Here is a 57,671-nt window from a genome sequence, read left to right on the forward strand (position 1 = left end):
AGGCTGTATCCCACCGTCGTCAGGACCTTGTACCGGTAGCTGTTGCCGTTGAGCCCGTTCGAATTCGGTCCCTGGCTGCCGGCGTAATCCAGCATCGCATCGGTCGGCAGTTCCGCCGCCTTCATCTCGATAAGGTAGTTGAAAACCGAGTTCAACGACATGCGTCCCGGGCCGATGTCGGCGGACCAGTCAAGCTGGACGTCCACGCCAGACGTCCGGAACCGCCCATTATTGTAAAAGGTCTGCAGGATATTGCCGAGCGCCCCCGCCTGATTGCGGTCGACCCCCGAGCAAAGCGCGGCGGAAGGGTCATAATCCGGATTGAACGCGGGGTCGAAGCACTGGCGCTGCACGATATCCACGGTCTGGGCGCCGATCGCATCGGTGACCTTGATGTTATAGTAATCGACCGCCAATCGAAGCCCGGACAGTGCCGAACTGTTGAAAGGCGAGGACAGCACGAAGCCGGCCGTCCATGTGTCGGCCTTTTCCGGCTTCAGATTGGGATTGCCGACCAGCCGTGGGAAGACAAACGCGGCTCCGGCAGCCTGGGCTGTGGTGACGAGCGAGCGTACCTCGGCTGCGCTACCGGCACTGACGAGCGTGCGATAATCAACCCCGTAGAACTGGTCGTCAGCCGTGCCGTCGCCGGATGCCTCCATAAGCGCCCCGCACAGACCGATAGCTTGAGCATAGTTGCTGTTCCGATTGGGATTTGCCGAATAGGCGAGGTCGTTGTTGATCGAGCAGAGGTCTCCGCCGGCGGCGGAGGTGAAGCCCTGCTCCGGTGCCAGATAAAGTTCGGCAATGTTTGGTGCACGTTCGGCGCGGTTGAAACCGCCCCGGAAACGCAGCCAGTCATTCACTTCCCAGTTTGCGAGGGCCTTGTAGGTCCAGCTTCCGCCGGTGGTATTGTAATCCGAATAGCGAAGGCCGAGTTCAAGATCGAACAGCTGAATAGCTGGGATGTCCGCAAGAAGCGGAACAAGCATCTCGCCATAGATTTCACGCGCCTCGATACGGCCGTCGGAATTGCCCGACGGCTGCAGGCCGATGACTTGGTCGAGAAACGACCGGCCCTGTGTGCTGATCGTATCGTTCTGGAAGTCGTAATCGTTGCTGCGATAGCTCATGCCGATAGCTGCCCGGAGCTGCCCTGCAGGAAGCTCGAACAGACCACCTTGGAAGTCGCCCTCCCAGATCGTCTGCTGCATCGTCGATGTGGTCTTGATGTCTGCGGCGATCGCTTCGAGGCAATCCCCCGAAATGGAGGCGGGATTAAATAGGTTGAGCCCAGATGTGCAGGTTCCGGTCGAAGCGCCGAATCCACCATTGGACGCATTGCCGGTCTGGTCGAAGCCGCGCCCCAGATTAGGCTGCGTGATGATCGTTCGGAAGCGTTCGAGCGAGGCAAAACCAGTCTGCAACACGCTCGTGTGCGTCTCGCCTTGCGATCCGAATAGCTCGAATGTCCAGTCCGTCCCCGGTATCTTGCCCTGCAGGCCGGCAGTCATGTTGTAAGTGAAGACGTCGGTATGGGACGTGCGACTGAAAGGCAAATAGCCGCGAAAGGTGAAAGGCGCATCGGGTCTCGGCCGGCTGTCGAGGATCGCCAGCAGCTCGGCGGGAAGGACATCGCGATTGATCGTTGGATCGATCGATGCCGAGAAGCCGCCCTGAATTACGCCCGGCTGTTGCTGCGTAGTAGTCTCGACGCTGCTGAAATAAGACTGTGCAAAGACGCTTAGCCAGTCGTTGATCTCGTAATTGCCGAGTGCATACATGTTGTAACGAGTGAGTGGAAAAATCAAATAGGCATCAATATCGTTTACACCGATTTGACCATTATCCAGCAGCTTGTATTCGTAATTATCGATATTCCGCTCGAAGCCCGCCACCCCCGGCACGCCGCCAGTGTCAAAGCCAGTGAAGGCATTGCCCTGGAAATCGGCGAAGACGGAGGTGTTGACGGGGGCAGCGGTGAAGGTCGCGCCATCAATCACCGAGTTCAGCACGTTGGGATTGGGCAAGTTGGAAAACCCGGTGTTAAATCCACCATAGGGTGGAAACAATTGCGAGCCGCCTATGGAGGGATCTGCCCCTATATCGCGATACCACCTGCGATCGGTCTGCAACGCAGCTTCGCGCTTGTTCATGGACATGGCGATCGAGATATTGCCGCGACCATCGTCGAAATCGGCGCCCATGATGCCGCCGAACCGATATTCGAAGTTATCGCCTTCCTGCGTGATGCCGGCCTGGCCATCGAGTTCAAGGCCGACAAAATCCTTCTTGAGGATGAAGTTGACCACACCGCTAACGGCATCCGCGCCATAGGTCGAGGAAGCACCGCCGGAGACGATCTCGACGCGTTCAATCGCTGCCGAGGGGATCGTGTTGATGTCGACCACCATCGAAGCGTTGGACGGCGTCGCACGGCGGCCGTCGAGCAGCACCAAGCTGCGATTGGCTCCGATGCCGCGCAGGGAGATCGTGGCCGAACCCGGCGTATTGCGCGCGGTCGGCTGAATGTCTCCACCCTGCGTAGGCGTCTTGTCCGGCGTGAACTGCGGCAGTTTGTTGAGATTAGCTTCGAGCGATGCGGTAGACGATTGCTGCAGCAACGCATCGTCGACGCTCAATATCGGACTGTTTGCCTCGAAATCGGGCCGCGAGATGCGCGACCCAGTTACGACGATCGGTTCCCCTGCGGGCTCGCTGGCATCGAAAACATCCGAGCTTTCTTGAGCCACCGCGGGAAATGTGACCACAATAGTGCCCGCACCAGCACATAATAGAAAGCCCTTGAAATTTTGATACGACCTTCCATGTACTTTCGACATACACTTACCCCCTCCCAGATGATTATCTTTTGTTGAGGCAATTGACGCAGTTTTTTCGTTCACGGCAAGGGTGTATTGTCCTATAAAGATATAGGAGTTTGCCGATATGCAGGACTGCCTTGCCGAGGGACATCAGGGCCACAGGCCCTCACTTCGCGGCAGCGATGCGCATCTGCGCAAAGGCCAATGCCTGGGCAATCGTCAGAACAGGTAGTTGAGCCGGACACTGCCGGCCAAGTCCGTCTCGCCGGACGTTGCTAACAGCCTTACCTGGCCGGACAGAGACCAGTAGCCGCTCAGGCGATAATGCCCGCTCCCTTCCACCAATGCACCGGTTCCGGACGTGTGTGGGGCGCGGATGTTGAACGTGTGGGGAGAGCCCGCCAGCGCCAAATCGACATCGGCATCGTTGCGGGGGCCGGTCACCAGCCGCGCCGACATCTCCAGATTGCCCCTCTCGTCATCCAGCCGTGCGAACGCGCCGATACCATAGCGAACCCATTGGTCACGGGCCTTGCCGGCCGCCAGGTTCAGGGCCTGCGCGCCGCTCTCGGTGAAGGCGTCCAGCTGGCTCGTCGAGGCCTCGACGTCGGCGGTGGGGCCGAGTGACCAGCGACCGCGGGAGACACCATATCGCAGGTCGATCCGCCCGGCCGTGGTGCCGATATCGGGCCGCGCGCTTGCTCTGCGCGAAACATCGCCGAAGTTCATGGCGCGGGTGACGCGTGCTTCGGTCCATTGCTTCACGATGTTCGCCATCGCGGTAAAGCCCGCACCTGCGCTGCCGTATCGGACATAGCCACCCAGATACCAGCTGTTGGTATCGGCCTCAGATGCGCGGGCGGCCGCATCAAGATTGCCGGACTGCCAGCCTCCGCCGACACCTGCGGCCCAGCCGTTGGCATCGCCGCAATAATCCACGCCCATCTCGAAGCCTACACCGTCCTGTGTGAAGCGCGCGCCATTGCCATCCGAGGAGACATGCGCGGCCTGTCCGGTCACGCCGCCCCAGATGCCGGCTCCTTCCTCGATCACCGCGACGCTGCGCAGCGCATACTGGCCGGCGAGGTTCAGCGTGCGGCGCTGCTCGCCCGCGAGCAGGCTTGCATAGATCTCCCCCGAACTGAGTTCGAATGACGCGCGCGCCGCCGTGGCATCCAGAATCAGGATGCTGTTATAGACAGCCAGCGCATCCGATCCGCCGGTCCGGTCAAGTTCGCGAAGGACGCCTGCCGCCTGACGCTGATTATAGGTGAGCGCAACGTCCGGAAAGGTCAGGACCTGACTGACGCGGATGGATGCGCCGTTCGGATCATATTCGAGCGAGAAGTCGAGGAAAGCGGATTGTCCGCTGAGACCCGAAAAGCTTCCCGTCATTCCTTGCCCCGCATCGACGATCCGATAAAGCGCGCTCGACGCATAGTCGCTCGCCCGATCCAGCACCGTCACTGCGACGGTACCGCCTTCGATCGTCACACTTCCCGCCACATCGATCAGGTCGGTGCCACCCGAGGCGGCCAGATCGACCGAATAGGTGGATCCCGGCCGAAAGACGACGTTTCCCTCTACTGTCAGCGTTGCCGTTCCACTGCCCGGCGACAGCGCCCCGGCAAGGTCGAGCGAGCCGAGCCGGCCGTCACCCGTCAGCACTGCCCCGGCATCGATCCGCGTCGCACCGCCAAGGGCACCGTCGATCGCCAGCACGCCGGCCTCGACCACCGTGGCGCCCGCGAAGTCGATGGAACTGCCCGTGAGCGAGAGCGTACCACCGCCGGTCTTGCGTATCCGGCCAGCGCCACTCAGACCGGCGCCGTAGGCCCCATCGGTCGCCTGATCGAAATGCAACGTACCCTCCGCGGCGATAGAGACGTCGCCCGGAATGCTCGAAGCAGGGGCGCGGATCGTGCCCTGCAGGATCGTGGTGCCGCCGCCATAGCTGTTGGCGCCGCTCAGGATGAGCGTGCCAAGGTCCGTCTTGATGATCGCTGCGGTTCCGATGAGGGGGGCATCGATGGTGGCGGTGATGCCGGCCGAGCTGCCATCGCCGACGCGCAGTTGCGCGACCTCCCCGGTCAGGCCGATCGCATCGCCCGTCAGGCGATAGCCGTCGGTCGCGAATTGCATGCCCGCCCCGACAGCTATCTCGCCCTCCCCTTCGTCCACGTTCACCGTCGCGCCGGTCCCAGCGAAGACGAGCAGCTGCGTCGGGTCATAGGCGCCGTTGTGAGTGCCGTCGGCGATGGACCAGTTGGCGGTGCTTCTTGTCCACGATCCCGCGCCGCCTGCCACCACCGCATCGCCAGCAAGGCCCGGCCCGTCCCAGAATGTGAAGCCGCTGACCGGGGCACTGACAACCAAGTTAATCCGGTTGGCGATCGACGTCTGCACGGTCAGGTCACCCGGGGCGTAGCCCGCCGGGGCCAGACCGATGGCAAGGCCATTGTCAGTGAGCGCGCCGCGATAGTCGATCAATCGGTACAGTCCGGCACCGAAGCCACCCGCATCGGCTATGTTCAGCGTGCCATCCAGCACCAGTATTCCGGTGCCGTTGGACGTCCCCACTTGGATGAAATCATTGCCCACACCCGGCGCCTGATCGGACTGGCCGAGCTGGAAATCTAGGATCGATTCCGGCGCCAGCCTGAGCGCAGCCAGGGTGAGTGTGCCGGTAGCCGAACCGGCTGGTGACAGCGTGCCGTCAAGCATTGCGAGACGGCCACTGCCCAGAGTGCCGGTGCCACCAAAAGTCGCGCCATTGCTGACCCGCACCTCGCCTGCCGCCAACATGCCCTCCAGCGACACCGTGCCCCCCGTCACATCGAACAAGCCGGAGAAGCCGGTCTGTTCGGCAGCGGTGAGACGCGTCTGACCGGCGCGATGGAGCACCATGCCAAATCCATAAATCGGGGTCGCAAGTGCCAATTGGCCGTCATGGTTCAGGACAAGGCGCGTTCCCGCCTGTTCTAGCGTTATCGTGCCAGCTTCGAAGACACCCGCCGCACCCGGTGCCTCGCCGTCGGCAGCGCCGACATTCAGCGTTGCACTGCCGAGCATGCGAATGCTGTTCGCTTGCAGATCCGTGCCGTTGAGCGTGAGCATTGCATTTTCAAACATGCCCAGGCGGGAACCCACTCGGATCTCTCCGCCGGAGCCGATGACCCGACTGTGTTCACGAAGGGTCAAGCCGCCGGAACTTGCCACTGCGGCGGCGTTCAGCAGCCCACCTTTCAGTTCGATCAGCGCGCTGCCGCCGGTGGTAATCGTTTCATATTGCAGCGTGCCGCCATCTTCGATGCGCATCTGACCGGTGATATCCAGCGCCGTCGCCCCGCGCAGTTCCGACCCCGCGCCGCTGATCGTCACACGCGAACCGTTGCCAAGAATATGCGATACGCTGGCCCCGCCTATCATCTTGCCACCATCCAGCAGGTTGAGTTCGGCGTCATAGGTGTCCGGCGTGGTGGCGTTTCCGCCCATGTAGAGCGCGCCGGGCATTTCGATCCGTGATCCCGCGCCAGAGACATTTATCCGTGCGAGCGATCCCTCGGCGGTGCCGAACACGGCTGAATCGCTTCCGCGCAGGACAGCGCCATTGAGGACCGAGAGCGATCCGGCGGAATTTGCGCGCGGCGCCACATAGATCTGCGCGCCGAAGCTGACCTCGGTGCCGGTATCCCTTATCAACAACGTGCCATTGCCGGCGGTGCCGGTGATCTGCCCCCCGCCGATGCCCGATTGGCTATCGACGATCAGCTGGGCGCCGCCCTGCACGGTCAACGCCGCGCGATTGTTCGGCCCGATGAACAGCCGAGCAAGATTGACGATGTTGCCCTGCCCGTCGATGACCACCGGGTTGTTTGCGTCGGTATCGACATAGACTTCGAAATCACCGCGCGTGGGCACGCGATCGAGGTCCCAGTTCCCGGGATTGAACCAGTCACTGTCGACCCCACCCTCCCAGCTTTGCGCATGGGCTGGGCCGACGAGCGCGCTGGAGGCGAGCAGGGCGAAGGCCAGAAGGCGGCAGGCGGACCCGGGCGTGGACAGCATGGCTTGGATGTTCCGTTCAGTCTGCGGGTTCCGGCGTGAAACCCGATCGCGTCTCATGCATGGGTCTCCCCCGGCCTCCGGGGGAACCGGGCAAGCTGTGGCGCAGAGTGGCAACTTGTTGCATCGTCCCGGTTGCAACTGGACAGTGGCCACGAAACGGGCTTGCTGCGTCAGATGTGGGGGGAGGAGAGGCAGATGTTCAAGATCGAGGAGATTTACGATGCCGCCTTCGACAGGACGCGCTTTGCAACGCTGATCGAGCGGCTTTGCAGCAGCTTTTCCGCCCAGTCGGGCTTCATCGGCTGGAGCGACGATCGGGATGCCGGTTTTCAGGCCCAGTTCGGCGGAGACCCGGTTTGGCTGCAACGCTACGTCGAGACTTATGGCGCCCACGACATCCTCCGCCCCCATCTGATGGCGCTGCCAGAGGGCGAGTGCGCACCCGCCTGGTCGCTACTCCAGTCTCCTGAGATCAGGGCGAGCGTGTTCTATCGCGAGTATCTCGCGCCGCAGGGCATCGTCGACAATCTGGCGGTCAATCTCATCAAGCGGCCGGGCATCACCGCGCATCTGGCTTTGCTGCGTACAGGCGATGCACCGCCGTTTTCGAACGATGATGTGGCGGCGCTCAAACAACTGATCGTTCACCTGCGCCGCGCGATCTTCATCCAGAGCCACATCGTGCGTGCTGCCGACCGCGCCGCCCAAGAGGTATCGGCTGGGGCCGGGGCCGCGCAAATGCTCCTGCTGCTTGGCACCGGCCGGCAGGTGATGGAGATCGATCCCGTGTTGGGCACTCTGCTCCACCAGAGCCCGGGGTCGGTCCTGCGCGAGGGGCGCTTCGCCGCCGCCGTCGTCCAGGCCATTGCCTCGTGTGAGCCCGTGGCGATCCTGCTTGAGGAGGATGGGGAAGCGGTTCCGCTGCTGCTCGAGGCCAGGCCCATCATCGCCGACCGATTCGGCGATCTCGAGGCCGGGCCGGCGCCGACCCATGCCGTCCATGTCACCAAGCTCAATCAGACCCGGATCCTCGCCTTCGAAGCGATAGGACATCTCTATCGCCTCACGGCCACCGAGTTGCGCGTGCTGCGCGATGCCATGGCGGAAGGCAATCTCACCGGAATCGGCGAGCGGCTGGGCATGGCGCCGGCCACCACCCGTACGCATCTCCACCGCATCTATGAAAAGACCGGCACGCAGGGTTTCACCGGTCTGTCCAATCTCGTGCACCGCTTCGGCAGGATCGGCCCAGCGTAAACAGACGTGGAGGTAAACAGATAGTGGACGCCTGACCGCGCGCGACCGGATAAACATCTGTGCAGGGCGCGGAGCGATGTCCGCTGCATGGGGGCCTGCCGATGACCATCTCGACCGGATCGATGACAGGCATGCCGATCGATCCGTTACCAATCATAGCGCGGGCAAGTGTGGACCGGCTGGATGGGTGGAAACTCATCGCCGCCCATTTCGGTCGGGATCGTACCACCGTCATCCGCTGGGCGCGAGAGCGGGGCATGCCGGTGCACCGCATGCCGGGCGGGCGGACGGGTACCGTCTATGCCCTGCGGCACGAGTTGGATCGCTGGGCAGGTCTTGGACAGGGCCTTGATAAGACGATTTCGTCGCCGCCCATGCAGAAAGGTACACCTGCGCGATCCGTCAGATGGCGAGCGAGATGGGCTTTGCTTGCGCTGCTTCCCGGTCTGATCCTTGCTCTGGCAGGCGGTATGGTCGCCGATCGCCTAGCGTCGGATATCGAGCCGATCGACGTGGCCCTACCGGCCGATCCCCGGCTATCTTCGCAGTTTCTCGCCGCCCGCGATCTGACCGCCGAGCGACGCGCGACCGGGTTGGAGCGGGCAATCCTGTTGCTGGAAGACGTCACGCGATCGGCGCCATCCTTCGCGCAAGGGCACGCCGCTCTCGCGGAAGCCCTGCTGCTCTCGCGCGAATTCGGCCCAAGGCCCGACGAAGAGGCATATCAGCGCGCGCGTCAGGCGGCACGAATTGCGGTTCGGCTCGATCCTGCGGGCACCGACGGACACCGTCTGCTCGGTTTCATCGCCTACTGGGCGGATGGCGATTTCTCCGAGGCATCCGCCCAGTTCCGGCGGGCCCTGGATCTCTCTCCCGATGATGCGATGGTGCATTTCTGGTACGGCAATGTTCTCTCCGACCATGGCGATCATGACGAAGCGCTCAGGCTGCTACGTCGCGCACAATTGCTGCAACCGGGCTCCGTCGCGATCCAGACCGATCTGGCCTGGGCGCGCTGGGCAGCCGGTCAGGATACCGCGGCCGTGGCGGCCCTGCGAGACATCGTACGCCGACACCCGGATTTCCCCGTGGCGCATGACTGCCTCTCGATCATCGCGCTCTTCAGGGGAGATGACGAGAGCTACCTGCGCCACTTCACGAAGTTCGCGGATGCGCGCCGCGATGCGCGCCTCATGACGCGAGCCGGCGAGCTCCAGGCGGCGCTCGCTACACAAGGCTCCCCCGCAATGCACCGCCTCTTGTGGCGCTATGCCAATGAAGACCTGAGCAGAAATGACGGTTCCAGCGAATGGGTCGCGGCAATTGCGTCGATCAACCGCCAGCGCTCGGATATGCTGCGCTTTCTCGAACAGTCTGCCCAACGCAGCGAGCACTGGGGCCAGTCCGGCCTCATACGCCGCGCGGAACAGATCTGGAAGAATGATCCGGAGATCATTCGCCACCTCCAGCCGATGCGGCTACCGCGTGATGCTGAAGCCAGCCGATGAACGCAAGGTAGCTTTCGGAACGTGACGCCAAACAGCCTAACAGCGAAGATTGGTCGTGAGCCGCCGGCTCCGGTGGACACGGACGCCGTGTCCACCGCCGCCTGAAGAGCCGACGCTCGGGGGCGCCTCGCTTGGCCGTCGAAACTGGTTATTCATTCACGGCGAGTTCCAGCGCCTTCTGGGCCGACGGCCAACTGTCCGCTCTGCGACGACGAAGAGAGGAAAGCTGTCGGTCCTCTGGAACTTAAATACCCCATCCTTCTGCCAGTAATCGCGCGACCCGCGATTGGACCCCTAAGTCTCACGATAAGCGCTTAATGCGTGCGCGTCGCTCCGGACGCGGCGGAACGATAGAGCGGGTTGAACAGCATCTTGTAGGTGCCGTGGCTTTGACCCCGCCATTGCGGGCGGAACCCGTACAGCACGATGCGGCCCGCGCCATATTCCACCTCGACCGCGGCTGCCTTGCCCTGGATCGCCTGCGGGCCGATCAGCACGCCTGACAGCAACGGGTTCTCCGTCTCGGAATAGGAAGCCAGCACCTGCCCCTTGAAGCCATCCTTCATGGCGAAGGCGGGGCCATGCTCGAACATCACGGCGGTGGCATCCGGCATGCCGGCAGCCGCCGCCGCGTCCTTGTTCAACTTCACCGAAAGCAGCGCGCCGGAGCAGAAGAACGTCTCGCTATCCATGTCCTTGAGCACGTTCTCCACCGGCAGGTCGAACAGTTCGATGATCGCGTCGGCTGATCGATTGAGCACGACCAGCGTGCCGCCATTCCGAACGAATCCGCGCAGCGCTTCCGCCCCGCCGATGCCGATCCCGCCGGAATATTGGTCGGGCACGGTGCCCGGGCGCAAACCGTCCATCAGCGAGGCGAGCGAGCCCTTATATTTCGAGGCCGGCCCAGTGGGTTCCGGGTCGAGCGTGGCGGGGCCGCGCCGGCCCCCACCCGTGATTTCCGGTAGTACGATAACATCGTAGCCGGCGAGTTCCTCGGCGGTGAAATCCTGATTGTACAGGCTCTGCGCCGGGAATGCATATTGCTCGAACAGCCAGCGGGTCCACCCCTCATCAATGTTCGAGCCCCAGGGGCGATACAGGCCGACCTTCCCTGCCGCGAGCGGCGTACCGGCCGGCGTCTCCGCCACGGCGGTTACCGGCACGGCGTTCTCCGCCGCGATGCGCTCCATCGCCTCGCGCGCTAGGCCAGTGATGGCAATCGCATCTCGCCGCGCGCCCTCGCCCGCCAGCCTGGCCTCCACTGCCCGCGCCTGCGCGCCCGCTGCGAGCGCCGCGTTCAACGCCCGGTAGCTCCCGTTCATCGTCCGCGGCAGCAGGAAGACCGCGCCCTCGCCCGTCACCGTTCCCGCCGGCGGCGTCGCTTGCTTCACCGGCACCATCGCTGCCAGTGCCTCCTCGCCCAGCGCCTCCCCGATGCGATCGACCTTGACCCCCATCTGCAAGGGCAAGGTCCAGCCGGTCACATCATAGGGCAGCATCGCGGGCGAGCCCTCGCCGTTGAGGATGGCGTCGGGATAGGATTGCGGCTCCAGCAACTCGGTGGCCAGGCCGGCAAAGGGCTGGTCCGTCCGGATAACCCACGATCCGGCCGCATAATCCGCCCCGCCCAGCCGTGTCTTCTGGGTCAGCTGATACACGTCGAGCCCATGGTCGATCATCAACTGGGCCAGCGAGGCCGCCTCCGGCACGTCGGCCTGCACGGCGGGGATGATATAGGCCGATGGACCCTTCGCAGCGTAGCGTGCCATCATGTCGCGCCCGGCCTGATACCGATTGAACAGCAGCGTCTCGCGGTATTTCTGCGCCGTCTCCAGCGTCGACATGGAGGCGGTCAGCATATAGTCGACCGAGTCTGCCAGCTTCCACTCGCCGCCCTTCCACGGATCGGGATACATGATCGTAGGGCGCAGATCCTGCATCTGCTCGGGAAAGTCGCTCACCGAATAGGTGCGCGGCGTTGCGGAGCGATGCGCCACCTCTGTGAAATAGGAGATCGTGTTGCGGAACACGTGGATGTAGTCGAGGAACCCCGGATACCAATTGTCAAACCGCTGCTGCGCGATCGCGCCGGGCTTCTGTTCCGCCTGGAAGCGCGCCATCATGTTGGTGCCAATGGCATTGGTCCAAATGCGCATGTACGGGCTAATGTTGGAGGAGACGGGATCGGCGAACGGCGGCATCCAGATTCGCGCGGGGAATGGCGCCTCCTGGTGTTGCGAATACCAGATCACCGGTGAATAGGTCTGCGCGATCGCGTTGACGGAACGACTCTCGATCATGTTGAGCATGTAACCGTCACGGTTATTGTCGTGCCCGACATACTCCTGGTACAGCCATGGCATTGTGCTCGTCTCGTACGGCGTGCCGACCTGCTTGCGGTACCAGTCGACCACCATGTCCTGCCCGTCCGGGTTCAGCGAGGGCCACAGGACGAGGATCACGTCCTGCAGGATTGCATCGACCTCCGCATCGTCCTGCGCCGCCAGCATCTTGTGCGCCAGCACCAGCGGCAGCTGGTGGTCGGCCACCTCCCCCGCGTGCATCCCGCCGTCAATATGCACGATGATCTTGGACGTGCGCGCCAGCTCGCGCGCCTCCGCCTCGCTCAACCCGCGCGGATCGGCGAGGCGGCGAGAGGCTTCCGCATAACGCTCGAAGTTGCGCACGTTCTCGGGCGAGGAGATCACCGCATAGGTGAAGCTGCGCCCCTGCGTCGTGCGTCCCGCCTCGAACAGCTTGATCCGATCGCTCGCCTTTGCGAGCGCCTGGAAATAGCGAACCGACTCCTCGTAATTGGCGAGCTTGCGGTCGCTCCCCACCTGGAACCCGATGACCTCTTGGGTCTCGGGCACGTCTTGCGCCGCCAAGGGCAGCGGAAGGGTCACGGCTGCGCCCAGCAGGAGAAGCGAACGGAAGATGGATGTCATGGCAAAGGGCTCCAGCGAAGGGCTCAGAAGTTGCGACGAACGTTGACGCCGATGGTCCGGGGCGTCGTCACATTGGCTCGGAAGCCGTTGGCGTAGGCAGCATTCGTGCCGCGGGTCAGGGCGAAGGCGTCAAACAGGTTCTGCACGAACAGATAGGCGCCCGTGTCCCCCCCTCCCCACTCGACGCCCACGCGCAGATTGGTCAGGGAATAATCGCCGGAGACGACGTTCAGGGGGCTGTCCGCCACCAATTCGGAATTGGACGGGCCGACATAGTTCACGTCCGCGCGGGCGAAGAAATCGGCGTCGGACGACACCGGCGTCGTATATTCCGCAGACAGGGTGCCGTTCCACCTCGGGATATCGGCCAGCCGGTCGCCGGACTGACCGGGTGCGGTGATCACATCGCTCACCTGATCCTCAGTCAACTTCGCGTCGAGGTAATTGCCCGCAAGGGTCAGGGTCAGGCCCATGACCGGCCGCGTCGCCGCCTCCAGCTCCAGCCCCCGGATGCGCGCCGCACCCGCATTGGACAGGAAGCTGAACGCGCCGTCTGGCGTCCGGCCACGCACCTGGATGTTGTCCCAGTCAATCTGGAACGCCGCCATGTTCAGTGTCGTACGGCCGCCGAGCGTGAACTTGGCGCCCACCTCGTAATTCCACAGCGTATCGGCCTCATACGGCGTCAGGTCGTCCGGCAGCCCGATCACCTGGTTGGCGCCGCCCGGGCGATAGCCCTGGGCCGCGGTGGCGTAGAACAGGGTATCGGGATTGGGCTCCCAGGAGGCGTTGAACTTCAGCAGCGTGCCGTTCTCAGAGGCATCCACGGTCGTCGGCGGGCGCTCAATCGCGCTGATCAGCGACCACGGAATGTCGGTCCAGCCGACCACCCGCTTGTCGTAGTCGTAATAGCGCAAGCCGGCGGTCAGGCCGATCTCGGGCACCGGATGAAAGGTCACTTCGCCAAACGCCGCCGTCTGCTTCAGCGTGTCGTCCAGCTGGCGGCGATAGAACAGCTGCACCGGCCGGATGATCGCACCCGTCTCCGCGTCCGCCCTGGCGTCGGAGGGCTCTACGTGGCTGCTGCGATCCTGGTAGAACACGCCGACCGTCCAATCGAGCATGTTCAGACCGTTGGAGCTCAACCTCAGCTCGCCGGTCAGATCCTCGTTGGTGCCGGGATAATAGATCGCGGCGGGGATCAGGCCGTCGATATAGGAATAGAACCCGGCCAGCTGGTCGGCCGAGCAGGGTGCCGAGGCGCTGCCATTGGTGTAGGTGGCGCAGCGTTGCGGGGTGCGCTGCCGGCCGATGTAATAGCTGTCATCCGCGGCATATTCCGACACGCGCTTCTGATACCCGCCCACGGCCGCTAGGGTGGCGAAGCCCAGATCATATTCCAGCGTCGCGCTGTGGAATTGCGCCTTGTCATCATAGGGCAGCAGCACCTGGTCGGCGGTGACATACTCGCCCAGATCGGGGTTGACGGTGGTGCCGAAGCTCTGTGTCTCCTCGTACATTGACATGGTATCGAGCGTCAGGCCGGGCGCGATGTCCCAATGCACCGACAGCCGACCGCCAGTAACGTTCAGGTCATTGATGTTCTTGATGCCGAGGAACTGGTTGTCTATCCATCCGGCGGATTCGTGCTGATAAGCGACGAAGCGAACAGCGAGCTTGTCCTCAACCAGCGGCACGTTGACCATGCCGTTCACGAAATAGGCGGGGTCGCCACCCTCGACAAAGCCGAGCTGCGCCTCGACCGCGCCTTCATACTCGTAAGACGCGCGGTTGAATATGACGCGGATCGCGCCGCCCATCGAGCTCGCGCCATAGAGCGTCCCCTGCGGGCCACGCAGCACCTCGACCCGCTCGATATCGAACAGGGTGAAGTCGCCGGTGCGCCCGGCGGCATCGTTGGACGGGCCGACAGAGCCGGTGGCCGGCACGTCGTTATAATAGGTGCCCACTGTCGGTTCGCCCGGCGCGATCACGCCGCGTAGCGATACCCGGCGCGATCCAGGGCCGTTATCCTGGATGCGCAGAGAGGGCACGAACTTGGCGTATTCGGTGATGTTGGTCACGCCCGCATTGGTCAGCGTCTCGCCAGTAATCGCGGTGATGGCGATCGGCGTCTCCTGCACGGTGGACGCCCGCCGCATCGCAGTGACGACGATGGAATTGCCCTGCGCAGCATCGCCCGCGGGCGCTTCGCCTCCCTCGGCGTCGGCGATGCCCTGCGCCAGCGCAGGGGCCGAGACTCCGCAGGTCAGCGCCAAAGCGATCGTCAGGGAGAGCGCACGGCGGGGCGCCCCGTCGGAAGGTATGCCGAAGATCCTCATAAGTACCCCTGTGTCAGACTGACCTCCCCGCGCCCTCCTCAAGGCTTTCGAGCGATCGATTACATCTGACCTCCCCCAGTGATTCGGAGCATGAGGCAGCTAATATGTATATACAAGTGAAAAATGACGCAGCGGCTACAATCCTTGCTCTCGCAACTGCCTCTGCGCTCCGGCAGAAAGGATCAACATTTCACCCACGTAATATTATTGCGTGGTGTTGAAATATGCAGCAGCCCGCGTCGGTCTCAAAACTGGCGAATTGCAACAGCGATGCTGGTGCGACGCAGACCGCTTGGAACACAGCAGCACCCCGTTTTCTCTCGGCTTCCAAGCCGGTGCAAATGCCTGCTTCGCGTCAAAACCGCCTCCCGCTCCGGTCGAGCGCGGCCCAGCTACTCCGGCTGCGGGGTCATCCCGATGAAGCGGGCGACAAGGCTGAGATTGGCCGCCGGGAAGATCTGGCGGACGAAGGTGATCGGCGCACCGCCGCGCCAGGTTCGGCGCTCCAGCATCAGGCAGGCCGCATCGGGCTCAAGGTCAAGCTTGCGGCAATCGCTTCCGGCGGAGCGCGCCGAAATCCGGTTCTCCGCATCCGTCCATGGAACATTCTCAAGCAGCCAGCTGCCCGGCGCGGTCGTGGTGAAGTCGACCTCCTCAGCCTCCGGCACCTGGATGAGATTGATCTCGCGATACTCCACCGCAAACGGCATCCGGTCCGACAGATGGCGGCAGCTCAGTACCAGAATGGCGGGGCGCCCGTGCACGGCAGAGACTTGCAAATGCGCGCCGTTCGCCGGCCCCACTTTGCGCGACAGCAGCTCGATCGAGTAGATCCCGCCCCGCGTCTCGATTTCCTCGCGGATGTCGGGTATCGCCAGCGCCGCCATGTCGACATGCTGCTGCGCCACGAATGAGCCTGTTCGGCGGCGGCGGTTGATCAGCCCCGCCACGGCCAGGGCAGAAAGCGCCTTGTTTACCGTCATGCGGGAGCAATCATATTCCACCATCAGCTCGTGCTCGAAGGGGATGCGGTCGCCCGGCTTCCATTCTCCTGACAGGATGCGGCGTTCGATATCGGCGCGAATCCGGTTGTGCAGCGACATGCCGGCACTTTAGGCATCTTGCAGCAGGCGGGTCACCACCTGCTTGTACTTATGCTCAATCGCGTCGCGCTCGCAGTGCCGCCCGCCGGATACATACATCCGCCCTCGGCGCCAGACGCTCTCCACCTGCGCCCGCGCGAAGATCCAGCTGTCGAGAATGGCATCGTCCTCTCGCCCAACAAGATCGATGCTGCTCGCCTCGAGAGAGACGATATCCGCCGGCGCGCCCACTACAATCCCATGATAATTCTGGCCAAGAGCCCTAGCCCCTCCCGCGACGGCATGATCGAACAGCGACCTGCCCGTCGAAGGGCCTGGAATTGCGGCCACATTGCGCGCCTGCCGCGTCAGCCGTTGGCCATATTCCAGCCATTGCAGTTCCGCCGCCGCATCGATCCGGACATTGGAGTCCGAGCCGATACCGATCACGCCCTGCTCCTCCAGAAATTCCGCCACCGGGAAGAGGCCGTCCCCCAAATTCGCCTCGGTGATCGGGCACAGGCCCACCACCGCTCCGCTCGCCGCCACCCGCTTGCGCTCGCCGGCATCGAGATGCGTCGCATGGACAAGGCACCAGCGCGCATCCACCTCGGCATTGTCGAGCAACAGCTCGATCGGCCGCTTTCCGCTCCAAGCCAGGCACGCCTCAACCTCCTGCTGCTGTTCGGCGATGTGGATGTGGACCGGCGCGTCACTGCGCAGATGAGCGAGGTGGTTCAGATCCGGCAGCGGGGTGGCGCGCAGGCTGTGCGGGGCGATTCCGACAATGGCATCCTCCAGGCCCGCGATCGCTGCCTCGCTGCCATCGAAAAGGCGGTCATAGGAATCGCGTGTCGAGACAAACCGGCGCTGCTCTGCGGCAGGGGGCGTGCCCCCGAAGTCGGCGGAGGCGTAAAAGACCGGCAGCAGCGTCAGGGCGATCCCGCACTCGGCAGCGGCCGAGGCAAGCGCCTGCGCCATCAGTGCCGGCGTGTCATATTCCCAACCATCGGGCTGATGATGCAGGTAGTGGAATTCGCCGACGCGGGTGAAACCGGATTCCAGCATCTCCATATAGGCAAGCGCCGCGATCGCCTGCAGCGCCTCTGGCCCCACTCGCCCGGCAAAGCGATACATCAGGCTGCGCCAGCTCCAGAACGTATCTCGCGCTTCTTCCCGCCGTTCGGTCAGCCCGGCCATCGCCCGCTGGAAGGCATGGCTGTGAAGATTGGGAACGCCAGGCAGGGCGACCCCGTAACGCATTCTCTCACCCGCATCGGCGCAATCGGTCGCGATCGCAGCAATGGTCCCGCGGTGCGTGAGATCGACGGCCACATTGCTCGCCCAGCCTGTCGGCAGCAGCGCACGTTCGAACCACAATCCCGTCATCGCTCTTAGCCCTCGCGCACCAACAATCCGCTTGACCTTAGCTGATATGTATAGACATATAAAGGTGATTCAGGAGGTGTGTCATGCGGTGCGAACGGATTTGGCGAGATGCCCGGCTTGCCACAATGGCGCCGGCCAGCACGCCCGACGATCCGCTCGGCATCGTCGAGGATGGGATCGTCGCCATGGCGGACGGGCGGATCCTCTATGCCGGCAGCGCGGCTGATGCGCCCAGGCTCGATGCCGGCGAGACCATCCCCTGCCACGGCCGCTGGATTACTCCCGGTCTCATCGATTGCCACACACACCTCGTCTATGCCGGTTCACGGGCGAGCGAGTTTGAACAACGGCTCGCAGGCGCCTCTTACGAAGAGATTGCGCGAGCGGGCGGTGGCATTGCGTCGACCGTAACAGCCACCCGAGCCGCGTCCGCCGAGGCGCTGCTCAGCGCCAGCCTCGCGCGACTGGACGCGATGCTGGCCGATGGCGTGACGACCGTGGAGGTGAAGTCCGGCTATGGCCTCACGCTCGAAACCGAGGCGCGGATGCTGCGCGTCGCGCGATCGCTTGAGCAGGAGCGGGCGGTGCGTGTCTCGACCACGTTCCTCGGCGCGCACGCCGTTCCTCCCGAGTGGCGCGACGATCCGGATCGCTACGTGGATGAGGTCGTCGAGCGCATGATCCCGGTCGTGGCGGAGGAACGCCTGGCCGATGCTGTGGACGCGTTTTGCGAAGGCATCGGGTTCAGTCCGGCGCAGGTTGAGCGGGTCTTCAAGGCCGCGAGGCAAGCGGGACTATCCGTAAAGCTGCATGCCGAACAACTCTCGAACCTCCAGGGCGCCCAGTTGGCCGCCCGGTATCGCGCGCTTTCGGCCGATCACCTCGAACATGCAGACACCGCCAGCCTGGATGCGATGGCCGAAGCAGGAACTGTCGCGGTGCTGCTGCCGGGCGCCTTCTACTTCACTCGCGAAACCAAACGGCCGCCGATCCAGGCGATACGCGACACCGGGATCGCCATGGCGGTCGCCACCGATTGCAACCCCGGGACGTCGCCGATGGTCTCGCTGCTGCTGGCGATGAACATGGCGGCGACGTTGTTCCAGCTGACGGTGCCCGAGTGCCTGATCGGCGTCACCCGCAACGCCGCTCGCGCACTGGGTCTTCAGGATCAGATCGGAACCCTGGAGCCGGGCAAGGCCTGCGATCTCGCGATCTGGGACGTCGAGCATCCTGCCGAGCTGGTCTACGCGATCGGAGGCCGCCCTCTTCATGCCCGCATCTTCGGAGGATTCCATGCCTGAGAACAAGGCGGTCACGATCAAGCCGGGGGCGATGACGCTTACCGATTGGCGCCGCATCTATTTTGGCGCGCCCATTGTGCTGGACGACGCCTGCTTGGCGCCGGTGCGTCGCTCCGCCGCGGTGATCGCGCGCCTCGCTGGGCAGAGCGAGGCGGTTTACGGCGTAAATACCGGCTTCGGCAAATTGGCCTCCGTTCGCATCGCGCCAGACGACGTGGCGCAGTTGCAGCGCAACATCGTGCTCAGTCATGCCGCTGGCGTCGGCGATGCGACATCACGGCCGATCGTGCGGCTGATGATGGCGATGAAGCTGGCGAGCCTCGGCATCGGCGCCTCGGGCATACGGGAGGAGACGTTTCTGCACCTCAACGCGCTCCTGCAGCGAGACCTGATACCGGTGGTGCCGGAGCAAGGCTCCGTCGGCGCGTCGGGCGATCTCGCGCCGCTCGCTCACCTCGCTGCGGCCATGATGGGGGTCGGCGACATGGTCGACGCGGCGGGGGAGTTCGGTCCTGCTGCGCAAGTGCTGCGGAGTGCCGGCCTGGAGCCGTGCGAGCTTGCCGCGAAGGAGGGGTTGGCGCTGCTGAACGGAACCCAGTTCTCCACCGCCCAGGCGCTGGCGGGACTGTTCGAGGCGGAGCGTGTGTTCCAGGCCGCGCTCATCAGCGGCGCCCTGTCCGTCGAAGCGGCACGTGGTTCCGACACGCCGTTCGATCGCCGCATACACGCACTGCGGGGGCATTGCGGGCAAATTGAGGTCGCCGAGGCGCAGCTCGCCCTATTGAAGGGGTCTGCCATTCGCGAGTCCCATCGGGCAGACGATCCAAGGGTGCAGGACCCCTATTGCCTGCGCTGCCAACCGCAAGTGATGGGCGCGGTGCTCGATCTGTTGCGGCAGGCGGCCGCGACCCTTGCGATCGAGGCCAATGGCGTTTCCGACAATCCGCTGGTGGTTTCGGACAGCGAAGTTATTTCCGGCGGCAATTTCCACGCAGAGCCGGTCGCCTTTGCCGCGGACATGATCGCAATGGCGTTGTGCGAGATCGGGTCGATCTCGGAGCGGCGCTCGGCCATGCTCGTCGACTCTGCGCTGTCCGGTCTGCCAGCGTTTTTGACGCCCAATCCAGGGCTGAACTCTGGGTTCATGATCCCACAAGTCACGGCCGCCGCGCTCGTGAGCGAGAACAAGCAGCGCGCCATGCCGGCCAGTGTGGATTCAATCCCCACCTCCGCCAATCAGGAGGATCATGTATCGATGGCGGCGCATGGTGCCCGGCGATTGTCGCCCATGGCACGCAATGCTGCCAGCGTGATCGCGATCGAATTGCTCGCCGCGGCGCAAGGGTGTGATTTCCTGCGTCCGCTTGCGTCCAGCGATGTGCTCGAGAGCGTGAAGGCCCATCTGCGCGATCGTGTTCCGACGCTCGAAGATGACCGCCATATGCATCCCGACATCGAGGCCGCTGTTGGACTGGTGCGCAGCGGCGCACTGGCAGCGCTGGCGGGCGAGCTCGGATTTCCGCTGCCGGCCGTGAGCGCATGACCGATTGGCTCACTATCCACAGCGGTGACGCTCCGCTGGTGGTCACTATCCCGCATGCCGGAACGGACATTCCGGAAGCGATCGTCGGCCGGTTCGTATCCCCGTGGCACGCCCGCAAGGACGCAGACTGGCATGTCGACGCGCTCTACGCCTTTGCGCGGGAGCTTGGCGCCACCACCATCGCCACCAGCATCTCCCGCTCGGTGATCGACACCAATCGCGACCCGAGCGGTGCCTCGCTCTATCCCGGCCAGGCCACCACCGGCCTGTGCCCCATCACCGATTTCGACGGACATGCCCTTTATCGCCAAGGCTGCGAGCCGGATGACGAGGAGATCGCGCAGCGGCGATCGCACTATTTCGACCCCTACCATGCGGCGATTGAGCGTGAGCTGGCGAGGCTTCGTGCCCAGCATGAGCGAGTGGTGCTGTACGATGCGCACTCGATCCGCAGCCATGTGCCGCGTCTGTTCGAAGGAACGCTGCCGCTGTTCAACATCGGTACCAATTCAGGCCTCTCCTGTGCTCCGTCGCTCGCCGAAGCCGTGACCGCCCCCTGCGCCGCAAGCGGACAGCCGTGGGTGCTGGACGGCCGCTTTCGCGGTGGCTGGACCACGCGCCATTACGGATGCCCGGCGGAAGGTTTGCATGCGGTGCAGATGGAACTCGCGATGCGCGGCTACCTCGATGAGCCGGACGTGTTCGAGATCGACCGCTGGCCCGCCCTTTACGATCCAATCAAGGTCGAGGCCCTGCAGCCCGTCCTGCACGCCATCCTTCAATCCTGCTTAGACTGGACCACCACATGACGACCCGCCTGGACAACAGCCGACACCTTCAGGCCGCGCGCGGAACCGAGCGGACCGCCAAGAGCTGGCTGACCGAAGCGCCCCTGCGGATGCTGATGAACAATCTCGATCCCGAGGTGGCCGAGCGACCGGAGGAGCTGGTTGTCTACGGGGGGATCGGCCGCGCCGCCCGCAATTGGGATGCGTTCGACCGGATCGTGGAGACACTGCGCCGGCTGGAGGACGACCACACCCTGCTGGTGCAATCGGGCAAGCCGGTTGGCGTCTTCCGTACGCATGCCGATGCGCCGCGCGTGCTGATCGCCAATTCCAATCTCGTGCCGCACTGGGCCAATTGGACCAAGTTCAACGAACTCGATCGCGCCGGGCTGATGATGTACGGCCAGATGACCGCGGGCAGCTGGATTTACATCGGCAGTCAGGGGATTGTCCAGGGCACCTACGAAACCTTCGTAGAGATGGGCCGGCGCCACTATGGCGGAAGCCTGGCTGGGCGCTGGATCCTCACCGCTGGTCTTGGCGGAATGGGCGGCGCGCAGCCGCTGGCGGCGACTATGGCAGGCGCGTCCTGCCTAGCGATTGAATGCCAGCCTTCGCGCATCGAGATGCGGTTGCGGACAGGCTATCTCGATCATCGTGCCGATACGCTGGACGAGGCGATGGCCATGATCGAGGGCGCGCGGGAAGAGGGCCGCGCTGTGTCGGTGGGTCTGCTCGGCAACGCAGCCGATCTGTTCGCCAAAATCCACCAGCGCGGAATTCGTCCCGATTGCGTGACTGATCAGACCTCCGCGCACGATCCGGTGAACGGGTACCTGCCGCAGGGCTGGACCGTCGACGAATGGGAGCAGATGCGCCAATCCGACCCCGCGGCGGTGGAGGCGGCCGCCCGGCGATCCATGGCCGTCCATGTTCGCGCCATGCTGGCGTTCTGGAACGACGGTGTGCCCACGGTCGATTACGGCAACAACATCCGACAAATGGCCTTCGAAGAGGGGGTGAAAGACGCCTTTGCCTTCCCCGGCTTCGTACCCGCCTACATCCGCCCGCTGTTCTGCCGCGGCGTTGGGCCGTTTCGATGGGTGGCCCTCTCCGGAGATCCGGAGGACATCTACAAGACCGACGCCAAGGTGAAGGAACTGATGCCGGATGATAAGCATCTGCATCGCTGGCTGGACATGGCGCGCGACCGCATCCGCTTCCAAGGCTTGCCGGCGCGCATCTGCTGGGTGGGATTGGGCGATCGCCACCGGTTGGGCCTCGCCTTCAACGAGATGGTCGCCTCCGGAGAGCTGAAAGCGCCGATCGTCATCGGACGCGATCATCTCGATTCCGGCTCGGTCGCCTCGCCCAATCGCGAGACCGAGGCGATGATCGACGGCTCCGATGCGGTCAGCGATTGGCCGTTGCTTAACGCCCTGCTCAACACTGCGAGTGGCGCAACCTGGGTCTCGCTTCACCACGGCGGAGGAGTTGGGATGGGCTTTTCTCAGCACGCAGGCATGGTGATCGTCGCGGACGGCACCGCGGAAGCCGCCGCGCGCCTCGAGCGGGTGCTCTGGAACGATCCCGCAACGGGCGTGATGCGCCACGCCGATGCGGGCTATGACCTTGCGTTGGCGTGCGCTCGCGAACAGGGGCTCGATCTGCCGGCTGTCTGATCAGCTCGAGTTCCGGCGCCCGGCTCTCTCGCTGAGCGCCGGAACTTTCGAAGAGCGGCCGCGATCTCCTTCCCAATTGCTGTCGCAGCAATTCGCGGCACCGCCAAACACCCGTTGCGGTATTGAGAACAACTTCCGCGAGCACGGGCTGACCCAGGGATGAAAATCCGCAGCTGACGCCTATATCCGATGTGCTCATTTCGGAGAGGCAAGCCCATGGCGAATGGCTGGGCGCGTGACGGCGCGGTGCAGGATCAGATTGACGACAGTGTGAAGGATGCGCTCGTGATCGCTCGGTCTCGCTTGCCGTCCGGTGATGGTCGCGCTGAATGCGAAGAATGCGGCGAGCCGATCCCACAAGCACGGCGGCGAGCTCTGCCTGGCGCCCGGACCTGCGTCGAGTGTCAGACCAAGCGGGATGCCCGCCCCTCCTTTTCGGCCTTCAATCGCCGCGGCAGCAAGGATAGCCAGTTGCGCTGACATGGCTTCCGCTGACTTGTTTGGGGCGTCTTTCGTGCCCGGCTTCAGGATGCATGACCACGCGGTCTCCGCAGAGGAGGAAGAAGGACTTATTGCGCGCATCGATGCGCAAGACCTCAGGCCGTTTCGGTTTCAGCAGTGGACCGGCAAGCGGCTGACCTGCTCGTTCGGCTGGAGCTACGATTTCGAAAATGGGCGCTTCGGGCCGACTGCTCCCTTTCCAGACTGGCTTCTCGGGCTGCGGAGCAGCGCAGAGCAATTTGCCGGCCTGGCTGAGGGGGCACTCGTCCAGGCGCTTCTCATCCGCTATGATCCCGGTGCCGGTATCGGCTGGCACAAGGATCGCCCGGTGTTCGGGGAGATCGTCGGCCTGTCTTTGGGCCATTCGGCCACCTTGCGATTGCGGCGGCGGACGGACGCTGGCTTTGATCGGGCCAAGGTCCTGCTCGCGCCCCGGTCCTTCTATCACCTGTCCGGCGAAGTTCGGCATAATTGGGAGCACAGCATTACTCCTATGGAAGTGCCGCGCTGGTCGATCACGTTTCGCAGTCTCGCCTCGTGATGCCCCGGCCTTTCGCTTGGCCGACACCCGCTCTGGCCAGCTGACATCCAGGCATTAATGAACGCGTGGAACGCCGTGCTTCGGTTGCTTCGCTGAAGCCTGCTTCACAGCGGTTGCAACGAAGCTAAGTCCGATCAGCACGAGAGTGCCATCCACGATCAAGGCCACGCTGTCGCCACTCCCCACGAAAACCGGATGCGCGAGAGAAAGAGCGATCAATAGCGCACCCGTGATCACACGAGCGATCCGCGAAAGCGTGGACGGCAGGACCAGGGCCGCGACCCCGAACATCCCGATGCTTGCAGCAGCCCACGTCCAGATCAGCGGCGCAACCAATGATGTGAACAGCGCAGCAAGCGCGGCGCATGTCAGCGCAACAGGCTGCCCCCAAACCGTCGCAGTCCACACGCGCTCCCAGCCGGGCGCGGGCCTTCCTTTGTCCCTGCGTCGCGCCAGCCAGATGTTGACGCCGCCCGCCGCCAGATAGGTCAAGCCAAGGCCCAGCAGGGCATAGGCGATCTTGATTGCGCCGCCGCCGAACCACCCGAAGTGCAGGAGCCCGAGGGAGCCAAGGATTTGCTGGCCGACATTGTTCTCCGCCGCCTTCTGCTCGTAATAGAGTTGGCCGCTCCGATCGAACGCATAGCTATTCGCATTGGCCAGCCGCGATGAGCCATCCTCCACCTCAAACATTGCAGCTGCGCCCATTTCGCTGGGATGTTCTACGACGACATAGCTGATGCGCCCTTCCGGCGTTCGCGCCTCAACACTGGCGAAGAGCGGCCGCAGGTCGAGCGGCGGCGCGGGCCGCGCATCCTCTGCCGGATGCGGCGGCGTAAAGATGGCATACACCTTGGCGGTGTCGCCCTGGAATACCGCGAGGCCAATCGCGCCGATGATGATTGAGCTGAGGCCAAGCAGGGCTCCGGTCAGCGAAACCGTAACGTGGAAGGGCAGCGCCCACACCCCTATCCGGTTGTGCAAATCGGCCTCCTGCAGGCGCCGCGATCCGCCCAGGCGCAAATGGAACGCGTCGCGGAAGATGCGCGGATGCGCCAGAAGCCCAGAGATGAGCGAGGAAAGCAAAGCGACGCCGGTCAGCCCAACAATGAAAATGCCCCAGCTTTGCGGCAGGTGCAGGTTGATGTGCAGGCGTGTCAGGAATTTCGTCCAACTCTCGCGGACCTGTCCCGTAATGCGGCCCGCACCATCAGCGACCCAGGTCGTCTGCGTCCCGTCCTGGGTATCGACCCGCAGCGTCGGCCATGGCCGGTCTTCGCTGGGCATCAGGATGAGCACGTGCTCTGCCGGGCCGGCCGTGCGATCCAGCGCGGCCTGATAAGCTGCCTCGACAGCTTCCGCGGAGATCGTCTCAATACGCTCCGCGGCGGGGTTCTCCCAGCGTTGAAACTCGTTGGCGAAAACGGCGATCGTGCCGGTCAGGCATACAAGATACAGCATCGCGGCGAATGTCAGGCCCAGGCCGCTGTGCCCCTTGAGCACCGCACGCACCAGGTTTGGCGACGGAAAAGCGGCACCTTTTTGCGTTTTCCTCATGTGAACCCCTTGATCATAGCGGCGCCAAAACCGGCAACGGCAGTTCCCGTCAGAACCGCGGCGGCGCGCAGGATGCGGCTGTCCGCTAAGGTCCATGCCATCGCGCAGCCCCACGCCAGGGGCACAATCAGTCCGCCGATCAATAGCCGCGTCTGCGTCTCACCGGGAGCCCATACGGCATAGCTGATGCCCAACCCCATTGCCGCGACCATCCCGATAGGGCCGGCGAGCGACCAGCGCAGTGCCGTGCGCCAGGTGCTGGACTCGCGCTCCGCCGGTTCGGGAGCCAAGCCGCCGCGCGCGGTTCGACCCGCTTTGGCCGGCCGGAGAGTGTAGCCCGAGGCGATGACCGTGAAAGCGGCCAGCGGCAGCAGCGTGAGCGCAATGAAAGGACCGCGCGCCTCTCCCGATACCCAGGCGGGCCAGAGGATGCTGAGCAACAGCAGGATCAATCCAGTCCAGCGCCACGGCGCCTTGCCGGCTTTGAGGCTCCAGGAACGGCGCAGCATCCAGGCTCCGACGGTCGCGCCGCCGAGGATCACCACCATTGCGCCGATTAGAGCGACGCCGGTCAAAATCCTGCTTCCAGAACTACGCCGAAGCTGCGCGGCGTGCCGATGATCGCAAAGTTCGTGACGCTGTTGACATACTGGTCATACTTCTCGTCCAACAAATTGTTGGCGAACAACGACAGGCTCCAGTGCTCGGCCTCATAACCGACGCGGCCGTTGACCAGTGTGCGCGCGCCGACACGGCTGTCTGCCTGCGGGATCGACACGTCGGTGTAGACGGCGCTGCGAAAGCTGGCGTTGACATTGGCGTTAAAGCCGCCGCCGAACCTCACATTTGCTCCGCCCGCGAGGGTCCATTTCGGCGCATAAGGAAATTCCAGACCCGAGAGGTCGGTAATGGAACCTACATCGGCCACGAACTCGTCGAACTTCGTGCGGGTGTGCCCAACGCTCGCATACCAATCGAAAGCGGGAGCCACGCGGTGGGCCAGCTCCAGCTCGAAGCCGTAGAGATGCGATTTGCCCGCGTTGACCGTATGCGTATCGTAGACGCCATTGCCGAAATTGGCGGTAGTCTGCTGATCGGACCAGTCGATGTAGAAGGCGTTGGCATTGACCGTCAGGCGACCGTCGAGCCAGGCCGAGCGCAGCGACAGCTCATAGTTCCAGGTAAACTCCGGATCATAGGGAAAGAGTTGTGAGCGAGCTGTATTGAAGCCACTCCCACCGGAGCGATAGCCGCGCTGTACCACGAAGGCGGTCGCAAGATCGGCTGTCCACGCCATTTCGAGGCCGCCTTTGGGCAGAAAGGCGTTGAAGGTCCGTGTGCCCACCGGGGCCGAGCCGTTGGCATCATCGACCAGGCTCAGCACGGCGGCATTCACCCCTTCGAATGCAGGAGCCAGCGGACCGTAAGCCGTTGGATCGGGCAAGGTACCGGCGAAGGTGGCGATGGCCTCGCCACCGATCGTATTGCGTTCTCGGTCGTAGCGGAAGCCGCCCAGCAGCGAGAGCCGTTCGGTCAGGCGGTAGCGCGCGTCGGCGAACACTGCCATCGTCTCCACCTTGGTCGGGAAGTCCGATGTGTAATCGACCGGTATGTTGGGCAGCGCAGCGGTGTAAAGCGCTGCAACCTGTGTCGCGGTCTGCGCACCTAACAGCGGCGTCAGCAGGTTCGTAATGGTCGGGCCGGGTGTCGGCACCAGTGTCACCTGATGCGCGCGCCGATATTGATCCCGATTGTAGTAGAACAGACCCACGAGGCCGCTCAGCCGGGCGCCTTCATAGTTGAGGCGCAGTTCCTGGGTGAAGGTCTCTGCTCCCCCCGCGATATCGCTGTACGCGATGCTGGCGGCCGAGGAATCGCCATCATATTTGCGGATGAAGTCGGTGTCCGTCCATGTGCCGAGGGCGCTGAGCGACAGGCCGCTGTCCAAAGCATAACGCAAGTCCAGCGTCACCTGATCGTTGTTGACATCACTGCTGTTAGGGTAATCCGACGGGTTTGTCCGGTGGTCGAAATAGTCCCCGACCGACCGGTCGACATAGGTGAAGAGGTAGCCACCCTCGGTCTCGAAATGATGATAGCCGAGCCGCGCCTGGAAGCCCTCGAGGGCCGATGGCGTCCAGAGCAGCTTGCCGCGGACCGAGGTGGAATCCACCCCACTTTCCGGTTCGTTTCGCGTGATATTGCGGATGTAGCCGTCAGAATCGCGTTTCTCGGCTGATACGCGGAAGGCGAGTTCGTCGGGTATGATCGGTCCACCGCCCGCAACAGCGAACTGGGTCGTATCGAAGGAGGATACGAGCGCGCGACCCCTCAGGCTCCAGTCAAAGGTCGGATCCTGCGTACGGATATGCACCGCGCCGGCCAGCGCGTTGAGCCCTTGGATGGTCGATTGCGGTCCTCTGAAGATTTCGACCTGCGCGACATCCCACATATCCGTCGGGCCGTTCGACAGCACGTCCTGCGGCACCGGCGCGCCGTCGACGAAGACCGTCGCTGTCGCCGCGTCGCCACCCCCCGAAACGCCGCGCTGGTCGATGCCGCGGATCGAGAAGCCCGAAGCACCGTAGGTTTCCGAGACGTTAGCAGTGCGATTGTAGATATCCTGAATCGTCAGGATGTTCTCTTCCGCCAGCTTTGTGTCCGTCGTGACACTGACCGAGGCCGTCGTTTCCTGGAGGCTGCGCGCAGCCTTTTCCCCAGTGACGATGATCTCGTTCTGCTCGTCCGGCGACGGGGCTTGATCGGCAGCCGCTACAGACGTGGCAGGCAGCGCCACGAGCAGCGATGCGGATAGAAAGACAAAATGCTTCATGAGCCCCCCATTTTCAACGGGGCGCGCTTAGACGTCGTCGCTAATGCGAGTCAATCGCGATTTAATCGCCCGTGGTCATGGACGCACCACTAGTGGCGAACCACGGGCTCACAGCTCTTCGGCAAGTGCCTTTCCTCCACCAAACCGCTCGTCGATGTGCCTATCGCCCAACAAAGCGCCTTCAGAGGGGCACGGTGAGGACCAGCGTGGACCGGCGCTGCTGCCGAACCTCGTCTGCGCGCCTGGCCGATCGTAATGCGGGAGAGAAAAGCGCGGTTAAAAATTGCCGTTTGCGCCAGAGGCGTATTGCTATCAGGAGTATCCGTCGCCAACCCGGCCAGAGCCACTTCTCGAAGGCGCCTATTTTGAAACAGATACTGAATGTGCGGGAGCTCCGCAGCGCTGCGACGGGCTGGTCGATCGCGGGTCTGATCCTTGGGGTGGGGTTTTTCCTCGTCAGCGCGATCGCGGCCTATTCGAACCTGCAGAACATGCGCGAAAGCGAAGCGCAGGTGCGCACGACTCACGAGGTGCTCACCAAGCTCGACGATGTCCTCACTGCCGCCCTTGATGCGGAAACAGGACAGCGCGGCTTCTTGCTGACGGGTGACGATGCCTATCTGGGCCCCTATCTCGATGGGGTGGCAGAAATACGCCAGCACCTTGCGGCGCTCCAGAACATGACCGGGAATGATCCGGTGCAGCGCGAAAACCTCGCTCCGCTCAAGACGGCGATCGATATCAAGCTTCGCGAGCTCGCCCGGGTCATCGAGTTGCGGCGCCAACAAGGCATGGTCGCTGCGATTGCCGAGGTGTCGAATGATCGCGGCAAGGTGGCGATGGACGACATTCGCAACCATCTGGGACGGATGCGCCGCGAGGAATTGAGCGCTCGGCAAATGCGGGTGGATGATCTCGCCAGCGCATCGCAACAGGCGGTGTGGAGCGCAATCGTCACCAGCCTGATCGGTGGTCTGCTCACTCTCACCGTGTTCGGCCTAATGGTGCGCAACGGGCGTAACCGGGAACGACAGCAATGGCTGCAAACGGCGCAGATGGGGCTGGCAGCGGCCATGCGCGGAGACAAGACCGTCGCTCAGCTGGCATCGGCCGTGCTGTCCTTCCTCGCACAAGCAACGGACGCCAAGGCGGCAGCGCTCTTCAAGGGCGAAGCAGGCACGTTCACCCGGGTCGCCACGCTCGGGGTGCCGGCCGATGCCGACATTCCGCAGTCCTTCCTGCAGGGAGAGGGTCTGCTGGGCAAGGTCGTCAAGGACGGGCAGCCGATCGTGCTCGCGGATATCCCGGAAAATTACCTGAAGATCGGCTCCGCTCTCGGCAGTGACACACCTCGCCATCTCATTATCGCCCCCACCGCGGCGGACGGCATCGTCAATGCGGTGATGGAGTTCGGCTTCTTCGAGCAGGTGGACGAGCGCACTCTCGAACTGCTTGAGCAATCCGCCGGCGCCATGGGAATTGCGCTGCGTTCGGCGCGCTTCCGCGAACGCTTGCAGGACGCGCTGGAGGAAACCCAGCGGCAGGCCGGCGAATTGCAGGCGCAAAGCGAAGAGCTGCGCGTCTCCAACGAAGAACTGGAAGAGCAAGGCAACGCGCTCAAGGAGTCTCAGGCGCGGCTGGAACTTCAGCAGGTCGAGCTCGAGCAGACCAACAGCCAGCTGGAAGAACAGGCGCAGACGCTTGAGACGCAGCGCGACGAGCTGCGCCGCGCGGCGGCATCCCTGCAGATCAAGGCGCGGGAGCTGGAGCAGGCTAGCCAGTACAAATCCGACTTCCTGGCGAACATGAGCCACGAATTGCGCACGCCGCTGAACTCTCTGCTGATCCTCTCCAAGCTGCTGGCCGACAATTCCGACGGCAATTTGTCAGCCGAGCAGATCAAGTTTGCCCGAACGATCGAATCCTCGGGCAACGATCTGCTGACGCTGATCAACGACATCCTCGACCTGTCGAAGATCGAGGCTGGCCATGTCGAAATCCAGCCCGCCCCGGTATCGAGCGAACGGCTCGCAACCGACATGCGCCAGCTGTTCGAGCCGGTCGCGAAAGAGCGCGGCCTGAAGCTTGACATAAGCCTCGCCCCCGGCACCCCTCGAATGATCGAGACCGATCGCATGCGGCTGGAGCAGGTGCTCAAGAACCTGCTTTCAAATGCCCTCAAGTTTACCGAGCGGGGCAGCGTGAGCCTGTCGGTCTCGGAAGGCTCGCCGGGCACGTTGGAGATCGCGGTGAGCGACACCGGCATCGGCATTTCACCCGAGCAACAGGAATCGATTTTCGAGGCCTTCCGCCAAGCGGACGGCACGATCAGTCGCAAGTTCGGGGGAACCGGCCTGGGCCTCTCTATTTCGCGCGAATTGGTCCGGCTGCTGGGCGGCACGATCCGGCTGGACAGCGAAGTCGGAAAAGGCAGCACCTTCTTTGTCACCCTGCCCCTCGCCTATGACCCGGCGAAGATCGCTACGCGCTCTGAAGCCCCGCTAGCCCCGCCCCCTGCCCCACCACCGGCGCGCACTTCCGCATCGCGCAGCATTGGCGCAGCCGCGCCCGCCAGCGAGGTGGACGACGACCGGCTCGTGCTAGCCGAAGGTAAACGGCTGCTGCTGGTGATCGAGGATGATCCGAATTTCGCCAGTATCGTATGCGATCTGTCGCGCGAGATGGGGTTCCAGTGCATCATTGCCGGAACGGCGCAGGAGGCGATAGACCTCGCCCGCGAATACAAGCCCAGCGCCATCGTCCTCGACCTGGGATTACCCGATCAATCGGGACTGACGGTGCTGGATCGCCTCAAGCACGAGGACGAGACGCGCCACATCCCCATCCATGTCATATCCGGCACCGACCAGGCGCAGACGGCTCTGGCGCTGGGGGCCGTCGGGTTCCTGGGCAAGCCGGCCATGCGCGAGCAATTGGCAGAAGCGCTCTCCGGGCTGCAGCAGAAATTGTCCTCGCGCATGCGACGCGTGCTGATCGTGGAGGACGACGAAGTCCAGCGCGAGGCGGTGGCCAGGCTGCTGCAGTCTCAGGATGTGGAAACCGTTGGCGTGGGCACCGCTGCCAAATGCATGGAGGAACTGCGCACGAGCAATTACGATTGCATGGTGCTCGATCTCTCGCTTCCCGACGCCTCGGGTTTCTCTCTTCTCGAAGAATTGAGCGAGGACGAGGGTCGCGCCCATCCGCCGGTGATCGTCTACACCGGCCGCGACCTGTCCGATGAAGAGGAACAGCGCCTGCAGCGCTATTCCAGCTCGATCATCATCAAGGGCGCCAAGTCGCCCGAACGCCTGCTGGACGAGGTGTCGCTGTTCCTCCACCGGGTCGTGTCCGACCTGCCACCCGAGCAGCGGCAGATGATCGAAAAGGCGCGCCACCGCGATGCTGCCCTGGAAGGGCGGCGGATCCTCATCGTCGAAGACGATGTGCGCAACGTCTACTCGCTCACCAGCGTGCTTGAACCGCGCGGCGCGCTGACCCGCATCGCTCGCAACGGGCAGGAAGCGCTCGACGCGCTGGCGGATTCGACCGGCGACCCGGAGAAGCGGATCGACCTGGTCCTGATGGACGTGATGATGCCGGTGATGGACGGCCTCACCGCCGCCCGCGCCATTCGCGCGGATGAGCGGTGGAGCAAGTTGCCCATCGTGATGCTGACTGCCAAGGCGATGCCCGACGACCAGCAGAAGTGCCTGGACGCCGGTGCAAACGACTACATGTCCAAGCCGATAGACGTGGACAAGCTCCTTTCTCTGGTCCGGGTATGGATGCCCCGGTGAAAAAAGAAGCTGTCGAGGATGTCGAAATCCAGCTGCTGCTGGATGCCCTGTATCGCAACTATCACTATGATTTCCGCCACTATGCCCGCGCATCGATCAAGCGGCGGCTGTTGCAGGCGCGGGTGAACCTCGGTTGCGAGAGCATATCCGCCCTGCAATCCGCCGTGCTGCATGACGAGACGGTCCTGCCCCGGCTACTGAATTACCTGACCGTCCAGGTCAGCGAGATGTTTCGCGATCCCTCTTACTTCAGGGCACTGCGCGAAAAGGTAATCCCACATCTGCGCACCTATCCCTCCCTCAAAGTCTGGGTGGCGGGATGCAGCAATGGGGAGGAGCTTTATTCTCTCTCGATCCTGTTTCACGAGGAAGGTCTGGCCGACAAGACGATCTTCTATGCGACGGACATCAATCCCGCTGCGCTGAAGGCGGCACAGGCGGGAATCTATCCGCTGGACCGGGTGCGGACCTTCACCGAGAACCACCAGCTATCCGGGGGGCAATCCTCGCTATCGGATTACTACACCGCCGATTATGGACGCGCCGTGTTCGACAAGTCGCTCCGCGCCCGCACTGTGTTTTCGGATCATAGCCTGGTCACCGATGCCGCGTTTGGCGAGATGCACCTGATTTCGTGCCGCAATGTGCTGATCTATTTCGACCGCGAGCTTCAGGATCGCGTGGTCGCCTTGTTCCGCGACTCCCTGGCGCGGCGCGGCTTCTTGGGCATCGGGGCTAAGGAAAGCCTACGGTTTTCCGCGCATGCGGACGGATTCTCGGAGTTCGTGCGGGAAGAGAAAATCTACCGGAGGAAATCGTGACGAAGGCGCGCCTCGTGGTCGTAGGCGCTTCGGCGGGCGGCGTGCAGGCCCTGTCCGACGTGCTTCCGGAACTGCCCGCGGACTTCCCGATCCCCCTCGTGGTGGTGATCCATGTACCGCCGCGGAGGGACAATGCCCTCGTCGAGCTGTTCGCGCGCAAATGCCGACTGCGGGTGAAGGAGGCTGAAGACAAGGAGCCGCTGCGCCCAGGGACGATCTACTTCGCTCCACCCGATTATCATCTCCTGGTGGAAACGGAGGAGACTCTCGCACTCAGTTCGGACGAGGCGGTGAATCACTCCCGTCCCGCAATCGATGTGCTATTCGAAACTGCAGCCGACGCGTTCGGCGCTGAGTTAACCGGTGTCATCATGACCGGTGCCAACAGCGACGGGGCGCTCGGCCTGAAAGCGATCGCGGAAGCAGGCGGCGTTGCGATCGTGCAGAATCCCGCAACCGCCGAGGTTGCCGCAATGCCCTCCGCTGCACTCCACGCCTGCCCTGGCGCCCGCATCCTGACGCTCGAGCAAATCGCAACGTGTCTCAAAAAAACGGCGGCCCCCTGATCGTGTCGACGAACCCCATCACCTTCCTGCTGGTCGACGACCTCGCCGAGAATCTCATGGCCCTCGAGGCCCTGTTGCAGCGTGACGGGCTCGCCTTCCATACTGCGCGCAGCGGCGAGGAAGCGCTCGAACTGATGCTGGAGAATGATTACGCGCTGGCCCTGCTCGATGTTCAGATGCCCGGCATGGACGGGTTCGAACTCGCCGAGTATATGCGCGCCAACGAACGGTCGCGCCATATTCCCATTATATTCGTGACCGCCGGCACGGGCGACACTTCGCGGCGCTTCCGTGGATATGAGGCCGGGGCCGTGGATTTCATCCAGAAGCCGATCGAGGCGGACGTCCTGCGCTCGAAAGCCGACGTGTTCATCGACCTCTATGACCAGCGCCGCCAGATAGCGGCTCAGCGAGACGATCTGGAAGTGCTCAGCACGGCATTGAAGGCCGCCGACCACCAGAAAAACCGCTTCCTTGCGGTCCTGGGCCACGAACTCCGCAATCCGTTGATGGCCCTCCGATCCGGGCTGAACATCCTTGACCGGAGCAGCAGCCCGGCGGCGGCGGAACAGGTGCGCGCGGCGATGCAGCAGAACATCGCCCATGTGTCGCGGCTGGTAGACGACCTGCTCGACATCACCCGCATCGAGCAGGGCAAGATCTCGCTGCGCAAGGAACTCGTCCAGCTGCAGCCAGTGGTCCTGCAGGCTGTCGACCTGGCGCGGCCTGCCATCACCTCGGCGGGCCATGCCCTGCAGATCGATCTACCGGACGCGCCGCTCACGCTCGATGCCGATCCCGCACGCATCATTCAAATCGTGAGCAATCTGGTGGGAAATGCCGCCAGGTACACACCGCCGGGCGGCGAGATTTGCGTCACCGTTCGAGACGTCGATGGCTGCGCCCTCATCGAGGTTGCCGACAACGGCATCGGCATCGCGCCCGATCAACAGGCGCGCATCTTCGAAATATTTGCCCAGGCTGACCCCGGACTGAGCGTGGTGGGCGACGGGCTGGGTATCGGCCTTGCCTTGGCCAAGGAACTGGCGGAGATGCACGGGGGCTCCATCGCCCTGCAGAAGAGCGCCCCTGGCGTCGGCAGCACCTTCGAAGTTCGCTTGCCCCTGATCGCGCTAGGCTCAAATCGACCAGCGGTTCGCTGACCCCTATCACTCGTCTTCCAGAGCCCTCCGTGCATCGGCGTCGAGGAAGCGGCCTGCAAGCAGGAACAACAGCCCCGCCAGTGCTGCAGTCACCACGATCACCAGCATCGAATAGCGAATGGCGATGTCGCCCAGGCTCGGCTGAAGAAGGTCGTTGAGCGCACCGACGATTAGGGGGCCGAGAGCCTGGCCGACCAGCGCCGCGCTGAAGAGCAGGATCGACGTCGCCAGCGCCCGCATGCGGACGCGCGCCACGCTGACGATCGCGGCGAACACCGGCCCCTGATGGACCAGCAGCAGGAAGGCCGAGATGGCATAGGCCGTCAGCCACAGCCAGCTGTCATCTGCCAGGATGAACACCAGCTCCGCCGGAGCGGCGAGCAGACAGGCTAGCGCGGGGATCGTCATCCGCCAATGCGAGGCCCGGCGGATAAGCCGGTCGATCAACAGCCCGCCGAGCAGGACACCCGCAAGGCCGAAGACACCGCGGATCGGGCCGATGGTGGCGGCCACTTCGACCAGCGTCATGTGATGGACGCGGGTAAGGAAAGTGGGCGTCCAGACACTTGCCGCAAAGACGTTGAGCCCCATCAGCGTCGCACCGCACACTATGCAGATATAGGCGCGGGAATGGAGCAGGAATGCCAGCGTTGCTGCGAAGCTCTCCTTCTCCGTCCGCACCTTCCGCTTCGCGTCGGAGGCCCCGCGTTGCGGCTCCTTCACAGTGAGGATGAACATCAAGGACAGGACAATACCCGGCACCCCGGCGGCAACGAACATGGCACGCCAGCCGTAGACGTGCCCCACCCAGCCCATCACCGGGAAGAACAGGATCGAGGAAATCGACACCGCCGTGCCGAAGATGGAGAAAGCCAGTGTCCTGCGCTCGGCGCGGAATATGTCCGATATGATCGAGTTGGAGGGGGCAATCCCGCAGGCCTCGCCGGCGCCCATGAGGAACCGGGTGAGCGCCAATTGCCAGATGTTGACCACCCATCCCGTGAGCAGGGTCATGCAGCTCCAGAAGGCGAAGCCGAGGGCAATGATGTTGCGCCTATTGTAGCGGTCGGCCAGCCAGGCGATCGGCATGCCGAGGATGGAATAGAAGAGCAGGAAGGCGAACCCCGAAACGAGGCCGAGCGCCGTATCGGAAATATGCATCTCTGCCTTGATCGCCGGCAGGGCCAGCCCGAGCAGCGAGCGATCGAGATAGTTGAACGCCGAAACCAGGGTCAGGAAACCCAGGGTGTATACGGCGGGAAAGCTCCAGTCCCCTTTCTCTCCCGCCCCGTCCATCTGAACCGCAGACAATCGCTCGCTGGCCATGCTCTTCTCCATGGGCGGTTACAGGCGCGAGGCCCGCGTCTCCTTCGCAGTGATGAACTCCACCAGTGCCGGCTTGCCCCCCTCGATCGCAGCAAGAGCGCGATGGAGAGCGGGCACGATGTCTTCCGGCCGGGTTACGCGTTCGCCGTGCCCGCCAAGCGCACGCGCGAAAGCCGCGTAGTCTCCCGAGATGTCCGTCGCCCGATAACGCTCCGTCGCAACCGGCATGATCGGCAGTTCGATCGCCATGGCCTCGTTGTTGAGCAGGATCGACAGGATCGGCAGCCGCTCGCGTACGGCCGTTTCGAAGTCCATTCCCGTGAAGCCGATCGCCGCGTCGCCCCACACATTGATGCACAGCTTGTCCGGACAGGCGAGCTTCGCGCCCATGGCAAGGCCCAGGCCATAACCGAGCTGCGTGGACTTGCCCCAGCCAATATAGCTGAGCGGTGTGATCGACTTCCAGAACGGTGTCAGCTGGTCACGCGGACTGCCCGCGTCATGGGTGATGATGGTGTTGGCCACGTCCACCGTCTGCTGCAGATCCCACAGCACCCGATAGGGGCTGAGCGGCGCATCGTCCGAGGTCAGCAGCGGCAGCCATTCGGCCAGCCAATCCTTTTCCACGGCGGCAATCTCCCGCGCCACAGGCTCGGCGTCGTGCGGTGCATTGAGCAGCTCGCGACACGCCTCGTGCAGCGCGGCGAGGGTCAGCTTCGCGTCACCGACCAGCGCCTGGCTGCACGGGACCGACTTGTTGAGGTCCGCCGAGTCCAGCGTGGCGTGGATGATTTCCTTGCCCGGCGGCATCCGCACACCGAACGCCGTCTCGCCGAAGCTGCAGCCGATGCCGAGGATGACATCGGCATGATCCAGGAAATGGCGCAATTGCCCGGGGATGGCCGCCCCGCCGGAGCCGAGCGCAAGCGGATGGGTTTCGTCGAACGCGCTCTTCCCTTCGAGGCTGGTGGAGACGGGCGCGGCGAGAAGCTCGGCCAGCGCCTTCAGCTCAGCATAGGCATTCGCCCAATGGACGCCCTGCCCCGCGTGGATGACCAGACGGTCCGCCTGCACAAGACGCTGCGCCACCTTGCGGACATCGTCAGGGTCCGGGCCGCAGCGCACGCGGACGACCGGCTCATAATGCTCCGGCGCGTCGATCTCTTCGGCGAGCACGTCCCAGGGCATCTCCACCAGCACCGGCCGCAGCCGCCCATTGCGCAGCTGGGTGAAAGCGCGGCGCATGATGTTGGAGGTCTGCTCCGGCAGCGTAATCGGCTCGGCATGCTTGGTGACATCGCGCATGGAGATGCTGGCGTTGTAGTTATCCGGAACATGGGCGATGTGGCGGGCATAGCCCTGGGGCAGGACCAACACCGGAACGGACTCCGAATAGGCCTGCGCCACGCCGCCATAGGCGTTCTCCGTGCCCGGCCCGTGCTGCATCGCAAACACGCCCATGCGCTTGCCGCGGGTCAGGCGCGAAAGCGCATCGGCCATGTGGACCCCGGTGCGCTCCTGCCGCACGATTATCGGCCGGATGCCGATCGCCGCGGCCTCTTCCAGCACGGCGTTGCGCGGATAGCCAAAGATAACATCCACGCCTTCGCGCTTCAGTATCTCGGCAATCGCGCCGCCGACCTTCATTTTCGCCGCCATCACGCCTTCCCGTCGGCGGGGCCGATCGGCCGCTCGCCCATGATCGTGGTGCGGATCAGATGCCGCCGCTCATATTTGAAGTCGTGCACGCCCCGGTGCAGCAGGAAGCGATTGTCCCAGACGATGAGTGTGTCCTTCTTCCACTTCACGCGGCAGTGATAGTGGAGATGCTGAGCAAGGCCCTGCAGATAGTTCAGCAGCGCCCGGCTTTCGTCCTCGCTCCATCCGACGAAGCGCTTGAAATACGCACTCGTGGCGAACAGCGCCTTGCGGCCCGTCACGGGGTGCACACGGACGGCCGGATGGATGTTCTCCAGCTCATCCTCTCCGAAGCCATGCGCTTCGCGCAGGCGCAGGCGCTTCTCGGGCGGCAGCTTTTCGTTCTTGGCCCAGATATCCTTGCCCGAATAGACGACCTGAAGCCCGTCGAGCAGTTCCTTCATGCTGTCGGAGAGATGCTCATAGACGAGGTAGCCATTGGAAAAGGCCGTATCGCCGCCGAACTTCGGCACTTCCAGCGCGCGCATCACGATGCACAGCGGCGGCTGCAGCAAGAATGGGCTGTCGGTGTGGAAATGCTCGAACGAAGGCACGACGTTCTCGGGCTCGTGCGCCTCGCGCCGCACTTCCTGCATGTCCTGATGGTCGCCATAGGTCGGCGCCTGCGGCAGCTCCGTGATCGGCCCGAAATAGCGGGAGAAGGCCTTGTGTTGTTCGGGTGTCAGATCCTGATCGCGGAACACGATGACCAGGAAATGCTCGAACGCCTTCATGACCTCGGCCAGCGTTTCCTCGTCCAACGGCTGGCGCAGGTCCACCCCGCTGATCTCGCAGCCGCAGGCGCCGGAGATCGGCTCCACCGTGATCCGGCGGAACTCCGGCATCGGCAACCCTGCGACGATGGTGCCGGCTGCGCTGCTTCCTGCCGGAGAGAGGGTGTTCGTCTCGATAGTCATTCTGGTGCTCCTTTCGGGGCGCAACCCCATCGTCGGCCCCGGGACCGTGCCGTTCAGAAGTAGCGCTTGATGCTGAGTGCCCATTCGCGCGGACGACCAGGACGACCCTGGATCGACTGCGTGGAGGCGCGATTGTCGAACAGCCCATCATAATAGAGCCGGTTCGTGAGGTTCGTGACCTCGAGCGAGAGTTGCCAGTCCTCGCGCGGATCGCGATAGGTGAGCCGCGCATTCACCAGCGTGCGCCCCGGCACGACGTTGAAGGGCGGCCGGTTGATCGCGGTGCTGTAGTAGCTGCTCTGCGAATTGACATCGACGCGCGGGGTGAGCGTGCCGATATCGCCCAGGTCGATCTCGTACTGCCCCCCGACGCTCCAGCGCCATTTCTGCACGAAGGGACCGTTCATATCCAGCGTGACGCCGGCGCTCTCAGCGAGCGGGGAAAGCGTCTGATAATCGAAGTCGAGATAGCCCAGCGAGGCGTCGATCAGCAGACCGTCGATCGGTCTCAGGTTCGCCTCAACCTCGAAGCCTTTCACATCGGCCTCGCCCGCGTTCAGCGGCAGCGCGCAGGGTGCAGCCGGGACCGTGGGGCAAGTCGACACGGACACAAGAATGTCGCTGTACTTGTTGAAGAAGGCGGAGACGTTCAGCCGCAGCATGCGATCCAGCAGGTCGCTCTTGAAGCCCACTTCGTAAGCGGTGAGCTTTTCGGGGTCGTGGGTGAGGGCCTGGGAGGGAAAGAACGGCCGCGGGTTGGAGCCGCCGCTTTTGAACCCGGTCGCGATCTGCGCATAGGTCATGAAGTCAGGGGTCCAGCGATATTGGACCGCCGCACGATAATCCACCCGATCTCCGGAAAACACGCGCACCAGCCCGTCCAGAGGGGCCAGCGCCGGCGGCGCTACGCCGCCATAGATGCTCCCGGGGTTGCCCTTGCGGGCATATTCGAAACTCTTGCTGATATCGGTGTAACGCAACCCGCCGATGAGCGAGAGCTTGTCCGTCACATGGAGTTCGGCATTGGCGAAGACCGCCTTCGTTTCGGATTCCACGTGATCGTTCTGGCGGAACTCCAGCGTGGGCAACTGCACGCGAGAGCCTCCATCGCTGGTGGAGTCGAAGTAATAGCCGCCCACCGTATAGTCGAGCAGATCGTCCACCGATCCGCTCAGCCGGAGCTCCTGGCTGAACTGGTGATGCGTCACGTCGTTGGCCGTCAGCGCGGTGTTGATCGGCGAGGATTCCGCCGAGGTGAAGATCGCGTTGTAGCTGCGATAGGCCGTAATCGAGGTGAGCGAGAGCGTGTCTGTCAGGTCGAGCGTAACCTGACCCGAGACGCCCCAGGTATCGAGCGAATTACGGGCGGAAGCGGCATAGGGCGCCGTGCCGTCCCGCGGCGCATAGTTCAGATAGTTTTCGTAGCTGACATAGGGGCTGTCGGTGAAGCTATCCTGCGCAAAATCGCCATAGGGCGAATAGCTGATGAACGGAGATCCCGTCGGCGTCCCGAGTTGCACGCCGTTGACCATGTAGGGCGCGGTGGCGCTGGAGCCGGGGCCGCTGAGGCCGCCGACATACAGCAGGGTGGACGGCGCAGACTCGCTGTCGTCCCGCGTGATGTCGCCGATGATCGACACCTCAAGCCGATCGTTCGGCACCCAGCGCAAGGTGCCCCGGCCGGCGACGTAGGATTTCCCGCCCTCCGTCCCCAGCTTGCAGCCATCCGAACTGGCAAAGGTCGGCACCGCGGAGTCCGGATGGGTGCAGCGGTAATCGTAGCGGGTGACATAGCCATCCTTCTTCACTCCCGCGCCGGAAGCGCGGAGGAAGAGCTGGTCCGGCACCACCGTGAGATTGATCCCCCCGCGCAGTTCCGTGCGATTGAACCGCCCATAGGTGGCCTGCAGATAGCCGCCGCCCGAACCGTCCGGCTTCTTGGAGTACAGCTTGATCGCGCCGCCGATCGAGTTCTGCCCCGCCAGCGTTCCCTGCGGGCCGCGCAGGATTTCCACCCGTTCAAGATCGAGCAGGTCGAGCATCGATCCCTGGAGCGTCGAGTAATAGACGTCGTCGACATAGAGGCCCACGCCGGGTTCCAGCGCGAAGGTGGAATCGCCCTGCCCCACGCCGCGGATAAACGCCTGGATCGATGGGCCGTAGGTCGCGGGCGCTTCCTGAAGGTTCACGTTCGGCGCCTGCGCGGCGACATCGGCGATGCTGGTCTGGCTGCGCGCTTCGAGCATGTCGCCGGAGACCGCGGTAATCGCGATAGGGGTGTCCTGCAGGCGCTGCGAGCGGAATTGCGCCGTCACAACGATATCGTTGGCGGAGGTCGCGGGTGGAGCCGGGGCATTGGCCTGCGCGTCGGGAGCCTGCCCGTCCTGCGCCGCCTCAGCCGTACTCCCACTGTCCTGTGCGGCGGCCTGGGTGACCGCCATCAAACCGATCGCGCCCGCACTTGCGGTGCGCAGCAGGTGTGCTGCCAAGTTCATTATCCCTCTCCCTCTTCAGCGCCTTCCCGACGCTTGTTGAGGCCGGAGATGACTTTTGATGAGGCAAGCTGTCAATCTTTTTCCATAATGAGGAATCATTATTCCGTATAATGGAATACCGTGCTTGACAGAGCGAGTGCCATGATAGCTTCTGCGTTCCACGGGCGAAGACCCGGGACGGATGGAGAGGCAGGATGATGGATTTGGACCGCCGGCAAGTGCTCGCCGGCAGCATGGTGGCAGCCGGGGTCATGAGCGCTTCGGCCACAACGGCACGCGCCGCGACGCCCCAGCGCCGCATCGCCGTGGAAGAGGCTTGGACGATCCCGGAGCTGCAGGATGCCCTCGCCCGGGTGGCGGCGGGAAGCTGGCCGAATCTGGATGCGCAGCTTCTCAATCCCGCGGGCTCTGCGAGCACGGACCGCATCGCCACCCGTCTGCGCGATGTCGATCAGCGTCTCGCTGAAATGGACCGGCTGGGCATCGACATGCAGATCCTCTCGCTCACCTCACCCGGGGTGCAACTGTTCGAAGCCGGTTACGCGGGCGAGCTGGCACGGCTGGCGAACGACCGCCTCGCCGAGGTGGTGCGTGCCCATCCCACACGCTTTGCAGGACTGGCGAGCTTCGCCCCGCAAGACCCTAAGCAGGCTGCAAAAGAGATGGAGCGCGCCGTCACGAAGCTCGGCCTCAATGGCTTCATCGTGAACTCGCACACCAACAACGAATATCTCGACGATCCCAAGTTCCTGCCGATCCTGGAGGCTGCGGCGGCCCTCGACCGGCCGATCTATATCCACCCACGCTGCCCGTCGGATGGAATGGCAGCCCCTTTCCGCGACAACCGCCTGCAATCGGCCATCTGGGGCTATGCGATAGAAACCGGGACGCATGCCATGCGGCTGATCCTCAGCGGCGTGTTCGATCGCCTGCCCAACCTGCGCATCGTGATCGGCCATATGGGTGAGAATATTCCGTTCCACCTGTGGCGCAGCGATCACTGGTTCGAACGCCGCCGATCAGCCTATGCATCCAAGCTCAAACCCTCCGAGGTGATGAAGCGCAATGTGTTCATCACCACCAGCGGCGTGGAGCATGGGCCGGCCCTGCGCTACGCCATCGATTTGCTCGGCGCCGACCGGGTGATGTGGGCGATCGATTATCCCTACGAGGAGATGGAGCCCTCTGTCCGCTTCATCGATCAGGTCGAGCTGAAACCCGCTGAGCGCGCAGCCATCCTGCATGGCAATGCGGAGAAGGCGTTTCACCTGCCTACGCCGGGCTGAAGCGGCTCAGCCCCCCGTTTCAACATGGCCGAACGCTTCGCTTGCCGCGCGCGCGGCGGCAACGACGTCGGCACGCAGGTCGTCCTGATCGAGCGCATCGAAGCGGCGCGCCGGCATGGTCAGGCCGATCGATCCGATGACGACCTTGCCGCTGCGGAAGATGGCGCCCGCCACTCCGGCCAGTTCGGCTTCCTGGCTGCGATAGATCGCACAGCCGCGGGCGCGAATTGCCTCGAGCTCTTCGATCAGCCCATCCTGCGGCGGGAAGACTGTGCCGGTTATCGGGCCCGTCTGCGGCTGCGCGAACACCGCCGCGCGATCCTCATCGTCCAGCCACGCCAGGATCGAACGCCCGAGGGACCCCCACGATAGCGAAAGCTCCGTATAGGGTTCCAGCGTGTGCCGCAGCGAATGCGGTGTCAGCAGCCGTTCCACCACCACCGCGCGGTGGTGGGACTGGTCATAGGTGCAGAACACCGCCGTCTCCTGCCATTTGTCCCACAGCTGCCGCAGGAAAGGGCGCACCGCAGCGGTGTAATGCATCTGGCCAAGGATGTTCGAGGCAAGACGGAACAGTTCGCGCCCCGCGCGATAGGTCGTGCCCTCCCCCCGCTCGACCAGATCGCTGCGCAGGAGTATCTGCAGCAGGCGGTGGACGGTGCTGGCCGGCATGCCGGTGCCTTCGGCCAGTTCCTTCAGGGAACAATCCCCGCTGCTTTCGCCGATCAGCTTCAACAGCGCGATAAGGCGTGCGCCGGACCCACGCTGTGTCGATTCGTCCATTCCTCGCCTTACTCCTCTTCCGCCGATGCGCGGGCCGCATTATCGCATGAGGATGTGATTTGACGAGATCATGCGGGGCCGAAGGCTGAGGTTCTGCCAATAAGGCGGCAGCCCTGCATCACCCGGAGCAGCGATGAGGCAGGCTATAGCGCCGCGTGAAGACGCCGGGCGAGCTGCGCGGCGCCGAATACAGGCGACCAGCGCGGTTCCACGGCGTCGAACAGGCCTTCGCGCTCCACCAGCTCGCGAAACTGGCGCTGCACGGCGGGCTGGCGCAGCAGCACCCCGCCCGACCATGACAGGGCACAGCGTTCGTCGTCCGCGAAGCCAAGCTCGCGCCGCAGAGCGGTGGCGAGCGAAAGCAGCTCCTCCGCCGCTTCCGTCAGGATGGCAGCGGCGGCGCTGTCGCCGGCTTCGGCAGCCTCAGCCACTAGCGGAGCTAGCGCGGCGATCCCGTCGCGGCCGGGGCCGTCCTTGCCCAACAGCTTGGCGCAGAGATCGAGATCGTTGGAAATGCCAAGAGCGACGCGAATGATTTCGTAAAGCGGACCCTTCGCCGCTCTTCCGTCGCTCATCCGCGTGAAGGCGTTGAGCCCGCGGATCGCGATCCAATAGGCGGAGCCTTCATCGCTGAAGAGCTCGCCCCATCCGCCGGTGCGCCCCTCGCGATCCTTCCGGCGGCCATAGGCGATGGAGCCCGTGCCGGCGACGAGGTTGATCCCGTCTTCGCAGGCGAGCGACCCTGCCCAGCCGCACACCATGTCATTGGCGCAGCTATAGCGATCATGGCCTAGCAGACGCCCGCAGGCAGCATCGAGCTGGGGATCGACCGCTGGATCCTCGCCAAAGGCCGGCAGGCCGATAAAGGCATAGGCGAAGTCCGCGGGCGTGATCGACATCTGCGCGCAGATGTCCCCCACGCCGGCGGACAGGGCCGCCACAGCCCCGTCGAAGCCGACCTGGAGATGATAGGTCGTGCCGGTGCGCGCCCGCGCGCGTTCCTGCCCATCGCCATCGATGCACAGGAACTCGGTCTTCGTCCCGCCGCCGTCGACCCCGAGGAAGAACAGCTCCGTCACGCCGAGTGGATGCGCACGCCCTGCACCACGCGGTTCACCGTCCCGCTGGCGTTCGGCTGATCGGGCGTGAGGCCGAGGCTGAAGGAAACCTGCAGGCCGAAGAGCTGCGCAGGGACGATATAGGGGAACAGCAGATCGGCATCGCAGGCGCCGGGCATGTCGGCGCAGATTTCCGCCCCGTCGTCCTGCTGCGCAGAGATGGCGACCACCGCGCCGCTTCGCCCGTCGCGGCGCAATTCCTCGAGCAGATCGAGGTCATAGCGCCGGGTCAGCGGGTCGTTGGAGAGGAACACGACTGCAAGGGTCCGTTCGGTAATGAAGGTCTTAGGACCATGCCGAAAGCCGAGCGGCGTGTCGAAGGCCGTGGCAACCGCGCCGTCGCTCAGTTCCATCAGCTTCAGCGCCGCCTCGCGCGCCAGCCCCTTGAACACTCCGCTGCCGAGATAGACCACACGGTCGAACTTCTTCTCCGCCAGATCGGCAACAAAGGGGCTGACCTGCGTCAGCATACGCTGGACGGCATCCGCAATGGCATCCGCCCTGCCCTCCAGCGCGCCGATCCCTTCGAAGATCGACAGCGCGGCGAACATCATCGCGCTGAAGCTGGAGGTCATGGCGAAAGCGCGGTCATGCGTGGCTTCGGGCAGGACGAGGACATGGATGTTATCCCCCCTGCGCTGCCCCAGTTCGCCATCCGCATTGCAGGTCACGATCAGATGATAGGCCGCATCCACCCGCGCATCGACCAGATCGGCGGCGGCGACGCTTTCCGGGCTGCTGCCCGAACGGCCGAAAGACACCAGCAGCGTCGGCTCACTGCGGCGCAGGTGCAAGTCGGGTGCGCTGACGATATCCGTGGTGGCGATCGCTTCCACCGATCGCGCCAGAACGCGCGACAGCCAGGGTGCCAGGCACTCGCCGATGAAGGCCGATGTGCCCGCGCCCGTCAGCACAATGCGCAGATCCGGCCGGGCCAGCAGCGGCGCCACAAAGGCTTCGATGTCCCCGCGCTGCGCTGAAAGGAGCGCCTGCGTCTGGCGCAGGGTTTCGGGCTGCTGTTGGATTTCCGTGCGGGTCCAGCACTGCTCGGCAGGATCCGAGGGAGCTTGCAGCAAGACGTCAGGCATTGGGGTGGCAGGCTCCGTAATAGGCCTCAAGCGTGGCCGCGATATGCGCCATCACGAGGTGAGCGGGATCGAGGGAACAGCGGCCGGCCCGCACCTCCGCATAGGCCAGCGGCAGATATTGGCTCAGCAGCGGCAGTTGCGGCGACACGTCGCGCAGATTGGCGAACAGCCGCTCCTGCGCTTCGGCAATGGCGGGATCGGGCCAGTAATAGCGGATGCGATCGGACAGGCTGAATTGCAGCTGCAGCTCCAGCGCATCGCCAGAGGCGTGATAGTATTTGCGCCAATTGCCCGGCTCTGCCCGCATGCGCTTCAGCGCCACTTCGCGCAGTCTTGCGCAGCGCGCGTCGGGAACGGTTTGCGCCTCGATGGCGTCGAGTGCCCACAGCGCCTCGCGCAGCGCGAAGGTGACGCCGGGGCCGACCTTGAGGATGGCGAAGTGATCGCGCACCAGCGCGGCCAGCGCGGCGGGCGTCTGGTAATCGGTCGAATGCGCTTCGAAGACCAGATTCTCCACCGGCTCGATCGCTGCACTCAGGGCGCCGGCGCGCTCCGGGCGATAATCCACCACCTTGTCGTGATCGAACTCCACACCGGGCTGCACCACCGTGGCAATCACGCGCTGCCAGGCGCCGCCGAGGCCCGATTGCTCGAACAATTCGCGGTGCATTTCGATGGTGGCGAGCGCCGCTGCCGGATCGGTCACTGCCAGTTCGTCCAGATCCTCGGCGGCGCCGCCCGGCACCGGCACTTCGGTGCCGATGACATAGCACGGCGCGTCACCCCCGGGCCCGTAGGCCGCCTCCGCCGCAGCGCAGAGGCGGGCGGCGCGCTCGGCGATCACCCGCTCCGGCAGCGGCACGGGATCATCGGCACAGCTCATTGAACAATCGAGGTGGATCTTGCGGAACCCGGCGCGAACATAGGCCGAAACCATCGCCTCGGCACGGTCCATGGCCTCTGCGGCGGATAGCGACGTCCAGGGATTGGGGCCGAGATGATCGCCGCCCAGCGCCAGATGCGCGGGATCGAAGCCGACCTTCTCGGCTATGCCGATCACGAAGGCGCGGAAGTCGGCGGGTGTCATGCCCGTATAGCCGCCCTCCTGATTGACCTGGTTGCAGGTCGCCTCGATCAGCACGAGTTCCTGCCCGCGCGAAAGCGCATCACGCAGCGTCGCTTCAAGGACCAGCGGATGGGCCGAACAGATGGAGGTGATGCCGATCGGCTCGCCTGCCTTGTGGCGGCTTATGAGGTCTCGAATCGCTTGCACGTGATCTCCTTTCCCGATGAGGTAGCTCTAATCGCTCCGAAACGCAACGTAACGAAGCAAAACGAAAGCTACTCTACCGCTGCATCCTCATCCACGCTGTCCGGCTCGATCGCCAGCAGCAGCGCCGCGCACAGCGCGAGCGCGATCCCGACCGACTTGAGCGGACCGGGCACGACGCCCAGCACTACGAGTGAAAGCAGCGCGGTGGCGAGCGGAGCGCCGGCATTGGCGAGCGGCGAGACGATGATCGCCTTGCCGTAACGAAAGGCGAAGACGAGCGTCAGCGCGCCCACCGCGTTGAGGATCTGGATCAGCGCCGCGAGGCCGGGACCGTCGAGCCCCCAGTTCACCGGCTGGCTGAAATCGGTCATTGCCCAGGCCACCGGGATCAGCACGAGGCCGGACAGGGTCATGTAGACGAAGATGCTCTCCGCCGGCATGAACTCATTGGCGGCCTTCATGAAATAGGCCTGCACGCCCCAGCACAGCATGACCACCAGCGCCGGCAGCAGCCAGGAGGCGGAAGCGCCCACCCCTTCGGCGGGGCTGAAGTCGAAGGTCGGCAGGGCCAGCAGCGCGAGGAGGATGCCGAGCGCGCCGAGGCGGCCCGTGCGCTCGCGCAGCAGCACGAAGGAGAGCGCGATCGTGACGATGGGAGAGAGCGAAATAACGGGGAAAATCAAATAGGCAGGCCCCCGCGCCACGGCGTAGAACAGCACCATCTGCCCGCCCGCACCCAGCAGGCCGACCGCAAGACCATAGGCGATCGCCTTGGGGGAGCGGTCGAGGGTCCAGCCGGCTTGCCACAGGACGATCAGCGCCGGTGGGATCATGGTCAGCGCCCAGACGCAGTACACCAGCGTTTCGGGGAAGCCGCGCTGGGGCGAGATGCCGGAGAAGGCGCCCCATATGCCCCACAGGACGACCGTGATGATCGCGTTGAAAAGCCACGCGTTTCCGCCGCGCGAAAGGGCCGCGGCGCTCATGCGGCGCCTCCCGCAACCGGGGTCGCGCGCACCAGCAGGAAGCCTTCGAACCGCGCATCCAGCAGCGCTTCCGGCCCGCGCACCCGGCCCAGATCGGCCCCGCTGAACCCGTCCGCCAGCGCATATTCGCCCGCCTCCAGCCCCCGCAAAGGCAGCTTTCCGCGCCATGCATCGGCATAGAACGCATAGTGCAATTGTTTATCCATGCTCACGACATGCGCCTCCGGCTTGTCGAAGCCGATGTCGTAGAGCTCGCCCCGATAGGTTCCCTGCGCAAGCCGGTTGGCGCGATAGAGATCGATCCACTTGCGCCACAGCGCCTCCTTCTCCGGCGTCAGCTTGAAACCGCCGGGGGGAAGCGGCTCGGTGGGCTTGGGCGCGTCCTCCGGATAGGTGAACTTGCTCGCCGGGATGCCGCCGATGCCATAGGTGGAGGCGAAGTCCCGCCCGCCATCGCTGAGTTCGACATGATCGCCCGAATAGGGCGCCGCCGGGCCCATCAGCGCCTTGAAGGTCTTGCCCTTCAGCCGGACCTGCCAGGATGAGGTCGGATCGGAGGCCGGGGTGTTGTTCATCGCCGGGATGTTGTGGAAGGCGAAGCTGTCGCCGCAGGGGCAGATTTCCACAACCGCCTGCGGATTGATCGCCATCACTTCGTCATGGATCGCCTTCCAGAAATCCTGCAGCTTCTCGTAGGATTCCTCCGGCCGGGCATGGTTGTGCGCCGGGTTGTAGCAGGGGGCGACGCCATTGAGGTGCTGCCCGTCGAGCTTGAGCCCTTCGAAGCCCCAGTCGCCGATGATCTGGCGCACCAGCTTGCGGAAATAGTCCACCGTCGGCTCATAGGCCGGGCACAGGGTGAAGGCGTTCCACCAGCTGACATTCTGCGCCGCACCGTTGCGGTCGAGCAGCAGCATGTCCGGGTGATCGCGCAGCAGCGGGGTGCCGGGATCGACCGCCAGCGGCGCCAGCCACAGGCGCGGCCGCATGCCATAGCTTTTGATGCGGGTGGCGAAGGCGCGCATGTCCTCGTCGCCGCGGGGGAAGCGCTCGGTCTCGACGCGCCAGTCCCCTTCGGCCCGCTGCCAGCCATCGTCGATCACCGCCCATTCGAAGCCGAGATCGCGCGCCTTGGGCAGCGTGCCATAGACCTGGTCGGGCGTGAACTTGCGTTCATAGCCCCAGGCGCACCACACCGGACCATAGGCGGTTTCGGGGATGGCGGGCGCCGCCAGCCCGCGCTCCGCCATGATCCGGCGATAGGCATCGAGCGGCGCGAAATAATCGCCCCGATGCGCCATGACGAAGGCCGCTGGCAGGGTGAGCACCGCGCCGGGCTCCAGCATCGCGGGCTCGTCCCCCGAAAGGCCGAGGCGGGTGCCGCCGGGCTGCGCCGCGACCGGCAGCGAGACGAGCCGCGGCACCGTCTCCACATGGCCCACGGCAATCCCGGCATCGCGCCGCCAGACGACCGCCACCGGCGTGCCGCCGCCATAGTCGGAGCCGTTCATGCCCATGAAATTGCGCTGTTCGAAGCCGGGGCCGACCGGCTGGATCCAGTCCCGCCGATCCGGATAGGAGGCGCCGGCGAAGCTCCACGCCCCGTCGGGATGATCGAGCAGATCATGCGTGGCGACGCGCCAGCCGGCCACGCCCAGCGGCGCCTTGCCGGTGTTGCGATACTGCACCTCGTACAGCGCCAGGCCGGGATAGCGATCGAAGAAGGTGATCGCGATCTGCTGTTCCAGCGCGCCTTCGGCCGTGCCGCGCAGCACATGGCGGCGGCCCGCGCCATGCGGGCCAGACACAGCCTCTTCCGCGTGATCGAGCAGGAGGAAGTGATCCACCGGCGCCGAATCGACCGGCAGCAAAGCCTCCGCCGAAGCAAGCGGCGTCAGCGCCTTGCCGTCCAGCAGCAGGCGCGAGCGCATCGCAGCGTCGAATTCGATCGTCAGGCGGCCATCGCTCAGCCGCGCGCCTTCGGGCGGCTGAGCAGCCCAGAGGCGAGCGGGAAGTGCGGGCGCTGCCACCAGCGCGCCGCCGGCCAGCAGGCGGCCGATCGCCGAACGGCGGGTGATCGGTTTGCGCGACATTTCCAGCATCTCCTCCTCGGCCCCTCCTCGGCATGGGCCTTTTCGCGAACGAAGACCTTGCACCATTCCATCCCAAGGTCCACACCAAAACGCAACTTACAAGTGCGTTTTCTTTCGTTTCGATCCTGGAGGCCCCATGCGCGCAATCTTTCGCCTGACCATCCTCGCCAGTGCCGCCGTGCTGCTGCCCGTGGCCGCCACGGCGCAGGCGCCCGAACTCTACAGCGAATCCGATTTCGACACTGTGCCGAAATTCGATGCCCATGTGCATGCCAACCGGGTGGACCCGGATTTCCTGAAGATCGCCCGCAAGGACAGGTTCGAGCTGCTGTCGATCAATGTCGATTATCCCGATTTCCCCCCGCTGCCCGATCAGGCGCAGATCTCTGCCGAAATGATGAAGCAGGATGCCACCACCTTCCATTTCGCCACCACCTTCCCGATGGACGGCTTCGGCGCGCCCGAGTGGACCGCCCGCACCACCGCCCGGATCGACGATGCGCTGGCCAAGGGCGCCGTGGCGGTGAAGGTGTGGAAGAACATCGGCATGGTGGCGCGCGATTTGGACGGCAAGCGCGTGTTCCTGGACGATCCCCGCTTCGACGGGGTGATGGCCCATCTGGAGCACAAGGGCGTGCCGCTGATCGCCCATCAGGCCGAGCCGAAGAACTGCTGGCTGCCGCTGGACGAGATGACGACGGCGAACGACCGCGAGTATTTCCGCTCGCACCCCGAATATTACATGTATCTCCACCCGGAAGAGCCGAGCTACGAGGAGCTGATGGAGCGGCGCGACCACTTCGTGGGGCAGCATCCGAAGCTCGCCTTCGACGGGGCGCATATGGCGAGCCTGGAATGGAGCGTGGACGAGCTGGCCGCCTTCTTCGATCGCTATCCCAATGCGGTGGTGGATCTGGCGGCGCGCATGTCCAATTTGCAGGTCCAGTCCAACGAGGATCTGGAGAAAGTGCGCGCCTTCTTCATCAAGTATCAGGATCGCATCCTCTATGGCACGGACCTGACCGACAGCCCGCCCGATCCCGCGGCTCGCGCGCAAAATCCCCCGGCCACCGACGATTTCCCCGCCGAGGCGGACCGCGTGTGGCGGGCCGACTGGCGCTATCTGGCGACTCCGGAAAGCCAGTATGTCGACGCGATCGAGGCCGACGCGCCGGGCCTCGCCCTGCCCCGCGCGGTGATCGACAAGATCTACTGGTCCAACGCCCGGCGGTTCTTCAAGCTCGAGTCCTGAGCACGGCGGCGGGCGGGTGTAGCAAACCCGCCCCTACCCTCGCCCTCTGGCCGGCTGCGGAGCAGCAACGTTCAGGGTTATCAATCGACGAGGCTCACAAGCAAGCATGCTCGGAAGGCCCCGTCCCCGCGGTCTTGCCGATGCCAGACTTCTAGGACGTCATAATAGTCGAAGTAGCCCTGCGTATCCCGAGCAAGGTGTTCACCGACACGCGGCAGGAAATCGAATTCGGCCACAAATAGCAGCTTTTCCAGATCCTCGCCTTCAAACACTTCTACCAAAGCCATGAAGAACCTCTGCGAGATGCAAATGCCGCGTTAGGCATTCGCTCAGGCGATATGCAGCCGGAAGCCGTGCCGCTCGGCAGCCGGGCGCAGGTCGCCCGCGCGGGCGCCGTCGGTCACCAGATCGTCGATTTCGTCCACCCGCATGATCTGGTGCAGGCACACCTTGCCGAATTTCGATCCGTCGGTGACGGCGATCACCTGCCGCGCGGCCTTCACCATCTTGCGGTTGAGCATCGCCTCGGGCTCGTAATGCGTGGTGATGCCGCGCTCCAGGTCGAAGCCGTCGACGCCGAGGAACAGCTTGTCGACATGCAGATTGTCCAGCGCGCTTTCGGTCTGCGCGCCATAGAAGGCGTGGTTGCGGCGGCGCAGCGCGCCGCCCAGCATCACCACCCGCAGCCGTTCCTTGCGCGAGAGCACGCAGAGAATATCGAGATCGTTGGTCAGCACGGTGATGCTGTCATCATCCGGCAGGTGATAGGCGATCTGCAGCGTGGTGGTGCCCGAATCCAGCACCACGGAATCGCCCGGCTCCACCATGGTCGCGGCCAGCGCGCCGATGCGCGCCTTCTCGTCGATATGGCTGGCCTGCTTGGCTTCCAGCGGCGGTTCGCTGGCCACATTCACCGCATCGGCGGCGATGGCCCCGCCATAGGAGCGTTCGGCAATGCCCTTCTGCGCCAGATAGTGCAGATCCTTGCGGATCGTCTGCATCGAAACGCCATAGCGTTCCGCCAGGGTGACCACCTGCACGCTGCCCCGTTCGCGCACCAGCCGGCTGATTTCCTGCCGCCGATGACTTGTATCGCGCAAGACCGCCATTCAACTCCCCTTCGCCATGCGCATGATACCGGGCTGCATACCCGACAATGCCTCGACCGTTAAGTTTCGTTTCATTTCTGTTTGACAGTTCAACGACCATTTAGTTACGAAAACGAAACTTACCGCACAGATTCGATCCGGCGCAAGAGCTTGCGTTGGCGGCAACAAGGGGTGGAACATGACCGGACGTATTTCTTGGCGCCTTGCAGGCCTTGCCAGTGTGAGCGCAACCGCGCTGATGACCGCTCCCGCCGCTTACGCGCAGGACACGCAAAGCTCGGCCGAACCCGAGACGGTCCTTTCCGACACGGCCACGACCGACGTCACCCAGGGTGACACCATCGTGGTGCGCGGCGTGCGCGGCAGCCTGCTCCGCTCCATCCAGGCGAAGCGCAATGCCGAAACCATTGTGGATGCCATTTCGGCGGAAGAGCTGGGCAAGTTCCCCAACCGCAACGTGGCCGAAGCGCTCGCCAACATTCCCGGCCTCACCGTGGGCCGTGACGGTCGCGGTGAAGGCCGCTCCATCACCATCCGCGGCCTGGGTGAGAACTTCGCCATCACCACTCTGAACGGCCGCATCCTGCCGACCGACGGGCCGGACCGGTCCTTCGCCTTCGACGTGCTGCCGTCGGAAATCATCTCCGGCGCCGAAGTGCAGAAGGCGGTACGCGCCTCCGCACTGGAAGGCAGCATCGGCGGCAATGTGGATCTGCGCACCGCGCGCCCGCTGGACCGGCCGGGCTTCCAGGCCTCCGGCGCGATCGAGGGCCAGTATAACGATCTGGCGGACAAGGGCGGCTACAAGGTCAGCGGCGTGGTGAGCACCACCTTTGCCGACGACACGATGGGCATCCTGATCGGCGGCAGCTACAACAAGTACAAGTTCCGCACCGACAACCTCGGCGAATATTACGCGGTGGACGGCTCCGAAGCCGGCTATGGCCTGGACTTCAACGGCGACGGCACCGTGAACCCGGACGAAGGCGGCTCCACCTATATCTGGCCCGATTATTACAGCATGGGCTATGTGACGGGCGAGCGTGAGCGCATCGGCGCCGCCGGCGCCTTCCAGTGGAAGCCCGACAGCAGCTTCGAACTGACGATCGACGGCCTCTACAGCCGCTTCAACGTGAAGCAGCACAATTATCGCCAGTCGAACTACCTCAATCCTTATGGCGACGATGGCTCGCTGCGCTGGGATCCGGGTTCCGTGACCGTCGACCAGAACAATGTCGTCACCGGCTTCACTATGGACGAGCTGGTGGCCGAAGTGCTGACCACCGACGAGCCGCGCAACAGCCAGACCTACCAGTTCGGCGGCCATATCGACTGGGACGCGACCGAGCGGCTGAAGGTGGCGGTCGACGCCTATTACGGCAAGGCACGCGACAACACCGGCGGCCAGAACCGCTTCGTGGTGGCGGGCATCCCCGGCTCCTCCGCCGTCTTCGCGACCAACAACGGCGGCCTGCCCGACCTGCAGATCACCATCCCCGGCGGGCGCGGCATCAATGAGGCGACCGACGACGATTTCCACGCCCATTACATCGGCATCCAGGGGCAGGACATCTCCGACCGGGCGCAGGGCGCGAAGATCGACCTGGAGTATGAGTTGGACGCCGGGGTGCTGCGCTCCATCGCGGTGGGCGGATCCTGGGCCGACCGGAAGAAGACGGTCACCACCATCGACAACCAGTACACCACCTCGTGCAATTACTGCGGCTATCCCTTCTCCTTCGGCGACATCGACGCCGCGGTCGTGCGGCCGGGCCTCGGCGGCACGCTGGACAAGCAGGACGGCGATTTCCCGCGCGGCTTCCCGGTGTTCGACATCGACACCTATCTGGCGGCACTGCCCCGGGCCGATGCGAACCCCGACATCCTCGATCCCAACTCCTGCCTGGACGAGACCGGGGCGGAGATTCCGGGCTGCTCGCTCTCGCCCTATCCCGCCGGCTATTCGCAGCAGGTGGTCGAGGCCGATCTTCCCGCGTCCTATCGCATCAAGGAACGGACCTGGGCCGGCTATGTGATGTTCAACTTCGAAGGCGATCGCTGGCAGGGTGACATCGGCGGCCGCCTGGTGGCGACGAAGGTCTCCTCCGTGGGCTATGGCGCCAGCATCGCCAGCATCATCCCGCGTGCCGGCACGCAGGACAATGCGGTGAGCTTCAACCCGGTGGAACCCATCGTGGGCGGCGGCGACTATGTGCGCTTCCTCCCCTCGGTGAACTTCGCCTATGATCTGTCGGACGGGCTGCGGTTGCGCCTCGCCGCTTCGCAGGCGATCTCGCGCCCGACCTTCGGCGAGCTGTCGCCGGCGCAGGATGCCACTTCGGCCCAGTCGGGCACCTTCGTGATCTATGACGCGGGTAATCCGAACCTCAAGCCGACCGAAGCCGATCAGCTCGACGCGAGCCTGGAATACTACCCAACCAACCGCCTCGCCCTGACTGCCGCGGCCTTCTACAAGCACATCACGAACTTCGTTTCGAACGTGCCGGTGGATGTCACCATCACGCCGACCAACCAGCCGGCCAACCAGCAGCAGGATTTCGCCTTCACCGAATATCAGGTGATCAACGGCGACAGCGCCAATGTCTACGGGCTGGAAGTGGGCGCGCAGTATTTCCTCGACAACGGCTTCGGCGCGCAGGCGAACCTCACCTACAACCACTCGCGCGCCAAGTCGGGCGATGTGACCACGGACCTGCCGGGCGCCATCCCCTTCTCCGCCAATGCCAAGCTGTTCTATGAGAAGAACGGCATCGGCGCGCAGGTCTCCTACAGCTACCAGGGGCGCTACACCTGGGCGCAGTCGGGCAGCCTGAGCTACCTGCCGGTGAAGGAAGACCCCTATCACGAGGTCTCGGCCAGCCTGTCCTATGACGTGACCGAGAACGTCTCGGTCTATGTCCAGGGCTCCAACCTGCTGGGCGAGGATATCCGCCGCTTCAACACCTACCGCAACGTGCCGGCCTTCTACGAATATTCGGGCCGTTCGTTCTTCTTCGGCGTGCGCGGCCGCATCTGATCGCACGCTCACGCTGGTTCGGGCGGGTGGCTTACGGCCGCCCGCCCTTCCAGATCGAAACGCTGCCGGCATCGGCGTCGATCCGCACCCAGTCGCCGGTGTCGATATGATCCAGCGGATCGGCATCGAAATCGCTCATGCTGGGGACGCGCAGCACCACGGCGCCCAGCGCCGCCTTGGTGGTCATCACATTGAACAGCAGGCCCAACGGCGCGCGGCCGGTGAGCCGGGTCAGGTGGAACACGCCGGACCAGCCGGAGGAACCCTTGGCGCCGGGGAAGACGAGCACCTTGCCCGCGAAGCTCTGCCCGCGCAGTTCGTGGTGGCTTTCGATGATCTCCCCCTTCATCGGGTTGACCCCGCCCCAGCCGGAAATCGTCTCGCGCGTGACCAGCGCGGGCCCTTCGCAGACCCCGCCCACGACCTTGCGGCCATGGATCACCAGATCCGCCGGCCGTTCCAACACGCTCGCCATCAGTTCAGCCTCCCCTGCCAGCGCCCGGTGCAGGCGGCGTCGATGCATTCCTGCGTGGTGCCGAACCAGCCTTCGATGCCCATGATCGCGGGCAGGTAATGCGTCTGCTTCGCGCTGTCGAAGGCGGCGACTCGCGTGCCGGGCGGCACCGCCTGGCTGATGGCGGAGCAGGTGTCGGTCATCAGCTTCGCGCCCGCGCGGCGCAGGATCTCCGCATGGCCGCTCGCTTCGGCCGTCGCCTTCACCGCGCGGCTGGTGAAGATCCACAGATGGCAATTGGCGTGGACGCTGCGCCCTTCGATCAGCCGCGCGGCCTCGGCGATCTGGTCGGCGGAGTAATGCGGGCAGCCGAGCATCACATAATCGACCGCGGTGCTTTCGCCGATACTGTTGAGCCGTTCGTAGATCGCCTGCCGTTCCTTCCGGCCATAGACGAACCGCTCCCCGCGCGGCGCCCCGCCGAAGGCCGCCTCCAGCGTCGCAGCCTCGGGCGTGATGCCGGCCATGTGATACATCTCCACCCCGCCGGATGAGGCCGCCGCGGCGCCGAAATGCTTGTGCCGGATCAGCGAGGGGCCGTGGATCGCCCCCTCCAGCACCGGGATCGCATCCTCCACCGCCGTGCCGGTGAAATAGCCCAGCATGCCCCATTCGAAGATCGAATCCACCGGCGTTTCCACCTGGATCAGATGCTGCCCCTTGCGGAACGCATCCGTGTGGAAGCCCCAGTTGGGGATGCGCTTGGCCAGCATGGCCGCGCTGGTGGATTCGCGGCCTTCGCAATTGGTGCGGCCGCCGATCACCGAATTGCACAGCACCACGGCGCTCGATTCCATCCAGGCGCAATGTTCCCCCATCACCGGCACGTTGCCGGCGAGATAGGGGGTGCAGGTCTTGAGCACATGGATACCATGGGCGGAAACCTCCTGCTCGTCGGCGCGAAAATTGGCGAAGGCTTCCTCGCTCATCCCCTGTTCGCGCCACAGCTCCGGGTCCATGCCGCCCTGCAGGTGGCAGCTGAAACCCGTCACCCGCGGCACATCCACCACTTCGTCGGAATCGAGATCGAAGCGGGAGAAGACGGCGCGATAATCGCCCCCATCGGCCGCGTAGTAATCCTTCACCCATTGCGGGGAGGAGCCGGGCACGCCCGCGACATTGTCGGTATAGACGAAGTCCTCCGCCCCCAGCGCCTCGCCATAGCGGATCAGCAGGTCCATCGCCTTGGCGACCGCCGGGCCCTTCGCCCCGTCGCGCATGGCCTTTTCCTCGTCGCTCAGTCGCATGGCGCGCTCCAGTCCCCGCTCAGCACGGCGCCGGTCGCCATCGGCTGCACCGTATCGCGATAGATGCCCAGCCAGCCGCCCGCCGGGGGCAGCGAGGTCACATCCGGGCCGGGCCGGCTGGCCAGCTCCTCGGCCGGGACCATCAGGTCGATGCGCCGGCTCGCCACGTCGATCTCGATCCGGTCCCCATCGCGCACCTTGCCGATCGCGCCGCCGGCCGCGCCTTCTGGCGCGACCTCCGCCACGGTCAGCCCCTTGAGGCACAGGCCCGAAAGCTGCCCGTCGGTGACGAAGGCCACATCCTTCGCCAGCCCGGCCGCGTCGATGGCGAACAGAATGAAGGAGGCGCCCCCGCCCATCGCCGGGGCCGCCTTCAGCCCCTGTCCGCGCAGCACCAGTACATCGCCCTTCTGCAGCCGCCCTTCGGAGATCGCGGCCATCGCTTCCTGATTGTTTTCGAACACCCGCGCAGGGCCAGCGAAGCTCTCCGGCCGCGATCCGTCGCGGATGCCCAGCTTCACCACCGCGCTTTCCGTCGCCAGCGACCCCTTGAGGATGGCGATGGAGGGCCCTTCGGATACCGGCCGGTCCAGCGGGCGGATGATCTCCGCATCGCGGATTTCGGCATCCTGCAGATCCTCCGCCAGCGTCTTGCCGGAGGCGACCAGCACATCGCCATCCAGCACCGGCTCCAGCTGTTTCAGCATCGCCCGGGCACCGCCGGCATCCTCGAACTGTTCGATGCGGACTGAGCCATTGGGGCGCACTGCCGCCAGCGTCGGCACCTTGCGGCCCAGTTCGTCCCACACCGCATAGAGATCGACATCCAGCCCGCCTTCGGTGGCCGTCGCCTGCAGGTGCTTGATCGCGTTGATGGAGCCCGACACCGCCAGCACCATGGCCGCAGCGTTGCGGAAGGCGCCTTCGG

Annotated in this window: 39 protein-coding genes (2 of these 39 cut by a window edge); 15 read left to right on the forward strand and 24 right to left on the reverse strand. The window is 64.3% G+C overall.

Annotated features, from left to right (window positions below; genetic code table 11):
- A protein-coding gene (locus AEB_RS12605; protein ID WP_119083472.1) for a TonB-dependent receptor plug domain-containing protein crosses the window boundary here: on the reverse strand, window positions 1–2,843 show its 5' portion. The gene continues 313 nt to the left of window position 1, outside the view; 2,843 of the gene's 3,156 nt are visible here — the first part of the coding sequence; the start codon lies at window positions 2,841–2,843; its stop codon lies beyond the left edge, outside the window.
- A 201-nt stretch (window positions 2,844–3,044) separates the two neighbouring features.
- The gene (locus AEB_RS12610; protein ID WP_172593087.1) at window positions 3,045–6,893 is read right to left on the reverse strand and encodes an autotransporter outer membrane beta-barrel domain-containing protein; all 3,849 of its coding nucleotides are present in this window, start codon (window positions 6,891–6,893) and stop codon (window positions 3,045–3,047) included.
- 195 nt (window positions 6,894–7,088) lie between these two features.
- Here AEB_RS12610 and AEB_RS12615 point away from each other — a divergent pair, with 195 nt between their 5' ends.
- Window positions 7,089–8,150: a helix-turn-helix transcriptional regulator gene (locus AEB_RS12615; RefSeq protein ID WP_172593088.1), complete on the forward strand. Its 1,062-nt coding sequence runs from the start codon at window positions 7,089–7,091 to the stop codon at window positions 8,148–8,150.
- Between the two features lie 101 nt (window positions 8,151–8,251).
- Window positions 8,252–9,658, forward strand: a complete 1,407-nt coding sequence (locus AEB_RS12620; protein ID WP_119083475.1) for a tetratricopeptide repeat protein — start codon at window positions 8,252–8,254, stop codon at window positions 9,656–9,658.
- 314 nt (window positions 9,659–9,972) lie between these two features.
- On the opposite strand, the gene AEB_RS12625 is transcribed toward AEB_RS12620, so the two are convergent.
- From AEB_RS12625 to AEB_RS12640, 4 genes are all read right to left on the reverse strand, one after another.
- Complete coding sequence (locus tag AEB_RS12625; protein ID WP_119083476.1) at window positions 9,973–12,609, reverse strand: M14 family metallopeptidase; 2,637 nt, start codon at window positions 12,607–12,609, stop codon at window positions 9,973–9,975.
- A 23-nt stretch (window positions 12,610–12,632) separates the two neighbouring features.
- A complete protein-coding gene (locus AEB_RS12630) occupies window positions 12,633–14,951 on the reverse strand; it encodes a TonB-dependent receptor (protein ID WP_119083477.1) in 2,319 nt (772 codons plus the stop codon).
- Window positions 14,952–15,343: 392 nt separating this feature from the next.
- Window positions 15,344–16,054: a histidine utilization repressor gene (gene hutC, locus AEB_RS12635; protein ID WP_119083478.1), complete on the reverse strand. Its 711-nt coding sequence runs from the start codon at window positions 16,052–16,054 to the stop codon at window positions 15,344–15,346.
- 9 nt (window positions 16,055–16,063) lie between these two features.
- Window positions 16,064–17,422, reverse strand: a complete 1,359-nt coding sequence (locus AEB_RS12640) for a formimidoylglutamate deiminase (RefSeq protein ID WP_119083479.1) — start codon at window positions 17,420–17,422, stop codon at window positions 16,064–16,066.
- Between the two features lie 83 nt (window positions 17,423–17,505).
- On the opposite strand from AEB_RS12640, the gene hutI reads away from it, so the two are divergent.
- From hutI to AEB_RS12670, 6 genes are all read left to right on the forward strand, one after another.
- Window positions 17,506–18,726 carry an imidazolonepropionase gene (gene hutI, locus AEB_RS12645; protein WP_119083480.1) on the forward strand — a complete coding sequence of 407 codons (1,221 nt, stop codon included), beginning with the start codon at window positions 17,506–17,508 and terminating at the stop codon, window positions 18,724–18,726.
- Window positions 18,719–20,269: a histidine ammonia-lyase gene (gene hutH / locus AEB_RS12650; protein WP_119083481.1), complete on the forward strand. Its 1,551-nt coding sequence runs from the start codon at window positions 18,719–18,721 to the stop codon at window positions 20,267–20,269. The genes hutI and hutH overlap by 8 nt, the downstream gene beginning before the upstream one ends.
- Complete coding sequence (gene hutG, locus AEB_RS12655; protein ID WP_119083482.1) at window positions 20,266–21,078, forward strand: N-formylglutamate deformylase; 813 nt, start codon at window positions 20,266–20,268, stop codon at window positions 21,076–21,078. The genes hutH and hutG overlap by 4 nt, the downstream gene beginning before the upstream one ends.
- A complete protein-coding gene (hutU, locus tag AEB_RS12660; RefSeq protein ID WP_119083483.1) occupies window positions 21,075–22,739 on the forward strand; it encodes a urocanate hydratase in 1,665 nt (554 codons plus the stop codon). The genes hutG and hutU overlap by 4 nt, the downstream gene beginning before the upstream one ends.
- A 216-nt stretch (window positions 22,740–22,955) precedes the next feature.
- Window positions 22,956–23,219, forward strand: coding sequence for a DksA/TraR family C4-type zinc finger protein (locus AEB_RS12665; protein WP_119083484.1), 264 nt, complete (start codon window positions 22,956–22,958; stop codon window positions 23,217–23,219).
- A 1-nt stretch (window position 23,220) separates the two neighbouring features.
- Window positions 23,221–23,781 (forward strand): alpha-ketoglutarate-dependent dioxygenase AlkB, encoded by a 561-nt coding sequence (locus AEB_RS12670; RefSeq protein ID WP_119083485.1) that lies wholly within the window; start codon window positions 23,221–23,223, stop codon window positions 23,779–23,781.
- A 54-nt stretch (window positions 23,782–23,835) separates the two neighbouring features.
- Here AEB_RS12670 and AEB_RS12675 read toward each other — a convergent pair whose 3' ends face one another.
- Genes AEB_RS12675 through AEB_RS12685 form a run of 3 tightly spaced genes read right to left on the reverse strand, consistent with a single transcriptional unit; the run spans window position 23,836 to window position 28,171 of the window.
- Window positions 23,836–25,338: a PepSY-associated TM helix domain-containing protein gene (locus AEB_RS12675; protein ID WP_119083486.1), complete on the reverse strand. Its 1,503-nt coding sequence runs from the start codon at window positions 25,336–25,338 to the stop codon at window positions 23,836–23,838.
- A complete protein-coding gene (locus AEB_RS12680; RefSeq protein WP_231958704.1) occupies window positions 25,335–25,913 on the reverse strand; it encodes a hypothetical protein in 579 nt (192 codons plus the stop codon). Before AEB_RS12680 ends, AEB_RS12675 begins: the two co-directional genes overlap by 4 nt.
- Window positions 25,910–28,171, reverse strand: a complete 2,262-nt coding sequence (locus AEB_RS12685; RefSeq protein ID WP_119083488.1) for a TonB-dependent receptor — start codon at window positions 28,169–28,171, stop codon at window positions 25,910–25,912. The genes AEB_RS12680 and AEB_RS12685 overlap by 4 nt, the downstream gene beginning before the upstream one ends.
- Before the next feature lie 491 nt (window positions 28,172–28,662).
- Between AEB_RS12685 and AEB_RS12690 the strand changes: the two genes are divergently transcribed.
- The 4 genes from AEB_RS12690 to AEB_RS12705 are packed head-to-tail and all read left to right on the forward strand — an operon-like array spanning window position 28,663 to window position 34,521.
- On the forward strand, window positions 28,663–31,971 hold the full coding sequence (locus AEB_RS12690) for a response regulator (protein ID WP_231958990.1): 3,309 nt from the start codon (window positions 28,663–28,665) through the stop codon (window positions 31,969–31,971).
- Window positions 31,956–32,792, forward strand: a complete 837-nt coding sequence (locus tag AEB_RS12695) for a CheR family methyltransferase (RefSeq protein ID WP_119083490.1) — start codon at window positions 31,956–31,958, stop codon at window positions 32,790–32,792. Before AEB_RS12690 ends, AEB_RS12695 begins: the two co-directional genes overlap by 16 nt.
- Entirely contained in the window at window positions 32,789–33,358 is a 570-nt protein-coding gene (locus tag AEB_RS12700) for a chemotaxis protein CheB (RefSeq protein WP_119083491.1), read from the forward strand. The genes AEB_RS12695 and AEB_RS12700 overlap by 4 nt, the downstream gene beginning before the upstream one ends.
- A gap of 2 nt (window positions 33,359–33,360) precedes the next feature.
- Window positions 33,361–34,521, forward strand: a complete 1,161-nt coding sequence (locus AEB_RS12705; protein ID WP_331851741.1) for a sensor histidine kinase — start codon at window positions 33,361–33,363, stop codon at window positions 34,519–34,521.
- A gap of 6 nt (window positions 34,522–34,527) precedes the next feature.
- Here AEB_RS12705 and AEB_RS12710 read toward each other — a convergent pair whose 3' ends face one another.
- Genes AEB_RS12710 through AEB_RS12725 form a run of 4 tightly spaced genes read right to left on the reverse strand, consistent with a single transcriptional unit; the run spans window position 34,528 to window position 40,957 of the window.
- Window positions 34,528–35,847, reverse strand: a complete 1,320-nt coding sequence (locus AEB_RS12710; protein WP_172593090.1) for a spinster family MFS transporter — start codon at window positions 35,845–35,847, stop codon at window positions 34,528–34,530.
- A gap of 18 nt (window positions 35,848–35,865) precedes the next feature.
- Window positions 35,866–37,506 carry a thiamine pyrophosphate-requiring protein gene (locus AEB_RS12715; RefSeq protein ID WP_119083493.1) on the reverse strand — a complete coding sequence of 547 codons (1,641 nt, stop codon included), beginning with the start codon at window positions 37,504–37,506 and terminating at the stop codon, window positions 35,866–35,868.
- Window positions 37,506–38,462 carry a TauD/TfdA dioxygenase family protein gene (locus AEB_RS12720; protein ID WP_172593091.1) on the reverse strand — a complete coding sequence of 319 codons (957 nt, stop codon included), beginning with the start codon at window positions 38,460–38,462 and terminating at the stop codon, window positions 37,506–37,508. The genes AEB_RS12715 and AEB_RS12720 overlap by 1 nt, the downstream gene beginning before the upstream one ends.
- A gap of 53 nt (window positions 38,463–38,515) precedes the next feature.
- Complete coding sequence (locus AEB_RS12725; RefSeq protein ID WP_119083495.1) at window positions 38,516–40,957, reverse strand: TonB-dependent receptor; 2,442 nt, start codon at window positions 40,955–40,957, stop codon at window positions 38,516–38,518.
- Window positions 40,958–41,151: 194 nt separating this feature from the next.
- Between AEB_RS12725 and AEB_RS12730 the strand changes: the two genes are divergently transcribed.
- On the forward strand, window positions 41,152–42,243 hold the full coding sequence (locus AEB_RS12730) for an amidohydrolase family protein (RefSeq protein ID WP_231958705.1): 1,092 nt from the start codon (window positions 41,152–41,154) through the stop codon (window positions 42,241–42,243).
- A gap of 6 nt (window positions 42,244–42,249) precedes the next feature.
- Here the strand turns inward: AEB_RS12730 and AEB_RS12735 are convergent, their stop codons facing one another.
- From AEB_RS12735 to AEB_RS12760, 6 genes are all read right to left on the reverse strand, one after another.
- Window positions 42,250–43,026 carry an IclR family transcriptional regulator gene (locus AEB_RS12735; protein WP_119083496.1) on the reverse strand — a complete coding sequence of 259 codons (777 nt, stop codon included), beginning with the start codon at window positions 43,024–43,026 and terminating at the stop codon, window positions 42,250–42,252.
- Window positions 43,027–43,169: 143 nt separating this feature from the next.
- Complete coding sequence (locus tag AEB_RS12740) at window positions 43,170–44,105, reverse strand: N-acetylglucosamine kinase (protein ID WP_119083497.1); 936 nt, start codon at window positions 44,103–44,105, stop codon at window positions 43,170–43,172.
- On the reverse strand, window positions 44,102–45,232 hold the full coding sequence (locus AEB_RS12745) for an SIS domain-containing protein (RefSeq protein ID WP_119083498.1): 1,131 nt from the start codon (window positions 45,230–45,232) through the stop codon (window positions 44,102–44,104). Before AEB_RS12745 ends, AEB_RS12740 begins: the two co-directional genes overlap by 4 nt.
- Window positions 45,225–46,505, reverse strand: a complete 1,281-nt coding sequence (locus tag AEB_RS12750; protein ID WP_119083499.1) for a D-tagatose-bisphosphate aldolase, class II, non-catalytic subunit — start codon at window positions 46,503–46,505, stop codon at window positions 45,225–45,227. The genes AEB_RS12745 and AEB_RS12750 overlap by 8 nt, the downstream gene beginning before the upstream one ends.
- Window positions 46,506–46,573: 68 nt before the next feature.
- Window positions 46,574–47,491, reverse strand: a complete 918-nt coding sequence (locus AEB_RS12755) for a DMT family transporter (RefSeq protein WP_119083500.1) — start codon at window positions 47,489–47,491, stop codon at window positions 46,574–46,576.
- Window positions 47,488–49,584 carry a glycoside hydrolase family 36 protein gene (locus tag AEB_RS12760; RefSeq protein WP_119084623.1) on the reverse strand — a complete coding sequence of 699 codons (2,097 nt, stop codon included), beginning with the start codon at window positions 49,582–49,584 and terminating at the stop codon, window positions 47,488–47,490. The genes AEB_RS12755 and AEB_RS12760 overlap by 4 nt, the downstream gene beginning before the upstream one ends.
- A gap of 136 nt (window positions 49,585–49,720) precedes the next feature.
- Between AEB_RS12760 and AEB_RS12765 the strand changes: the two genes are divergently transcribed.
- Entirely contained in the window at window positions 49,721–50,836 is a 1,116-nt protein-coding gene (locus AEB_RS12765; protein ID WP_119083501.1) for an amidohydrolase family protein, read from the forward strand.
- 80 nt (window positions 50,837–50,916) lie between these two features.
- Here AEB_RS12765 and AEB_RS12770 read toward each other — a convergent pair whose 3' ends face one another.
- On the reverse strand, window positions 50,917–51,123 hold the full coding sequence (locus tag AEB_RS12770) for a hypothetical protein (RefSeq protein ID WP_119083502.1): 207 nt from the start codon (window positions 51,121–51,123) through the stop codon (window positions 50,917–50,919).
- 42 nt (window positions 51,124–51,165) lie between these two features.
- Window positions 51,166–51,945, reverse strand: a complete 780-nt coding sequence (gene agaR, locus AEB_RS12775) for a transcriptional repressor AgaR (RefSeq protein WP_119083503.1) — start codon at window positions 51,943–51,945, stop codon at window positions 51,166–51,168.
- Window positions 51,946–52,123: 178 nt separating this feature from the next.
- Here agaR and AEB_RS12780 point away from each other — a divergent pair, with 178 nt between their 5' ends.
- A complete protein-coding gene (locus AEB_RS12780; RefSeq protein WP_119083504.1) occupies window positions 52,124–54,982 on the forward strand; it encodes a TonB-dependent receptor in 2,859 nt (952 codons plus the stop codon).
- A 31-nt stretch (window positions 54,983–55,013) separates the two neighbouring features.
- Here the strand turns inward: AEB_RS12780 and AEB_RS12785 are convergent, their stop codons facing one another.
- The 3 genes in view from AEB_RS12785 to AEB_RS12795 are tightly spaced (each overlapping or abutting the next) and all read right to left on the reverse strand, a layout consistent with a single transcriptional unit that may run on beyond the window.
- Complete coding sequence (locus AEB_RS12785; protein WP_119083505.1) at window positions 55,014–55,457, reverse strand: aconitase X swivel domain-containing protein; 444 nt, start codon at window positions 55,455–55,457, stop codon at window positions 55,014–55,016.
- Window positions 55,457–56,743: an aconitase X gene (locus AEB_RS12790; protein WP_119083506.1), complete on the reverse strand. Its 1,287-nt coding sequence runs from the start codon at window positions 56,741–56,743 to the stop codon at window positions 55,457–55,459. Before AEB_RS12790 ends, AEB_RS12785 begins: the two co-directional genes overlap by 1 nt.
- Window positions 56,734–57,671, reverse strand: the 3' portion of a protein-coding gene (locus AEB_RS12795; protein WP_172593093.1) for a dihydroxy-acid dehydratase. Its footprint extends 742 nt past the window's final position; only the last 938 of its 1,680 coding nucleotides appear in the window; the start codon falls outside the window, past its right edge; it ends in the stop codon at window positions 56,734–56,736. Before AEB_RS12795 ends, AEB_RS12790 begins: the two co-directional genes overlap by 10 nt.

This window comes from Altererythrobacter sp. B11 (assembly GCF_003569745.1).
GTDB lineage: Bacteria > Pseudomonadota > Alphaproteobacteria > Sphingomonadales > Sphingomonadaceae > Croceibacterium_C.

Bases quoted from the DNA above. Each gene is read 5' to 3' on its own strand.
- AEB_RS12620 (WP_119083475.1), top strand. From the start codon at position 8,252: ATGACCATCTCGACCGGATCGATGACAGGCATGCCGATCGATCCGTTA.
- AEB_RS12690 (WP_231958990.1), top strand. From the start codon at position 28,663: ATGCGCGAAAGCGAAGCGCAGGTGCGCACGACTCACGAGGTGCTCACC.
- AEB_RS12630 (WP_119083477.1), bottom strand. From the start codon at position 14,951: ATGAGGATCTTCGGCATACCTTCCGACGGGGCGCCCCGCCGTGCGCTC.
- AEB_RS12765 (WP_119083501.1), top strand. From the start codon at position 49,721: ATGCGCGCAATCTTTCGCCTGACCATCCTCGCCAGTGCCGCCGTGCTG.
- AEB_RS12745 (WP_119083498.1), bottom strand. From the start codon at position 45,232: ATGCCTGACGTCTTGCTGCAAGCTCCCTCGGATCCTGCCGAGCAGTGC.
- AEB_RS12725 (WP_119083495.1), bottom strand. From the start codon at position 40,957: ATGAACTTGGCAGCACACCTGCTGCGCACCGCAAGTGCGGGCGCGATC.
- AEB_RS12695 (WP_119083490.1), top strand. From the start codon at position 31,956: ATGGATGCCCCGGTGAAAAAAGAAGCTGTCGAGGATGTCGAAATCCAG.
- AEB_RS12625 (WP_119083476.1), bottom strand. From the start codon at position 12,609: ATGACATCCATCTTCCGTTCGCTTCTCCTGCTGGGCGCAGCCGTGACC.
- hutI (WP_119083480.1), top strand. From the start codon at position 17,506: ATGCGGTGCGAACGGATTTGGCGAGATGCCCGGCTTGCCACAATGGCG.
- hutG (WP_119083482.1), top strand. From the start codon at position 20,266: ATGACCGATTGGCTCACTATCCACAGCGGTGACGCTCCGCTGGTGGTC.
- AEB_RS12780 (WP_119083504.1), top strand. From the start codon at position 52,124: ATGACCGGACGTATTTCTTGGCGCCTTGCAGGCCTTGCCAGTGTGAGC.
- AEB_RS12685 (WP_119083488.1), bottom strand. From the start codon at position 28,171: ATGAAGCATTTTGTCTTTCTATCCGCATCGCTGCTCGTGGCGCTGCCT.
- hutU (WP_119083483.1), top strand. From the start codon at position 21,075: ATGACGACCCGCCTGGACAACAGCCGACACCTTCAGGCCGCGCGCGGA.
- AEB_RS12710 (WP_172593090.1), bottom strand. From the start codon at position 35,847: ATGGCCAGCGAGCGATTGTCTGCGGTTCAGATGGACGGGGCGGGAGAG.
- AEB_RS12715 (WP_119083493.1), bottom strand. From the start codon at position 37,506: ATGGCGGCGAAAATGAAGGTCGGCGGCGCGATTGCCGAGATACTGAAG.
- AEB_RS12670 (WP_119083485.1), top strand. From the start codon at position 23,221: ATGGCTTCCGCTGACTTGTTTGGGGCGTCTTTCGTGCCCGGCTTCAGG.
- agaR (WP_119083503.1), bottom strand. From the start codon at position 51,945: ATGGCGGTCTTGCGCGATACAAGTCATCGGCGGCAGGAAATCAGCCGG.
- AEB_RS12760 (WP_119084623.1), bottom strand. From the start codon at position 49,584: ATGTCGCGCAAACCGATCACCCGCCGTTCGGCGATCGGCCGCCTGCTG.
- AEB_RS12665 (WP_119083484.1), top strand. From the start codon at position 22,956: ATGGCGAATGGCTGGGCGCGTGACGGCGCGGTGCAGGATCAGATTGAC.
- hutH (WP_119083481.1), top strand. From the start codon at position 18,719: ATGCCTGAGAACAAGGCGGTCACGATCAAGCCGGGGGCGATGACGCTT.
- AEB_RS12615 (WP_172593088.1), top strand. From the start codon at position 7,089: ATGTTCAAGATCGAGGAGATTTACGATGCCGCCTTCGACAGGACGCGC.
- AEB_RS12610 (WP_172593087.1), bottom strand. From the start codon at position 6,893: ATGCTGTCCACGCCCGGGTCCGCCTGCCGCCTTCTGGCCTTCGCCCTG.
- AEB_RS12790 (WP_119083506.1), bottom strand. From the start codon at position 56,743: ATGCGACTGAGCGACGAGGAAAAGGCCATGCGCGACGGGGCGAAGGGC.
- AEB_RS12675 (WP_119083486.1), bottom strand. From the start codon at position 25,338: ATGAGGAAAACGCAAAAAGGTGCCGCTTTTCCGTCGCCAAACCTGGTG.
- hutC (WP_119083478.1), bottom strand. From the start codon at position 16,054: ATGTCGCTGCACAACCGGATTCGCGCCGATATCGAACGCCGCATCCTG.
- AEB_RS12770 (WP_119083502.1), bottom strand. From the start codon at position 51,123: ATGGCTTTGGTAGAAGTGTTTGAAGGCGAGGATCTGGAAAAGCTGCTA.
- AEB_RS12730 (WP_231958705.1), top strand. From the start codon at position 41,152: ATGATGGATTTGGACCGCCGGCAAGTGCTCGCCGGCAGCATGGTGGCA.
- AEB_RS12785 (WP_119083505.1), bottom strand. From the start codon at position 55,457: ATGGCGAGCGTGTTGGAACGGCCGGCGGATCTGGTGATCCATGGCCGC.
- AEB_RS12720 (WP_172593091.1), bottom strand. From the start codon at position 38,462: ATGACTATCGAGACGAACACCCTCTCTCCGGCAGGAAGCAGCGCAGCC.
- AEB_RS12735 (WP_119083496.1), bottom strand. From the start codon at position 43,026: ATGGACGAATCGACACAGCGTGGGTCCGGCGCACGCCTTATCGCGCTG.
- AEB_RS12755 (WP_119083500.1), bottom strand. From the start codon at position 47,491: ATGAGCGCCGCGGCCCTTTCGCGCGGCGGAAACGCGTGGCTTTTCAAC.
- AEB_RS12640 (WP_119083479.1), bottom strand. From the start codon at position 17,422: ATGACGGGATTGTGGTTCGAACGTGCGCTGCTGCCGACAGGCTGGGCG.